The organism is Zhengella mangrovi, from assembly GCF_002727065.1.
Lineage (GTDB): Bacteria > Pseudomonadota > Alphaproteobacteria > Rhizobiales > Rhizobiaceae > Zhengella > Zhengella mangrovi.
The window spans coordinates 114958-169109 of the sequence record NZ_PDVP01000010.1 but is presented as its reverse complement, the minus strand read 5'-3'; the positions used below and the strand labels follow the sequence as shown (position 1 = coordinate 169109).

Annotated in this window: 62 protein-coding genes, 1 other RNA gene and 1 riboswitch (2 of these 64 only partly in view); of the genes, 27 read left to right on the top strand and 36 right to left on the bottom strand. The window is 65.6% G+C overall.

The window, feature by feature from the left end:
• From tilS to ybgC, 8 genes are all read right to left on the bottom strand, one after another.
• Positions 1–792 carry the 5' portion of a tRNA lysidine(34) synthetase TilS gene (tilS, locus tag CSC94_RS16245; RefSeq protein WP_099307408.1) on the bottom strand. The gene continues 330 nt to the left of window position 1, outside the view, so the window shows 792 of its 1122 coding nt (coding positions 1–792); its start codon is at positions 790–792; its stop codon lies beyond the left edge, outside the window.
• Positions 779–1633: a tol-pal system protein YbgF gene (ybgF, locus tag CSC94_RS16240; RefSeq protein ID WP_165784459.1), complete on the bottom strand. Its 855-nt coding sequence runs from the start codon at positions 1631–1633 to the stop codon at positions 779–781. Before ybgF ends, tilS begins: the two co-directional genes overlap by 14 nt.
• Positions 1634–1800: 167 nt before the next feature.
• The gene (gene pal / locus CSC94_RS16235) at positions 1801–2307 is read right to left on the bottom strand and encodes a peptidoglycan-associated lipoprotein Pal (protein WP_099307406.1); all 507 of its coding nucleotides are present in this window, start codon (positions 2305–2307) and stop codon (positions 1801–1803) included.
• A gap of 181 nt (positions 2308–2488) precedes the next feature.
• Positions 2489–3805 carry a Tol-Pal system beta propeller repeat protein TolB gene (tolB, locus tag CSC94_RS16230; protein WP_099307405.1) on the bottom strand — a complete coding sequence of 439 codons (1317 nt, stop codon included), beginning with the start codon at positions 3803–3805 and terminating at the stop codon, positions 2489–2491.
• A 65-nt stretch (positions 3806–3870) separates the two neighbouring features.
• The gene (tolA, locus tag CSC94_RS16225; RefSeq protein WP_099307404.1) at positions 3871–4917 is read right to left on the bottom strand and encodes a cell envelope integrity protein TolA; all 1047 of its coding nucleotides are present in this window, start codon (positions 4915–4917) and stop codon (positions 3871–3873) included.
• A gap of 3 nt (positions 4918–4920) precedes the next feature.
• Positions 4921–5379, bottom strand: a complete 459-nt coding sequence (gene tolR, locus CSC94_RS16220; protein ID WP_099307403.1) for a protein TolR — start codon at positions 5377–5379, stop codon at positions 4921–4923.
• Between the two features lie 24 nt (positions 5380–5403).
• Positions 5404–6126: a protein TolQ gene (gene tolQ, locus CSC94_RS16215; protein ID WP_099307402.1), complete on the bottom strand. Its 723-nt coding sequence runs from the start codon at positions 6124–6126 to the stop codon at positions 5404–5406.
• 240 nt (positions 6127–6366) lie between these two features.
• Positions 6367–6837, bottom strand: coding sequence for a tol-pal system-associated acyl-CoA thioesterase (gene ybgC / locus CSC94_RS16210; RefSeq protein WP_099307401.1), 471 nt, complete (start codon positions 6835–6837; stop codon positions 6367–6369).
• A 73-nt stretch (positions 6838–6910) separates the two neighbouring features.
• On the opposite strand from ybgC, the gene CSC94_RS16205 reads away from it, so the two are divergent.
• Positions 6911–8158: a glycoside hydrolase family 5 protein gene (locus CSC94_RS16205; protein WP_342585962.1), complete on the top strand. Its 1248-nt coding sequence runs from the start codon at positions 6911–6913 to the stop codon at positions 8156–8158.
• Positions 8159–8164: 6 nt separating this feature from the next.
• Here CSC94_RS16205 and CSC94_RS24890 read toward each other — a convergent pair whose 3' ends face one another.
• From CSC94_RS24890 to ruvC, 8 genes are all read right to left on the bottom strand, one after another.
• Entirely contained in the window at positions 8165–8932 is a 768-nt protein-coding gene (locus CSC94_RS24890) for a hypothetical protein (RefSeq protein WP_205853331.1), read from the bottom strand.
• A gap of 66 nt (positions 8933–8998) precedes the next feature.
• Positions 8999–9352: a hypothetical protein gene (locus CSC94_RS16195; RefSeq protein ID WP_099307399.1), complete on the bottom strand. Its 354-nt coding sequence runs from the start codon at positions 9350–9352 to the stop codon at positions 8999–9001.
• A gap of 48 nt (positions 9353–9400) precedes the next feature.
• Positions 9401–10393 (bottom strand): L,D-transpeptidase, encoded by a 993-nt coding sequence (locus CSC94_RS16190; RefSeq protein ID WP_099307398.1) that lies wholly within the window; start codon positions 10391–10393, stop codon positions 9401–9403.
• Between the two features lie 130 nt (positions 10394–10523).
• Positions 10524–11561 (bottom strand): Holliday junction branch migration DNA helicase RuvB, encoded by a 1038-nt coding sequence (ruvB, locus tag CSC94_RS16185; protein WP_099307397.1) that lies wholly within the window; start codon positions 11559–11561, stop codon positions 10524–10526.
• Positions 11548–12084, bottom strand: coding sequence for a hypothetical protein (locus tag CSC94_RS16180; protein WP_133122912.1), 537 nt, complete (start codon positions 12082–12084; stop codon positions 11548–11550). Before CSC94_RS16180 ends, ruvB begins: the two co-directional genes overlap by 14 nt.
• A complete protein-coding gene (gene ruvA, locus CSC94_RS16175) occupies positions 12081–12695 on the bottom strand; it encodes a Holliday junction branch migration protein RuvA (RefSeq protein WP_099307395.1) in 615 nt (204 codons plus the stop codon). The genes CSC94_RS16180 and ruvA overlap by 4 nt, the downstream gene beginning before the upstream one ends.
• Positions 12692–13108 carry a hypothetical protein gene (locus CSC94_RS16170; RefSeq protein WP_099307394.1) on the bottom strand — a complete coding sequence of 139 codons (417 nt, stop codon included), beginning with the start codon at positions 13106–13108 and terminating at the stop codon, positions 12692–12694. The genes ruvA and CSC94_RS16170 overlap by 4 nt, the downstream gene beginning before the upstream one ends.
• Positions 13109–13115: 7 nt before the next feature.
• On the bottom strand, positions 13116–13631 hold the full coding sequence (ruvC, locus tag CSC94_RS16165) for a crossover junction endodeoxyribonuclease RuvC (RefSeq protein WP_099307393.1): 516 nt from the start codon (positions 13629–13631) through the stop codon (positions 13116–13118).
• A 153-nt stretch (positions 13632–13784) separates the two neighbouring features.
• On the opposite strand from ruvC, the gene CSC94_RS16160 reads away from it, so the two are divergent.
• Positions 13785–14528, top strand: a complete 744-nt coding sequence (locus CSC94_RS16160; protein WP_245408384.1) for a TSUP family transporter — start codon at positions 13785–13787, stop codon at positions 14526–14528.
• 8 nt (positions 14529–14536) lie between these two features.
• On the opposite strand, the gene rcdA is transcribed toward CSC94_RS16160, so the two are convergent.
• From rcdA to CSC94_RS16145, 3 genes are all read right to left on the bottom strand, one after another.
• Positions 14537–15067 (bottom strand): protease adaptor protein RcdA, encoded by a 531-nt coding sequence (gene rcdA, locus CSC94_RS16155; protein ID WP_099307392.1) that lies wholly within the window; start codon positions 15065–15067, stop codon positions 14537–14539.
• A gap of 342 nt (positions 15068–15409) precedes the next feature.
• Positions 15410–17050 carry an acyl-CoA synthetase gene (locus CSC94_RS16150; protein ID WP_099307391.1) on the bottom strand — a complete coding sequence of 547 codons (1641 nt, stop codon included), beginning with the start codon at positions 17048–17050 and terminating at the stop codon, positions 15410–15412.
• Positions 17051–17160: 110 nt separating this feature from the next.
• The gene (locus CSC94_RS16145; RefSeq protein ID WP_099307390.1) at positions 17161–17931 is read right to left on the bottom strand and encodes a sulfite exporter TauE/SafE family protein; all 771 of its coding nucleotides are present in this window, start codon (positions 17929–17931) and stop codon (positions 17161–17163) included.
• Positions 17932–18133: 202 nt separating this feature from the next.
• On the opposite strand from CSC94_RS16145, the gene CSC94_RS16140 reads away from it, so the two are divergent.
• From CSC94_RS16140 to CSC94_RS16110, 7 genes are all read left to right on the top strand, one after another.
• Entirely contained in the window at positions 18134–18796 is a 663-nt protein-coding gene (locus tag CSC94_RS16140) for a thiamine phosphate synthase (protein ID WP_099307389.1), read from the top strand.
• Complete coding sequence (locus tag CSC94_RS16135; protein WP_099307388.1) at positions 18793–19776, top strand: tetratricopeptide repeat protein; 984 nt, start codon at positions 18793–18795, stop codon at positions 19774–19776. The genes CSC94_RS16140 and CSC94_RS16135 overlap by 4 nt, the downstream gene beginning before the upstream one ends.
• 176 nt (positions 19777–19952) lie before the next feature.
• On the top strand, positions 19953–20516 hold the full coding sequence (gene efp, locus CSC94_RS16130) for an elongation factor P (protein ID WP_099307430.1): 564 nt from the start codon (positions 19953–19955) through the stop codon (positions 20514–20516).
• Between the two features lie 40 nt (positions 20517–20556).
• The gene (locus CSC94_RS16125) at positions 20557–21348 is read left to right on the top strand and encodes an inositol monophosphatase family protein (protein WP_099307387.1); all 792 of its coding nucleotides are present in this window, start codon (positions 20557–20559) and stop codon (positions 21346–21348) included.
• 92 nt (positions 21349–21440) lie between these two features.
• Complete coding sequence (locus tag CSC94_RS16120; protein WP_099307386.1) at positions 21441–22451, top strand: MotA/TolQ/ExbB proton channel family protein; 1011 nt, start codon at positions 21441–21443, stop codon at positions 22449–22451.
• A 1-nt stretch (position 22452) separates the two neighbouring features.
• On the top strand, positions 22453–23484 hold the full coding sequence (locus CSC94_RS16115; protein WP_099307385.1) for a peptidoglycan -binding protein: 1032 nt from the start codon (positions 22453–22455) through the stop codon (positions 23482–23484).
• A 95-nt stretch (positions 23485–23579) separates the two neighbouring features.
• Positions 23580–24911, top strand: coding sequence for a mechanosensitive ion channel family protein (locus CSC94_RS16110; RefSeq protein WP_099307384.1), 1332 nt, complete (start codon positions 23580–23582; stop codon positions 24909–24911).
• Positions 24912–24965: 54 nt separating this feature from the next.
• Here the strand turns inward: CSC94_RS16110 and CSC94_RS16105 are convergent, their stop codons facing one another.
• Positions 24966–26267, bottom strand: coding sequence for a leucine-rich repeat domain-containing protein (locus tag CSC94_RS16105; protein WP_114647862.1), 1302 nt, complete (start codon positions 26265–26267; stop codon positions 24966–24968).
• A gap of 69 nt (positions 26268–26336) precedes the next feature.
• The gene (locus CSC94_RS16100) at positions 26337–27533 is read right to left on the bottom strand and encodes a TMEM43 family protein (protein ID WP_099307382.1); all 1197 of its coding nucleotides are present in this window, start codon (positions 27531–27533) and stop codon (positions 26337–26339) included.
• Between the two features lie 229 nt (positions 27534–27762).
• Here CSC94_RS16100 and CSC94_RS16095 point away from each other — a divergent pair, with 229 nt between their 5' ends.
• Entirely contained in the window at positions 27763–29409 is a 1647-nt protein-coding gene (locus tag CSC94_RS16095) for an FAD-binding dehydrogenase (protein WP_099307381.1), read from the top strand.
• Positions 29410–29424: 15 nt separating this feature from the next.
• On the opposite strand, the gene CSC94_RS16090 is transcribed toward CSC94_RS16095, so the two are convergent.
• Positions 29425–31380: an ABC transporter transmembrane domain-containing protein gene (locus CSC94_RS16090; protein ID WP_425356529.1), complete on the bottom strand. Its 1956-nt coding sequence runs from the start codon at positions 31378–31380 to the stop codon at positions 29425–29427.
• Between the two features lie 76 nt (positions 31381–31456).
• Between CSC94_RS16090 and rpmE the strand changes: the two genes are divergently transcribed.
• A complete protein-coding gene (gene rpmE / locus CSC94_RS16085; RefSeq protein ID WP_099307379.1) occupies positions 31457–31678 on the top strand; it encodes a 50S ribosomal protein L31 in 222 nt (73 codons plus the stop codon).
• Between the two features lie 72 nt (positions 31679–31750).
• On the opposite strand, the gene CSC94_RS16080 is transcribed toward rpmE, so the two are convergent.
• Both CSC94_RS16080 and CSC94_RS16075 read right to left on the bottom strand, forming a co-directional pair.
• A complete protein-coding gene (locus CSC94_RS16080) occupies positions 31751–32026 on the bottom strand; it encodes an Rdx family protein (protein ID WP_099307378.1) in 276 nt (91 codons plus the stop codon).
• Positions 32027–32089: 63 nt separating this feature from the next.
• A complete protein-coding gene (locus CSC94_RS16075; RefSeq protein WP_099307377.1) occupies positions 32090–32839 on the bottom strand; it encodes a YebC/PmpR family DNA-binding transcriptional regulator in 750 nt (249 codons plus the stop codon).
• 122 nt (positions 32840–32961) lie between these two features.
• Between CSC94_RS16075 and CSC94_RS16070 the strand changes: the two genes are divergently transcribed.
• The 4 genes from CSC94_RS16070 (at position 32962) to CSC94_RS16055 (ending at position 35415) form a co-directional block, all read left to right on the top strand.
• Entirely contained in the window at positions 32962–33432 is a 471-nt protein-coding gene (locus tag CSC94_RS16070; RefSeq protein WP_099307376.1) for a GFA family protein, read from the top strand.
• Positions 33429–33908, top strand: a complete 480-nt coding sequence (locus tag CSC94_RS16065; RefSeq protein ID WP_099307375.1) for a cupin domain-containing protein — start codon at positions 33429–33431, stop codon at positions 33906–33908. The genes CSC94_RS16070 and CSC94_RS16065 overlap by 4 nt, the downstream gene beginning before the upstream one ends.
• Before the next feature lie 117 nt (positions 33909–34025).
• Positions 34026–34865 carry an MBL fold metallo-hydrolase gene (locus CSC94_RS16060; protein ID WP_099307374.1) on the top strand — a complete coding sequence of 280 codons (840 nt, stop codon included), beginning with the start codon at positions 34026–34028 and terminating at the stop codon, positions 34863–34865.
• 4 nt (positions 34866–34869) lie between these two features.
• Complete coding sequence (locus tag CSC94_RS16055; RefSeq protein ID WP_099307373.1) at positions 34870–35415, top strand: tetratricopeptide repeat protein; 546 nt, start codon at positions 34870–34872, stop codon at positions 35413–35415.
• Between the two features lie 207 nt (positions 35416–35622).
• Here the strand turns inward: CSC94_RS16055 and CSC94_RS16050 are convergent, their stop codons facing one another.
• The 3 genes from CSC94_RS16050 to ssrS form a co-directional block, all read right to left on the bottom strand.
• Positions 35623–36444, bottom strand: a complete 822-nt coding sequence (locus tag CSC94_RS16050; protein WP_099307372.1) for a TIGR00282 family metallophosphoesterase — start codon at positions 36442–36444, stop codon at positions 35623–35625.
• A 102-nt stretch (positions 36445–36546) separates the two neighbouring features.
• Positions 36547–37131 (bottom strand): 5-formyltetrahydrofolate cyclo-ligase, encoded by a 585-nt coding sequence (locus tag CSC94_RS16045; protein ID WP_099307371.1) that lies wholly within the window; start codon positions 37129–37131, stop codon positions 36547–36549.
• Positions 37132–37193: 62 nt separating this feature from the next.
• A non-coding RNA gene (gene ssrS, locus CSC94_RS16040) (6S RNA) lies at positions 37194–37351 on the bottom strand.
• 307 nt (positions 37352–37658) lie between these two features.
• Here ssrS and CSC94_RS16035 point away from each other — a divergent pair.
• From CSC94_RS16035 to CSC94_RS16020, 4 genes are all read left to right on the top strand, one after another.
• Complete coding sequence (locus CSC94_RS16035; protein ID WP_099307370.1) at positions 37659–37937, top strand: hypothetical protein; 279 nt, start codon at positions 37659–37661, stop codon at positions 37935–37937.
• 299 nt (positions 37938–38236) lie between these two features.
• Positions 38237–38506, top strand: a complete 270-nt coding sequence (locus CSC94_RS16030) for a hypothetical protein (protein ID WP_099307369.1) — start codon at positions 38237–38239, stop codon at positions 38504–38506.
• Positions 38507–38635: 129 nt separating this feature from the next.
• Positions 38636–39478 (top strand): AAA family ATPase, encoded by an 843-nt coding sequence (locus CSC94_RS16025; protein ID WP_099307368.1) that lies wholly within the window; start codon positions 38636–38638, stop codon positions 39476–39478.
• A gap of 20 nt (positions 39479–39498) precedes the next feature.
• Positions 39499–40176 carry a DUF2161 domain-containing phosphodiesterase gene (locus tag CSC94_RS16020; protein WP_099307367.1) on the top strand — a complete coding sequence of 226 codons (678 nt, stop codon included), beginning with the start codon at positions 39499–39501 and terminating at the stop codon, positions 40174–40176.
• 15 nt (positions 40177–40191) lie between these two features.
• Here CSC94_RS16020 and CSC94_RS16015 read toward each other — a convergent pair whose 3' ends face one another.
• Positions 40192–41193 carry a fatty acid desaturase gene (locus CSC94_RS16015; protein ID WP_245408383.1) on the bottom strand — a complete coding sequence of 334 codons (1002 nt, stop codon included), beginning with the start codon at positions 41191–41193 and terminating at the stop codon, positions 40192–40194.
• A 174-nt stretch (positions 41194–41367) separates the two neighbouring features.
• A riboswitch (SAM riboswitch) is annotated at positions 41368–41446 on the top strand.
• A 58-nt stretch (positions 41447–41504) separates the two neighbouring features.
• Here CSC94_RS16015 and metA point away from each other — a divergent pair.
• The 5 genes from metA (at position 41505) to minE (ending at position 44846) form a co-directional block, all read left to right on the top strand.
• On the top strand, positions 41505–42437 hold the full coding sequence (gene metA, locus CSC94_RS16010) for a homoserine O-acetyltransferase MetA (protein WP_099307365.1): 933 nt from the start codon (positions 41505–41507) through the stop codon (positions 42435–42437).
• 9 nt (positions 42438–42446) lie between these two features.
• Complete coding sequence (locus tag CSC94_RS16005; RefSeq protein WP_099307429.1) at positions 42447–42902, top strand: GNAT family N-acetyltransferase; 456 nt, start codon at positions 42447–42449, stop codon at positions 42900–42902.
• A 137-nt stretch (positions 42903–43039) separates the two neighbouring features.
• The gene (gene minC / locus CSC94_RS16000) at positions 43040–43741 is read left to right on the top strand and encodes a septum site-determining protein MinC (protein WP_099307364.1); all 702 of its coding nucleotides are present in this window, start codon (positions 43040–43042) and stop codon (positions 43739–43741) included.
• A 29-nt stretch (positions 43742–43770) separates the two neighbouring features.
• Positions 43771–44586 carry a septum site-determining protein MinD gene (minD, locus tag CSC94_RS15995; protein WP_099307363.1) on the top strand — a complete coding sequence of 272 codons (816 nt, stop codon included), beginning with the start codon at positions 43771–43773 and terminating at the stop codon, positions 44584–44586.
• Complete coding sequence (gene minE, locus CSC94_RS15990; protein WP_099307362.1) at positions 44583–44846, top strand: cell division topological specificity factor MinE; 264 nt, start codon at positions 44583–44585, stop codon at positions 44844–44846. The genes minD and minE overlap by 4 nt, the downstream gene beginning before the upstream one ends.
• Before the next feature lie 107 nt (positions 44847–44953).
• Here minE and CSC94_RS15985 read toward each other — a convergent pair whose 3' ends face one another.
• Together CSC94_RS15985 and CSC94_RS15980 are read right to left on the bottom strand one after the other, a co-directional pair.
• Positions 44954–45277, bottom strand: coding sequence for a helix-turn-helix domain-containing protein (locus CSC94_RS15985; protein ID WP_099307361.1), 324 nt, complete (start codon positions 45275–45277; stop codon positions 44954–44956).
• Positions 45278–45282: 5 nt separating this feature from the next.
• Positions 45283–45603, bottom strand: a complete 321-nt coding sequence (locus tag CSC94_RS15980; protein WP_099307360.1) for a hypothetical protein — start codon at positions 45601–45603, stop codon at positions 45283–45285.
• 174 nt (positions 45604–45777) lie between these two features.
• On the opposite strand from CSC94_RS15980, the gene CSC94_RS15975 reads away from it, so the two are divergent.
• The gene (locus tag CSC94_RS15975; RefSeq protein ID WP_099307359.1) at positions 45778–46968 is read left to right on the top strand and encodes a vWA domain-containing protein; all 1191 of its coding nucleotides are present in this window, start codon (positions 45778–45780) and stop codon (positions 46966–46968) included.
• 111 nt (positions 46969–47079) lie between these two features.
• Here CSC94_RS15975 and CSC94_RS25055 read toward each other — a convergent pair whose 3' ends face one another.
• From CSC94_RS25055 to CSC94_RS15960, 3 genes are all read right to left on the bottom strand, one after another.
• Entirely contained in the window at positions 47080–47337 is a 258-nt protein-coding gene (locus tag CSC94_RS25055) for a DUF2312 domain-containing protein (RefSeq protein ID WP_245408382.1), read from the bottom strand.
• A gap of 227 nt (positions 47338–47564) precedes the next feature.
• On the bottom strand, positions 47565–47873 hold the full coding sequence (locus CSC94_RS15965; protein WP_099307357.1) for a DUF1244 domain-containing protein: 309 nt from the start codon (positions 47871–47873) through the stop codon (positions 47565–47567).
• A complete protein-coding gene (locus CSC94_RS15960; protein ID WP_099307356.1) occupies positions 47873–48688 on the bottom strand; it encodes an N-formylglutamate amidohydrolase in 816 nt (271 codons plus the stop codon). The genes CSC94_RS15965 and CSC94_RS15960 overlap by 1 nt, the downstream gene beginning before the upstream one ends.
• A 197-nt stretch (positions 48689–48885) precedes the next feature.
• On the opposite strand from CSC94_RS15960, the gene CSC94_RS15955 reads away from it, so the two are divergent.
• Both CSC94_RS15955 and pyk read left to right on the top strand, forming a co-directional pair.
• Positions 48886–49365 carry a DUF1036 domain-containing protein gene (locus tag CSC94_RS15955; RefSeq protein WP_099307355.1) on the top strand — a complete coding sequence of 160 codons (480 nt, stop codon included), beginning with the start codon at positions 48886–48888 and terminating at the stop codon, positions 49363–49365.
• A gap of 101 nt (positions 49366–49466) precedes the next feature.
• Positions 49467–50912: a pyruvate kinase gene (gene pyk, locus CSC94_RS15950; protein ID WP_099307354.1), complete on the top strand. Its 1446-nt coding sequence runs from the start codon at positions 49467–49469 to the stop codon at positions 50910–50912.
• Positions 50913–50942: 30 nt separating this feature from the next.
• Here pyk and CSC94_RS15945 read toward each other — a convergent pair whose 3' ends face one another.
• The 3 genes from CSC94_RS15945 to gap form a co-directional block, all read right to left on the bottom strand.
• Positions 50943–51671 (bottom strand): SGNH/GDSL hydrolase family protein, encoded by a 729-nt coding sequence (locus CSC94_RS15945; protein WP_099307353.1) that lies wholly within the window; start codon positions 51669–51671, stop codon positions 50943–50945.
• A 10-nt stretch (positions 51672–51681) separates the two neighbouring features.
• Positions 51682–52878: a phosphoglycerate kinase gene (locus CSC94_RS15940; RefSeq protein ID WP_099307352.1), complete on the bottom strand. Its 1197-nt coding sequence runs from the start codon at positions 52876–52878 to the stop codon at positions 51682–51684.
• A 351-nt stretch (positions 52879–53229) separates the two neighbouring features.
• Positions 53230–54152, bottom strand: the 3' portion of a protein-coding gene (gap, locus tag CSC94_RS15935; protein WP_099307351.1) for a type I glyceraldehyde-3-phosphate dehydrogenase. It continues 88 nt past the right edge of the window; the window shows 923 of its 1011 coding nt (coding positions 89–1011); its start codon lies beyond the right edge, outside the window; its stop codon occupies positions 53230–53232.

Below are 54152 nucleotides of genomic sequence, written 5' to 3'. Positions count from 1 at the left end.
CGCGGTCCTGAACAGCAGCGTTTCCGGCCATCCGGAGGGGTCGAAGGAGGACGGGTCGAGCACGATGGCCGCGGCCCGCCGGGCCAGCAGGATGCGTTGACTGCCTGTCTCCCGCGCCGTTTCCAGCAGGCGCGCGGCATCCGGCGAATCCGGGGACAGCGATCCGCGAACGCGGACCCGCTCGTATCGGGGATCGGCGTTGGACGGATCCTCGAGCCAGCCAAGGCCACGGTCGGCGAGTTCGTGGCGCAGGGCCTGCCGCCGCCAGGCCATCAGCGGCCGCAGGAACCAGATGCGTCCCCCGTACAGCGTTGCCGGCGCCATACCGGCCAGTCCCCGCCCCGCGCCGCGCCCGGCGCGCATCGAGAGGGTTTCAATCTGGTCGTCGCGCGTATGCCCCGTCAGCACCGCGGCGCACCCGGCTCCGGCGGCAGCGTCGGCAAGCAGGCGGTAGCGGGCAAGCCGCGCCGCTTCCATCAGCCCGGAAACAGGCTTCGGCCCGCTCCAGGCGAGCGTGCGGTGGCGGATGCCGAGCCGGGCGCAATGATCGGCCACCTGGCGCGCTTCCCCGGCAGCTTCCGGCCGCAGCCGGTGATCGACGGTCAGCGCCAGGAGCCCGTCGCGCCGTCCCGGCCGCAGGTCCGCCACGCGATGCAGCAGCGCCATGGAATCGCCACCGCCGGAAACGGCCAGGGCAAGGGGTGTATTCAGAAATTCGTTGAGATCGGCAGCAGGCGGGGCCGGCATCGGCGCCGCTTCGTCGGGCCGGCGCAGGATGTCAGCAGCCGGCAAGGGCCTGTTCCTGGGCAATCCGTTCGCGCATGGCGGACGAGACACCCGGGTATTTCTTCCCGATCGCCTCGTAGGTCGCGCAGGCAATTTCCATCTTCTTCATCGCCGCCAGCGAAACGCCGAGCTTGAGCATCATGTCGGGCGCCTTGCCGGACTTCGGATAGGTCTTGGTTGCGTTGAGCAGTACTTCGGCGGCCTCGGGATAGCGTTCCTGGCCAATCAGCGATTCACCCAGCCAGTAGGTCGCATCCGCGATCTGAGGCCCGTCCGGATAACGCTCGGCATAGGCCCGGAATCCGGCCTCCGCCGCCTTGTAGTCGCCGGCCAGGACATATTGGTAGGAATCGCTGTAGAGGCTTTCCGGACTGTCGGACTGCGGCACCGCCGCGACGTCCTGCGATGCCCCCGCACCGTTGACATTGCCGTCCTTGTCCACCTCGAGCGTTCCGAGCGAGCGCGGCGGGTCGCCGAGCTTGTCGCTGCCGGACCCGGCCTTGGCCCAGTCGACGCCGGTCGCGTCCTTGCCGGCGTCCGCGACGGACGAGTTTCCCTCGTCCGTCGCATCCATGGGCCGTTCGTCCGCCGAGGCATGTTTGCCGTCGGTCGACTTCACTGATTGCGAACGCTTCTCTTCCAGTTGCTGCAGGCGGAACTCGTTGTCCTCCTGCGATTTGCGCAACGTCTCCTGCATCTGCAGGAGCTGGAAGTTCAGCTCTTCGATCCTGCCGTTCAGCTGCCGGACCTGTTCTTCGAGTTGCGTCACTCGCGGGTCATAGGTCTGCGCCATCGTACCGGTCATCGGCACGGCAGCCAGCATCACGGCGAGGAGTGCGATCTTCAAGCGCATTTCGATCCCCGTTTCTGTTGCCTGAGCCTGCCCGTCGGACAGGCATCACCCTTGTATCAAGGCGGCGGACTTCGGCCAAATTTTGTTTTCTGCGCACCGAACGAGAAACGGCCCCGCCGGGGCGGGGCCGTGAGACAGGTGTCACGCAGGCAGTTTCCGCCTCAGCTTCCGGCCCCGTTGAGCACGGTGACCGCGCGACGGTTCTGCGACCAGCAGGAAATGTCGTCGCACACCGCGACCGGCCGTTCCTTGCCGTAGGAAATCGTCTTGATGCGGCTGGCGGCGACACCCTGGGAGACCAGGTAATCGCGCGTTGCCGCGGCGCGCCGGGCGCCGAGCGCCAGGTTGTATTCGCGCGTCCCGCGTTCGTCGGCATGGCCTTCGATGGTGATGCGGTAGCTTCCGTAGCGCGTCAGCCACTGCGCCTGGCGCGACAGCGTCTGCTGTGCATCCGCGCGGATGGACGAGGAGTCGGTGTCGAAGAAGATCCGGTCGCCGACATTGACGGTGAAATCCTGTGACGATCCCGGCGTCGCGGCATTGGCGCCAAGCCCGATATCGGCAGCATTGTTGGGAATGGTTTTCTTGGAAGCGCAGCCGGCCAGCGAAAGACCGGCGACAAGCGCGATCATGGCCGGGTTGCGGGTAAGCGTGGCAAGACGCTGCATGGCCGAAAGTCCTTCAAGTTCTTTGCGGTTCGTTGATATTTTGATAACCACGTCGGGGTTAAGGCCGGGTCAAGAAAGAGGGTAAATTTTTCGTTGACGCCCCTCTTGTACCCCGTGTCGCGCACACTAGCCGCGAATGCGGCGGAAACGCGGCGCGTTTCCGCCTTTTTCGTCCGCGGGATCAATCCAGAAGCGGCGACCAGGCCGGGTCGGAGGCGAAATTCGGCGTCGGCACCGGCTGCTCGTTCCGGCCGGTCAGGTCGATCGAGAAAAGCTTCGGACCGCCGCCGCCGGGCTGCTCGCGGAAGAACATCAGGTAACGTCCGTTCGGCGCCCAGGTCGGTCCCTCGTTGAGGAAGCCCGTCGTCAGGATGCGCTCGCCGGACCCGTCCGGCCGCATGACGCCGATCGAGAAATCGCCACCCGACTGCTTGGTGAAGGCGACCAGGTCGCCGCGCGGCGACCACACCGGCGTCGAGTAGGTGCCGTCGCCGAAGGAAATCCGCTGCGGGTTCGAGCCGTCGGCCCCCATGACGTAGATCTGCGCCCGGCCGGCACGGTCGGAGGTGAACACGATCCGGTCGCCCTGCGGCGAGTAGGACGGCGAGGTGTCGATGGCATTTGCCGCCGTCAGCCGCTGCGTCGTGCGAGACCGCAGGTCCATGGCATAGATGTTGGCATTGCCGTCGTCCCGGCCGAGCGTCATGATCACCTTCTGCCCGTCTGGCGAGAAGCGCGGCGCAAAGGTCATGCCCGGGAAGTCCCCGACCAGTTCGCGCTGCCCGGTCTCGATCTGCAGCAGGTAGACCCGCGGCTGGCCACCGGCATAGGACATGTAGGTGATTTCCTGGCGGTTCGGCGAGAAACGCGGCGTCAGCACCAGGTCGCCGCCCTTGGTCAGGTAGCGCAGGTTGGCGCCGTCCTGGTCCATGATCGCGAGACGCTTCTGGCGGGCATTTTTCGGCCCGGATTCATCGACGAAGACGACGCGGGTATCGAAATAGCCCTTCTCGCCGGTCAGTGCCTTGTAGATGGCATCGGAGATGATGTGGGCGACGCGGCGCCAGTTGCTCTCGCTGGTGAAGAACTGCTCGCCGGTGATCTGCTTGCCGGCGAAGGTATCCCACAGGCGGTATTCCGCCTTCAGGCGCCCGTCGGCTTCGCGCGTCACGCGTCCGGTCACCAGCGCCTGGGCATTGACGACCTTCCAGTCCTCGAAGCGCGGCGCCACGTCCGGGTTGGTGACCTTCTCGATGAACGCCGCCTTGTCGACCGGCTTGAACAGGCCGGAGCGCTGCAGGTTGGCGGTGATCACGTCGGTGACCTTCACGCCCATGTCGTCGCCGGACAGGAAATCCGTGATCGCGATGGGCAGCGGCTCCACGACGCCGCGGTTGACGTCGATCTCGACCAGCGCCCGGGCGGGCTGAACGGCGAGGTTCAGGCTTCCCGCGAAGGCGGCAAGGACAATCAACGCGGCTTTGACAAAGGACTTCATGGATCCCTCTCGTCTCTTGTTTTCCTGCCGGACCGCACCTGCCGGCTGATAAGGGTTGCAGGCCGTCAGTAGAACATGTCGGCCGGGTCGAAATTGACGATGACTTCGCGCCACGTCTCGAATTTTCCGGGAGGCACGGCCAGCCCGCGCATGTCGCACTTCTGGATCGCGCGCACGGCTGTCCGGTCGAACTGGGAATTCCCGGAGGATTTGGTGACTTCCGGCACGCCGTCAAGCTTGCCGTTTTCGTCGAGGTTGAAGCGTACCGACACCTTGAGCTTGTCGGGGTCGGAAATGCCGGCATCGATCGACCAGCAGCCGCCAAGCTGCTCGCGTAGCACGTCCATCTCGGCGCGCGTCAGTTTCGGCGCGTTGGTCCGATCGTTGCCCGCCGCCGCCTGCCGCGTCTCCCGCTTCTGGCCGCCGCCCGACGCCTTTTCCTGGTTGATCAGGGCCTTCACCTGGTCGTCGAGCGATGCCGTTTCGCTTTTCTGCGCCGACGGCTTGGCTTGCTGTGCCGGCTTCTCCGAATCCTTGCGGTCCGGCGCCTTGGCGGTCTGGGCCGGCGGTGTCGGCCGCGGCGTCGGCAGGGGCGCGCTTTCCGGCAGCTTCAGCGCCGTCTCGCTCGCCGCGGGGGCGTCCTGGATCGCTTCCTTGACCGGATCGGGCTTCACTTCCTCGCGCGGCGCCGGCTTGGAGGCCAGTTCGGTCGCCGGCACCGGCTTGGGCGTCACCTGCGGCTCCGGCTTCGGATCGGGCACGGGAACCGGGACGGGCGCCGGGTCGGGCTCGGCCTTCGGCGCCGCCGAAGCCTCGATCTCCCGCGGCCGCGGATCCGGCGTCGGCGCGTTGGCGAGGTCGGCCGAGTTGTCGCCCACGTTCTTGGCTTCCGGCACCTCGTCGGGCCGCGTGGTCGGCTTGGGTGCCGGCGTCTCGTCGACCGGCGCCTTCTTGTCGCCCTTCACCAACTGCGCCAGTTGCGTCTCGCTGATCGTCGACACCGGGATGGCGTCCTCCACCACCTCGAACGGCTTGGGCGCGGCAAGGCTGACGAGGCCGAAGGCCAGCAGCCCGGCGTGCAGCACCAGCGATGTGGTCAGCCCCGCCTTCATCGCTCAGCCATTGTCCTCCTGCAGCGTGACGAGTCCCACGTTGGAGAACCCGCCGGACTGGATGCGCGCCATCACGCGCATGACCGTGCCGTAGTCGATGTCCTTGTCGCCGCGCACGAAGATGCGCGCATCCGATCCCGTCGAGCGGATCGCCTGCAGCTTGGCGACGAGGTTGTCATAGGCGATCTCTTCCTCCTGGATGAAGATCTTGCCCTGCCGGTCGACGGAAACGACCAGCGGCTGGTTTTCCGAGTTCATCGGCGCCGCCTCGGTCTTCGGCAGGTCCACCGGAACGCCGGTCGTCAGCAGCGGCGCGGCGACCATGAAGATGATCAGCAGCACCAGCATGACGTCGACGAACGGCGTGACGTTGATTTCCGACATCATCGAGTGACGCCGGCCGCGGCGTCTGTGCCCGCGGCCCCGGCTGGCGCCGGCCATGGATCCCGTGCTCATGCCCATCGCGGCTGTTCTCCCTGTCCCGGCTTACTCGGCGGCCTGGGCGCGCACGTGGCTGCGCTCGTCGATCTGGCGCGAGAGGATGGCGGAAAATTCGTCGGCGAACCCTTCCATGCGGGCGCCCAGCTTGCCGGCATCCGACGTCAGCTTGTTGTAGGCGACGACGGCCGGGATGGCGGCCAGCAGGCCCATGGCCGTGGCCAGCAGCGCCTCGGCGATGCCCGGCGCCACGACCGCCAGGTTGGTCGACTTGGACCCGGCGATCGCCTGGAACGAGGTCATGATGCCGACGACGGTGCCGAACAGGCCGATGAACGGGCCGGCCGAGCCGATCGTCGCGAGGAACCCGAGCCGGCTCTCCAGCCGCTCCATCTCGCGGCCGAGCGCCAGGTCCATCGCCTTGTCGATGCGCGTCTGCAGCGCCATCGGCGAGCGCGCGCCCTTCTCGAAGCTCTTCTTCCATTCCCGCATGGCCGCCACGAAGACCGCGCCCATGCCGGTCGTCTTGCGGTCCGACAGCGTGCGGTAAAGCTCTTCCAGCGACTGGCCCGACCAGAACACCTCCTCGAAGCGGTTCAGCGCCAGGCGCATCCGCGAATAGGAGATGAGCTTGTCGATGATGATCGCCCAGGTCCAGATCGAGGCCGACAGCAGGCCGATCATGACCAGCTTGACCACCCATCCCGCCTGCATGAACAGGCCCCAGATGGAGACGTCGGCCTGGGGTGCCGCGAGAGCGAGTTGTTCCATTTCGGTATCGTTCCCTTCGCCGCCGGGCGCATCATGAGCGTTGCGAGGCGTCCCGGCCGCATGTTTCGTGGCTATCCGGATATCGAGGCGCTTTTGTTCAAAAGCATGCCATTACGGGCCTTTTCCGGGCAAATCATGGTTAAACAAAGGCGCACGGCAAGCGCACGGCGCCGCATTGTCAGCATGGCGCAACATGGTAAACGATCCGTTAGGACCTGTCGCCCGAAACCGCCGTCCCGATCAGGCCCCGGGCAGGAAAATCGATTTCCATTCCTTCGGAAACCGGCGCGGCTTGCCGGTATCGGACATGATCGCCGCCTCCACGCGCGCCTCGATCAGCACCGTATCCCCGCGCAGGATGCGCTGCGCCATGAAGATGCGCGCCCCGGAGATCGCGTCCGTGCGGGTTTCGACCTCCAGCACGTCGTCGATGCGCGCCGGCTGGCGGAAATCGATTTCCATGCGCCGGACCACCCAGACGATCTTTTCGCCGAGGCTGCCCTCGGCAAGCTCGGTGTGGTGGACGCCGGCCAGCCGCAGGTAATCGGACCGGCCGCGCTCCAGGAATTCCAGGTAACGCGCATGGTAGACGACGCCGGAAAAATCGGTATCGGCATAGTAGACCCGCGCCAGCAGCCGATGCCCGGCGTCGGTCAGTTCTCCGGCAAGCGGGGCCGAGGGAGAGCCTGTCCTGTCCGTCGCATTCGTCATCGCCGCCGTCCTTTGCCTGCCGGTAACCCCTCCCGTGCCAGGATGGACGGAAGACGAACCCGGGATGGCACCGATGAACGCCCTGATCAAGACCTTGACCACGCTGGCGCTGCTACTTTTGCCTTTGCAGACCTTCGCCACGGCATCAAGCTTCAAGCCGGGACGCGGCCTGTCCATGGACCTCTGGACGACCTGGCCGGATGAAAGCGCCTGGGGGGACGCCGGCGTCATCCTGCCCTTTCCCGAATGGCGGCGTTTCCTCGACGCCGGTGACCTGAAGGCCCTTGCCCGCGACGGCTTCACCATGGTTCGCCTGCCCGTCGATCCCGCCGTCTTCCTCTCTTCGCAAACCGGCAGCCTGCGTGGCCGCCTGATGGCTTCCGTGCGCGATACAGTCGCCATGATCGTCGGCGCGGGCCTGGATGTCATCGTCGACCTGCATGCCATTCCCGGCGGGGAGAACCGGTCCATCGGCACCAATGACCTGATGACCGACGAAGCCGCCTTCGACCGCTATGTCGGGCTGGTTCGCGACATGGCGGCGCTCGTCGCCGATACCGATCCGGCCCGCGTTGCGCTGGAACTGATGAACGAACCGACGGCGGACTGTTCCGGCCGGCAGGCCGAGACCTGGTCGGACCGTCTCCAGCGGCTGGTGGCGACGGCCCGCGCGGCGGCGCCGCGGACGACGCTCGTCGTCTCGGGGGCCTGCTGGGGCGGGGCCGACGGCCTTGTCGCGCTCGATCCGTCCCGTTTCCCCGATGACAACCTGGTCTGGAGCTTCCACTCCTACGCGCCGTTCATTCTCACGCACCAGGGTGCCGGCTGGACCGGCGACATCAGCCCCTACGCGACCGGCCTTCCCTATCCGCCCTACGGCGCGAATGCGCGGGAAACCGCGGCGGCGCTGAAGGCCATCCGCGCCCGCGTCAGAGCCGAGGCTCCGTGGCTGCGCCGCGCCGGCATCATCTCCTTCGTCGAGGAGGAACTGGCGAAGATCGACAGCCCGGAAGATCTGAAGGTCGTCATCGGCACCCCGTTCGACCAGGTCGCAGACTGGGCCGACCGCCATGGCATCGCCAGGGAAAACATCCTCCTCGGCGAATTCGGCATGATCCGGCAGGAATACGACCACGAGTTCCGCACCGCCCCCGCCTGGCGCGCCGCCTACTACGGCGACATGATACGGCTGGCGGAGGATCACGGGTTCGGCTGGTCGCTATGGGGCTTTGGCGGTGCCTTCGGCGTCATCGAGGCCTTCGAAGGCAGGCCGTCGGAACCGGACGTCCTCGACGTGATCAGGGGCCTTCCTTCAAGGTAGACGAGCTCAGCCGCCGGTCATCACCGCTTCCGGGATTTCAAAACGCTGGTCTCCGATCGTCACGAGATAGAGGTCGGCATTGGTGCCGACGGTCATCTCGGCATCTCCATCGGCCTGCGCCTTGTCGAACCTGGCAGGCGTGTTCATCTCGAAGAAGATCACGCGGCTCCCGCCGTCGGGCCAGAAGACCGTTATGGCCCCGTTGCCATTGCCTTCCCGCGTCACGCCGAACTCGCACTGGCCCATGGGCTGGCCGGCGTAGCGCGCGCAGGGAACCTGCCCGGTCGCACTGAAATCGCTGCCCTGGGCCTTCGCACTGTCCGACGATGCGCCGGTGTCGGCGGAGGCCTTCGCGTCGATGGCGATATCGAGGCTGAAGTCCGACACCTCGTTCCGCCGTGCCGCCGAGCGCATCATGTAAACGGAGATCGTATACTGGCCCTTGGCAGGCAGGACACCCTCGAAGGTGTTGATGGGGTCACTCATCTCGGAGACCGCGATGGCTTCGTCGCCCGGTCCCTTTCCGGGCGCATAGATATTGAAGTAGGTCGCCGTGTGCCTGCTTGTCAGCTTCACCCGCATGACCTGACCGGCGTTTGCGCCAAGCAGGTAGGACACCGAGCCGTAGCCCTTGATGCGGCCCTTGATGGTGGTTCCGGAAGCCCCGGCCTTGAAGTGGACGGTCTCGGTGCGGATTTCATCGCTTGCGGCCGAAGGTGCGGTTGCAAGACCCAGTGCCAGGAAAGCCACACTGGCAGACAGCATCATTCTCATGGTCGAACCCTTGTTCCAACGATCGATATCCGGCCGCGACCCGCGCGGCTCTTGTCTGTTCCCGCCCTAGAGCGCGCCTTCATCCGTCAGCGACATCACCTCGGCCACCCGGCCACGTGAGACGAGGCAGCGCCACCTTGCCCGCTGGGCTCCGACACCGACGATGACCTCGGTATTGGCTTGCGAGAACTGCGAACTCAGCGTGACGACGTCCGGGTTGTTCGTCTGCTGGGTAACCGCACGTTCGCAGGCCCCTTCGTCTTCCTGGCTCCCCGTTCGCATCGGCGCCGGAGCCGGGGACGGGGTGGGCATCGGCGTCAGCACGGGGTCCGGCTTCGTACCGGGTGATGTCCCGGCGCAGGCTGCGAGGAGCAGCGGGAGAAGACCCGCCAGGCATCCGTTTCGAACAGCAACAAGCATGGCTTCCCCTCCTCTGTCATTCCCGGATGAAGTTCGTCCGGGGCATCGTCAACTGGTGGCGATCACGAAATCGCGGCCGGTGCGCCGGTCCGGCGTCAGCGAGGCGTCGGTGGTGATGAAGATCATGCCCGGATGCAGCCGCCGGGTCATGGCCTGCACGAAGCTGTTGTCGGCCTGCAACCGCCCCATGATGTTGCCGGCGCCGGGTCCGGCCCCTGCCTCGTGGTGATGGCTGATCGCCGACCAGTGCATGCCACGCGTACCATGATGCGCACCGTTGAGAACGAAGACATGCGAGCCGAGCAGCGAACCGCCACTGATCGTGAGCCGCGAGCGGACGATCACCTGGTCGTTTTCGATCAGTTCGATCAGCCGGTCGGCCGAAGAGGCGACGACGGTATGCACCGGGTTGCGCTCGGCCTCGGCCCAGTCGGAGGGATGCTTCTTGCCCTTCAGTCCGTCCAGGACCTGCTCGAACTCCGATTCCGCGTAGGCGCCGAGCACCATGCCCGGATGGGTCACTTCCCAGGGGTCGGAATGCGACCCCGCGACGATGACCGGCGTGCCGAGATGCGTCACCGAGAACAGCAGTTCCGAGAATTTCATCGGCAGGCGGACACAGCCATGGCTGGCCGGATAGCCCGGCAGTCGCCCGGCATGGAGCGCCACCCCCGACCAGGTCAGCCGGTTCATGTTCGGCATGGGGGCATTGTTGTAGGTCGATGAGCGGTGATGCTTGTCCTTCTGCAGGATGACGAACACCCCGGTCGGCGTTTCATGTCCGGGCTTGCCGGTGGAACAGGTCGAAACCGCGATGCGCACGCCATTGCGGTAGACGTGGACCCTTTGCTCGGGCAGAGAGACGACGACCGCCAACGCACCGGCTGGCGCCCGCTCCGGGTGCCAGGTGAATTCACCCGGCTTCAGGTCCGCGATTTCCTTCATCACCTCGCGGCCGAGGCCAAGCCCGCCCAGCATCAGCAATCCGCCGCCTGCGAGCCCGGTGACGAATGTCCGCCTGGAAACGTTCGAAAAACGCATGGCACCTCTCCATGTCGAATGACGTCGGCAAGGATCGTCGGCGACAGGATGCCAGTAATCAAGAATATTCGGAAATCTATTCTGGTAACATTTTCGCCCTATGCGAAAAAATGCAGTCAGGAGTCGTGTTTCACTCGTCCTGGAACAGGTTTGTCTGCGATGCCGAAAGGTCTTTGGGCACATCGAGGCCAAGGTGCCGCCAGGCGTTGCCGGTCAGCATCCGGCCGCGTGGCGTGCGCTGGATGAAGCCCTGCTGGATGAGATAGGGCTCGATGATGTCCTCGATGGCGTCGCGCGGCTCCGACAGGGCCGCCGCGATGGTTTCGATCCCGACCGGTCCCCCGCCGAAATTGCGCGCGATCTGGTTGAGGTAGCGCCGGTCGAGCTGGTCGAGGCCCATGGCGTCGACTTCCAGCCGGGTCAGGGCCTCGTCGGCAATCGTCTTGTCGACACTGGTCGCGCGGGCAACCTCGGCAAAGTCGCGCACCCGGCGCAGCAGGCGCCCGGCGATACGCGGCGTGCCACGCGAGCGCCGCGCGATTTCAACCGCGCCGTCCGGCGCCATCGGCAGGCCCATGATGCGCGCGCCCCGCCGCACGATCTGCTCCAGTTCGTCCACCGTGTAGAAGTTCAGGCGCACCGGGATGCCGAACCGGTCGCGCAGGGGATTGGTCAGCAGGCCGAGCCGTGTCGTCGCGGCGACCAGGGTGAACTTGGCGAGATCGATCTTGACGGAACGGGCCGCCGGACCCTCGCCGATGATCAGGTCGAGCTGGAAGTCCTCCATTGCGGGATAGAGGATTTCCTCCACCGCCGGGTTGAGGCGGTGGATCTCGTCGATGAACAGGACGTCGCCTTCTTCCAGGTTGGTCAGGAGCGCCGCCAGGTCGCCGGCCTTCGCGATCACCGGCCCGGACGTGGAGCGGAAGTTGACGCCCAGTTCCTTGGCCATGATCTGCGCCAGCGTGGTCTTGCCCAGCCCCGGCGGGCCGACGAAGAGCACGTGGTCCAGCGCCTCGCCGCGCGCCTTGGCCGCCTCGATGAAGACCTTCAGGTTGGCGCGCGCCGCCGCCTGTCCGGTGAAATCGTCCAGCGTCTGCGGGCGCAGCGTCGCGTCCAGGTCCTCGCCGCGCTTGTCGGCCGAGATGAGGCGTTCAGGGTCGGTCATGCACCGTCTCTTGCCCGGTTCCAGCCGGCTTGGCAATGGTCAGATAGGGCCGGAAAAACCGCAGCAGGACAGAGGTTGCAATCAGCGCCGGGATCGCCAGCAGAATATATGCGACCAGCCACCCTCCAAGAAAGCGGACGTCAGGGATTCCGCCCGTGAAAAGCAGATAGGCCGCCATGATCCACAGCACGTGAAGAGCGCAGGTTCCGAAGGTCAGCCGTTCGCCGAACGACGCATGAATGGCAACGACAAGGCCGGAAAGGAATGCCGGTATTCCAGCGACGGCATAGGAAGAGTATGCCAGAAAGATGGGAACGGTCGCCATTTCCAGCGCCACGGACGGTTTCAACGCAGCATGCTCCGGGACGTCCACGTTGAATATCAGAAAGGCGATGAGCAACACGAATCTGAAAGCGGACATGGCTAGCCCGAGGAGAAAACCGCCGATGGGTGGCCCCAGCACCGTTGCCGAGAGCAGGATCATCCAACCACCCCGCATCGGTATGCCCGCCCGCTCGCTCACCGCGCCAGTTCCTTCAGGCCAAGCCGGATGAGCCTGGCGGAATCGGCGTCCTCGCCCGCGCTCTTCAGAGCCGCCGCCACGGCATTGGCCGCCTGGTCGCGCGAGTATCCGAGATTGGTCAGCGCCGAGACGGCATCGGCCACCGGCGCCGACGCGACGCCCTCGCCGATCTCCTGCTTGATGCCGATCGATGCCGCCGCCTCGCCGGCAAAGGCCGGGGCCTTGGCTTTCAGTTCGACGACGATGCGCTCGGCCACCTTCTTGCCCACGCCCGGCGCACGGGACACCATGGCGATATCCTTCAGCGCGATGGCATTGGCGAGTTCCGGCGGCGTGAGCGTGGAGAGCACCGCCAGCGCCACCTTGGCGCCCACGCCCTGCACGCTTTGCAGCAGCCGGAACCACTCCCGCTCCAGCCCCGATCCGAACCCGTAGAGCCGGATCATGTCCTCGCGCACGTAGGTCTCGATGAACAGGACCGCAGCCTCGCCGGCATTGAGGTTGGCCAGCGTGCGCGCCGGGCAGAAGGCGACGTAGCCGACGCCGTGCACGTCGATCACCGCGTGGTCCTCGCCGACCTCGTCCACCGTGCCTTTCAGCTTGCCGATCATGTCACACCACCGCCCGGTTCGATGAAACGCTCAAGGATGAACTCTCCGCTGCTGCGGTCGAGAAACGCGACTTTCATCCGCCAGTTCTTGACCGGAAAACATTCCCTGATGCTCCGTGGCGATACCGTCGCATCCCTGGCGATTGCGATGATCACGCTGACGACACCGCCGAGCCGGTCTTCTGCCCAGGCCAGGTTGTCGATCAGCTCATTGTGCCCCGGTGATCCGACCCATGCCTCGTCGGCAGGAAATCCGGTCGACCGGTAAATGGTCGCGCCATTTTCGAACTGGTCTTGCCACAGGGTCACCGATACCCGCGAGCCGTCCGTGCTTCGTCCCGACCAGCTCCACCGGCTGTTTTTCGGAACAGTTCCGACGGCTTCGAAACAGGCCTTCAAAGGCATCTTGCCCATTCTGCCCTCACACCGCCTTCAGGAGCGCGCGCCGCTGCGCCTCGCCCACCCGGTTATGCGCGTGGCAAATGGCGATCGCCAGCGCATCGGCCGCGTCGTCGCTTTCGAATGTCGCCCGCGGCATCAGAACCCTGAGCATCATCTGGATCTGTTTCTTGTCGCCGTGGCCGACACCGATCACCGCTTTCTTGACTGCGTTCGGTGCATATTCGGCCACCGGGAGACCGGCCCGCGCCGGCACCAGCATGGCCACGCCACGCGCCTGGCCGAGCTTCAGCGTCGCCGTCGCGTCCTTGTTGACGAAGGTCACTTCCACCGCGGCCTCGTCCGGCCGGTAACCGTGCAGCACCTCGGCGAGCCCGTCGTGCAGCTGGCACAGGCGGCTGGCCAGATCCGCCTTGCCATCCGAGCGCACCGTTCCCGAGGCCACGAACTTCAGGGAATTGCCGAGCGTCTCGATGACGCCCCACCCCATGTTCCGCAAACCCGGGTCGATGCCGATGATTCGAATCGCCTGTCCCATCTGTCCACCTTGTCCCAACTGCGTCAGGCTTGCCAGCGAAAAGTGAACAAATCAGAAACAGAACCCCGGCATCCGGGCCGAAGCATGGGAATTCACGGTTCCCAAAACGCCGCGGATTGCCTATGGGCAGGCACCCGCCCAGGAACGCCTTCCATGACCCTTCCGGAGTTCGACATCGCCCTGATCGCCGTGCTGGCCACCATCGCGCTGGCAGGGTTGGTGCGCGGGTTTTCAGGCTTCGGAACGGGCATGATCGTCATCCCGGTGCTCGCGGCCACCCGGGACCCGGTGACCGCCGTCGTGGTGGTGGCGATCATCGACAGCCTGCCGCAAATGCCTGCCGCCCTTCCCGCGCTTCGCTACACGCGCTGGCGCGAGGTCCTGCCGCTGGCATTGGCCGCCCTGCTGACGCTGCCGGCCGGCCTCGCCGTGCTGCGCACCGGCGATCCCCTGGCGTTGCGCTGGGCGATCTGCGCTGCCGTCCTGCTGGCGGTCGCCCTGCTCGCCTCCGGCTGGCGCTACCATGGTCCCCGCCCGCCGCTCCTGTCCGGTACCATAGGGGCGCTGGCCGGTTTCCTCGGCGGGATCGGCGGCATTCCAGGCCCGCCGCCGGTTCTCTACTGGATGGCCTCGCCGGAACCGCCGGCGGTCATTCGCGCCAATCTCTTTGCCTTGTTGCTGATCCTCGACCTCGCGACGCTCGCCAACGTGCTTGGGACGGGGATGATGACGGCCGACCGTCTCGCTCTCGGCCTCGTCGCCGCCCCCGTTTACCTCACGGGCATCCTCGCCGGGCGCGCGCTCTTTCCGCTCGCCTCGGCGGCGGCCTATCGCCGCCTTGCCTTCGTCGTGATTCTCGTTGCCGTGGTCACGGCCTTGCCGGTCTGGGACGGCTGACGCGGCCGTCAGCGGCCGCCGAACGCCGTCTTCAGCAGGTCGATCTGGGCCGAGACCGGGTTCTCGTCTCCGGCAGTCCGGCCCGGGGCGGCGTCGCGGTCGCCGTAGACCTCGGCGTCCATCCGGCGCACCACGCGCTGCAACCGGAGCGAACGCTGGACCAGGTCGCGGAAGGTTTCCGGCAGTTCGTCCCAGCCCGGCGCGGCCATGTCCGCCGAACCGGTGTCGAGCCGGATCTTCGATTTCTCCGCCGCCACCTGTTCGCGCGTCATCTCGCCGGAATTGGCGGCGCGCTGCAACAGCAGCCACGAGGCGATCTGCATGAGGCGGGTCGTCAGGCGCATGGATTCAGCCGCGTAGAGCGTCGCGGCAACCCGCGAAAGGCCCTTGGCCGCCCGGCGCCCGTCACCATCGAGATAGGTCGCGGCTTCCTCGACCAGCCCCATGCCCTCCGCGTAGAGCGGCTTGAACCGCTCCGAAAAGACGCGGCGTTCGGCCAGCCGGATCAATCCATCGTCCGTTTTCTTGCTCTCAACCATGCGAATTCGAACCCTGCACTCCTGTCCCGGACAGCCAGACACGCCCGCCCGTGGCCACGTGGACACCTTCTTACCGTGGCCCGTCTGAAAATGCAGGTCCCGGCAGCCGCTGGCAAGGACATGTTTAATGAAAGGTTAATTCCCGGATTTCCCGCCCGTAGGGGCGAAAAAAAGAGCCGCTTCAAGGGAAGCGGCCCGTGGAAGTTTTACAGGGAGGCGTCAAACAGAATGGCTCTAGCCACTCAGGTTCGAATCCAGATCACTGGATACCCACAGTAATGAACCGTCAGGGTTAAGCCTCGGTTAACGCGCTGTCCTTTTTTCGGATTCCTCTCCGGGCGATCAGCCGCCCCGGGCCGCGTCGCGCAGCCGGAACTTCTGGATCTTGCCGGTCGAGGTCTTCGGGATATCCGCGAAGATCACCTCCTTGGGACACTTGAAGCGGGCCAGCAGCGCCCGGCAATGGTCGATGATCTCGGCCTCGCTGGCGCTCTTGCCCGGCTTCAGTTCGACGTAGGCGACCGGCGTCTCGCCCCACTTTTCATCCGGCTTGGCGACGACGGCGCAGGCGGCCACGGCAGGATGCTTGTAGAGCGCATCCTCCACCTCGATGGAGGAGATGTTCTCGCCGCCCGAGATGATGATGTCCTTGGAGCGGTCCTTGAGCTGGATGTAGCCGTCGGGATGCATCACGCCGAGATCACCCGAATGGAACCAGCCGCCGGCAAAGGCCTCGGCACTTGCCTGCGGATTCTTCAGGTATCCCTTCATGACGATATTGCCGCGGAACATCACCTCGCCGATCGTCTCGCCGTCGTGCGCCACCTCGTCCATCGTTTCCGGATCGCGCACCGTCAGCCCTTCCAGCGCGGCATAGCGCACGCCCTGGCGCGCCTTCTTCGCCGTGCGGGCACCCTTCTCGAGCGCGTCCCACTCGCCTTTCCACTCGTTGACGACCGCCGGCCCGTAGGTTTCCGTCAGACCGTAGAGGTGGGTGACGGCGAAGCCGGCATCGGCCATGCCGGAGAGCACGGCTTCCGGCGGCGGGGCCGCGGCCGTGTTAAAGGTCACCGTCTGGGGGAAATCCCGCTTCTCGTCGTCCGGCGCGTTGATCAGCGTCGACATCACGATCGGCGCGCCGCACAGCGTGGTGACGCCTTCGTCGGCGATCGCGTCATACATCGCTTTCGCCCGCACCCAGCGCAGGCAGACATGGGTCGATGCCGTCACCGCCAGGGTCCACGGGAAGCACCAGCCGTTGCAATGGAACATCGGCAGCGTCCAGAGATACACCGAGTGCTGGCCCATCTGCGAATGGATGGTGTTCGTATAGGCCATCAGCGCGGCGCCGCGGTGGTGGTAGACGACGCCTTTCGGATTGCCCGTGGTGCCGGACGTGTAGTTCAGCGAAATCGCGTCCCACTCGTCGTCCGGCATTTCCCAGGCGAAATCCGCATCGCCCGTGGCCACGAAATCCTCGTAGTCCAGCGAACCAATCCGCTCGCCCTTGGGATAGGGCGCATCGTCCGGGTAGACCGGATCGTCATAGTCGATGACCAGCGGCCGGACCTTGGCCATGGCGAGCGCCTCGGCGACGACGCCGGAAAACTCCCGGTCGATGATCAGCACCTTGGTCTCGGCGTGGTCGAGCTGGAAGGCGATGATCGCCGCGTCAAGCCGCGTGTTGAGGGAGTGCAGGACCGCCTTGACCATGGGAACGCCGAAATGGGCTTCCAGCATCGGCGGCGTGTTCGACAGCATCACCGACACCGTGTCGCCTTTGCCGATGCCGCGCTTGCGCAGCGCCGAACCCAGTTTCAGCGAACGCTCCCAGAACTGGCTGTAGCTCACCCGCTGGCTGCCGTGCACGATGGCGGTGTGATCGGGAAACGTCTTCGCCGCGCGCTCGAGATAGGTCAGCGGCGTCAGCGGCTGGTAGTTGGCCTGGTTCTTGTCCAGGTCGCGGTCATAGGCACTGGCCATGGTGGATGCATCCTCCCCGGAATAGTCGGGCTGTCGCCCGCGTCATTCCTATTAAACGCGCACCCTGCCACCTGCCAAGCGATCCCGTGACAGACCTTCGTTCGAGACGGTCACGACAGCATGGCCAGGACGCCGTCATGGATGAGCTTGATCGCGACGATGGCGACCATCGTGTAGGTGAAGGGATAGAAGACTTCCGGCTTCATCCGCTTGACCAGCCAGGCGCCCGCCAGCGTGGCCAGGGGCGCGAACGGCATCAGCACCGCGGACGCCATCAGGTTCTCCGTGCCGAATTCTCCCAGCATGAAATAGGGCAGCACCTTCACCGCGTTGACGATGGCGAAATAGATCACCGATGTCCCGGTATAGGTTCGCGGATGCAGGCCGAGCGGCAGCGCATACATCTGGAACGGCGGTCCGCCGGCGTGGGCGACGAAGCTCGTGTAGCCGGAGACCATGCCCCAGAACGCGCCTCGCACCCGGCTCGGCGGCTTCTCCGCGGAAGACTTGCGCAGCTTCAGCCAGAACCAGCGCCCGGCGAAAATCGCGGCGATCACGCCGACGATGAGCTTCACCATGTCGGTGGTCACGGCCGCGGCCAGCCACCAGCCGATGCCGATCCCCACCATCGCGCCGGGCAGCATGTAGGCAAGCGTCTGCGGGTGGCGGTAGCCGCGCCAGGTCCACAGCGACACCATGTCCATCAGGATGAGGATCGGCAGCATGATCGCCGCCGCCTGCACCGGCGGCATGACCAGCGTCATCATCGGCACGCCGATCAGGGCCGTTGCGCCGCCCAGCCCGCCCTTCGACAGGCCGACGAGAAGCACGGCCGGCACACAGGCGGCATAGAACCAGGGATCGGTAAGGAGACCTTGCATGGGCACCCGGAGGAGAGACTGGAAAGAGCCGGAAGGCAACGACCGGCCCGGGGACGGGGTTCACTCATAGACGGTTGCCGCCGGTTTGACGACCGGGAAGTGTCATTTCGTCCCTGCCGGAGCGTCGCCCTTGCGCCGCCGCCCAATTGAGACCATTTTCTGCCGCCAATCGAAACCGGACACTATCGGGACACCTCGACCCATGCCGCATGCCACACCGGACACCCGCTGCCGCCTCGTTCTCATCGCGCCGGACATCGCCGCCGACGATGCCTTTGCCGCCGCCGTATCGCGAGCGCTGTCGGGTGGCGACGTCGCCTCGCTCATCCTGCCCGCCTATGACCTGCCGGAAGCTGCCTTCCAGGCCCGCTGTGCGCACATCGTTCCGCAGGCGCAGGAACGGGGCGTGGCCGTCATGATCGTCGACGACACCCGCACCGCGGGCCGCGTCCGCGCCGACGGCGTCCATCTGGAAAACGCGAAGGCCGCCATCGCCGAAACCGCCGAGCGCTTCGACGGAAAGCTGATGCTTGGCGTCGGTGGAGCCAAGACCCGCCACGATGCGCTGGAACTCGGCGAAGTCCGGCCCGACTACATTTTCTTCGGCCGCATCGGCTACGACACCAAGCCGGAAGCGCACCCCCGCAACCTGGCGCTGGGCGAATGGTGGGCGGAAATGGTGACCCTGCCATGCATCGTGATGGGCGGATCGTCCATCGAGAGCACCGCCGCCGTAGCCGCCACGCGTGCGGATTTCGTCGCCATGTCGGCCGCGGTGTTCGGCGGGCCCCTCGATCCCGGTGAAGCCGTCGCGGCGATCAACCGGATGCTCGATGAAACGGCACCGGAACTGGACGCCGCATGAAACGCACGCTGGCCCTGCTGCTGATGATCGGCACTGCCGTCCCGGCTCTTGCCGCCGGCGACACGGCGGAAAAGGTATTGCCGTCGCTGGCCGACCGGGTGGCGAAGGAGGCGGGCGAGTCGACCGACATCGACCCCGAGCGGTTTGGCCAGCATCCGGCCGACAAGGCCTTCGGCGCGTTCCAGCGCGGCCTCTACATCACCGCGCTCAACCTGGCGAAGCCACTGGCCGAGAAGGGTGACCCGGCCGCACAGACGCTTGTCGCAGAGATCCTCTCGCGCGGGCTCGGCGTGCCGAGCAACCCTGCGGAAGCGGCCAAGTGGTACATCAAGGCGGCGAAGAACGGCAATCCGGAAGCGAAGTTCCAGTACGCTCTGCTGCTGACCGACGGCAAGTACGTGGCGAAGGACACCGACGAGGCCTTCCGCCTGATGGGCGAGGCTGCCGCGGCCGGAAACGCGCTCGCCCGCTTCAACTATGCCCAGATGATCGTTGACCGCAAACCCGGCCCGACCGGCCTGGCGGAAGCGGCCGAATGGTACGACCGTGCCGCGCGCCAGGGCCTGCCCGACGCGCAATACGCCATGGCCATGATCCTGGCGGAGGGAAATGCCGGGCGCGAACGCGACGAGAAGACCGCGCGCAAGTGGCTCGAACTGGCGGCGCGCGGCGGCTACGATTCCGCCATGCTCGACCTGGCGGTCTGGCTGGTCGACGGTCGCGGCGGCGCGCGCGACTTCGACACCGGGTTCCGGTGGATGCGCATGGCGGCGCTGGAAGGCAACGTGGCCGCCCAGAACGGCCTGGCGAAACTCTACCGCATGGGCCTGGGCACCGAGGGCAACCCGATCGAGGCGGCAGCCTGGTACATCCTTGCCCGCCGCGCAGGTCTCGATGATCCGGAGATGAACGTCTTTCTCGACGGACTGACCAAGGACCAGATGAAGAAGGCCATCGAACGGGCCAACCGGCTGCGCTGACAGCCCGCGCAGGCCGCCGCATTGTCGCCCGCTCTTGCCTCTTGTCGCGTTTTGTGGTCTTGGAGCGCGGAACAAACCGGGCGGCGCGCGCTCCCGGCGCGCAGACCCATATCAGCACTGGTCAGGATCCGCCGGCCGAACAGGGCCCGGCAGGACCGGCAATGGAAACGGACACCATGAAGATCAACGGCAACGAAATCCGTCCCGGCAACGTGATCGAGCACAATGGCGGCCTCTGGGTCGCGGTCAAGACCAACGCGGTCAAGCCGGGCAAGGGCGGCGCCTTCAACCAGGTCGAGCTGAAGAACCTGATCGACGGCACCAAGCTCAACGAGCGCTTCCGCGCCTCCGAGACCGTGGAAAAGGTTCGCCTGGAACAGAAGGATTTCTCCTACCTCTACGAGGAAGGCGAGATGCTGGTGTTCATGGACCAGGAAAGCTTCGAGCAGCTTGAACTGCAGAAGGATTTCGTCGGCGACCGCTCGGCCTTCCTGCAGGAAGGCATGATCGTGACCGTCGAGCTCTACGAGGAAAAGCCCATCGGCATTTCCCTGCCGACCCAGGTGACGCTGGCGATTGCCGAGGCCGACCCGGTGGTCAAGGGCCAGACGGCCGCCTCCTCCTACAAGCCGGCCGTTCTGGAGAACGGCGTGCGCGTCATGGTTCCGCCCTTCATCGAGTCGGGCGAACGCATCATCGTCGACACCGACGAACTCACCTACGTGCGCCGCGCGGACTGACCGCGCGGGCCCTCGCTGACCGGAAGACAGGAACTGACGAATGGCGCGCTCCGCGATCCTCAATGTCATGGTGCAGACGGCCTTGAAGGCCGGGCGCTCGCTGGTGCGCGACTTTGGCGAGGTCGAGAACCTCCAGGTCAGCCTCAAGGGCCCGGCCAACTTCGTCAGCCAGGCGGACCGCAAGGCCGAGGACATCGTCTACCAGGAACTGTCGCGTGCCCGGCCGGGCTATTCCTTCCTGATGGAGGAACGCGGCGAGGTGGAAGGCCATGACGGCCAGCACCGCTGGATCGTCGACCCGCTCGACGGCACGACGAATTTCCTCCATGGCATCCCGGTCTTCGCCATTTCCATCGCCCTGGAACGCCAGGGCCAGCTGGTCGCGGCCGTGGTCTACAACCCGGTCATGGACGAGCTCTACACCGCCGAGCGCGGCGGTGGCGCATTTTTCAATGACCGGCGCATCCGCGTCGCGGCGCGTTCGAACCTGGCCGATGCGGTGATCTGCACCGGCATCCCGCATCTCGGCCGCGGCCACCACGGCAACGCCCTGCTGCAACTGCGTAACGTCATGGGCGAATGCGCAGGCGTCCGGCGCACCGGCTGTGCCTCCATCGACCTCGCCTGGGTCGCTTCCGGCCGCTTCGACGGCTTCTGGGAAAACGGCCTCGACCCGTGGGATGTCGCCGCCGGCATGCTGCTGGTGCGCGAGGCGGGCGGCTTCATTTCCGACGGCAAGGGCGGCCAGGACATGCTGGACAGCGCCTCGATCGTCGCGGGCAACGAGGACATCCACCGCCGCTTGTTGGCCACGATCTCAAAACCAGTCTAGGTTGTTCCGGAACTTCTTCCCATTCCGTCATATTTCCGATTAAAGTTCCGGTTAACCGGGACCACGGCGAATCGGAAAGGACTGGGAAAAGCATGGCCATCGAAGAAGTCAGCGCCGAGCGCGAGCGGAGCGCCTACGACCCCGAACGGCTGTCGTCGCCGCAGGTCTTCCTGCTGTCGATGATCATCTTCCTGGCCCTGGCCGGCTTTGTCGCCGCCATCCTGTTCCGGCAGATTTCCTCCGCATTCTCCACCAATCCCGGCCTCAACGGCCTGATCGTCGGCGTTCTGGGCGTCGGCGTCCTGCTGGCCTTCCTGCAGGTCATCCGCCTGTTCCGCGAGGTCCGCTGGGTCAATTCCTTCCGCGAGGGCGAAACGGCGAAGGACCCGGTCCTGCTGGCGCCGATGCAGGCCATGCTGTCCCGCAACACCGCCACCTCGCTCTCCACCTCGTCGATGCGCTCGATCCTCGATTCCATCGCCACGCGCCTCGATGAAAGCCGCGACATCTCTCGCTACCTGATCGGGCTCCTCGTCTTTCTCGGTCTGCTCGGCACCTTCTGGGGCCTGCTGCAGACCATCGGCTCCATCGGCGACACCATCCAGTCGCTGGACCCCGGCACCGGCGACGCCAACGACACGCTCAATGCGCTGAAATCCGGCCTTGCCCGTCCGCTCGACGGCATGGGAACGGCGTTCTCGTCCTCGCTCTTCGGCCTTGCCGGCTCCCTCGTCCTCGGCTTCCTCGATCTCCAGGCCGGCCGCGCCCAGAACCGCTTCTACATCGAGCTGGAAAACTGGCTGTCGTCGGTCACGGATGTCGGCTCCGATCTGACCACGGCCATGCGTTCGCCGGGATCGTCCGACGAGATCCGCGAAATGGCCGAGAGCCTGCGCCGCCTGCAGGAATCGGGCGGCTCGTCGCAGCGCGTGACCGCGGCCATGGCCAATCTGGCCGAGGGCGTGGCCGGACTGGTCAAGTCCATGCGCGCCGAACAGCAGATGATGCGCGACTGGGTCGAGGCCCAGGCCACCGAGCAGAAGGCCATGCACCAGACTCTGCAACGCGTGGCAGAGGCCCTGGAAAAGGACAAGGACGCCTGACATGGCGCTAGCGCGCAACCGGCGCCGCGACCGCGGCATCGATTACTGGCCCGGCTTCGTCGACGCCCTGTCGACCCTGCTGCTCGCCATCATGTTCCTGCTGTCCGTCTTCGTCCTGGCGCAGTTCCTGCTCAGCCGCGAGATCTCCGGCAAGGACGAGGTTCTCACCCGGCTCAATTCGCAGATCAACGAACTGACGCGCCTGCTCTCGCTGGAACGCTCCAACAGCCAGGACATGAACGACCAGCTTGCCAACCTGCAGGCCTCGCTCGAAGCTGCCCAGAACGAGAAGAGCCGGCTGGAGCAATTGCTGGCCAGCGGCGCCGGTGCGGCCGGCGAGGCCCAGCAGCGCGTCGGCGAACTCTCCGGCCAGCTCGACGAGCAGCGCGAGGTCAGCCAGCGCGCGCTGAGCCAGGTCGAGATCCTCAACCAGCAGATTTCCGCGTTGCGCCGCCAGATCGCCGCCCTCGAGGATGCCCTCGATGCCTCCGAATCCCGCGACCGCGAGAGCAATGCCAAGATCGCCGACCTCGGCCGCCGCCTGAACGTCGCGCTGGCCCAGCGCGTCCAGGAACTCAACCGCTACCGGTCCGACTTCTTCGGCCGCCTGCGCGAGATCCTGTCGGACCGGGACAACATCCGCATTGTCGGCGACCGCTTCGTCTTCCAGTCGGAAGTCCTGTTTGCCTCCGGCGGAGACCAGATCAACGACGCCGGCAAGGTTGAGATGAAGAAGCTTGCCGATGCCCTGCTGGACCTCGCCAAGGAGATCCCCCCGGAGATCAACTGGGTCCTGCGCGTTGATGGCCACACCGACAACGTGCCGCTGTCTGGCACCGGGCGGTTCCGCGACAACTGGGAGCTCTCCGCCCAGCGCGCCATTTCGGTGGTCAAGTTCCTCGTTGAACAGGGGGTCCCGGCCGACCGGCTGGTCGCGGCCGGTTTCGGTGAGTTCCAGCCGCTGGACAATGCCGATACGCCGGAAGCGCGAGCCCGCAACCGCCGCATCGAGCTGAAGCTGACCGAGCGCTGATCGCGCGACCGTCCGCGTTCTTCGATGCTGGACATCCGCGTCCCGGCCCGGTTGAATGGCATGGGGCCTGACGACCGCAAGGGGATATTCCGGACATGTCATTGCGATTGATCGCCGCAGCGCTTCTGCTTGCTGTCTCGCTCGTCCTGCCGGTCGCAGCCGAGGACGCACCCACCGAACCGAACGGCCCCATCGCGACCAAGACCGATGTCGATTCCGACCGTGCGATCGATCGCCGCATCGAGGAGATCCTGTCGCAGATCGAGGGCCTCGACGACGTGTTCTCCTCGGTGAAATCCGGCGTGGTGACTTTGTATGGCCAGGTGGCGGAGCCGCAAATGGCCCTGGAGGCGGAAAAACTGGCCGGGCGCGTGGAAGGCGTCGTCGCGATCCGCAACCAGATCCGCGAGGTTTCGTCGGTCACCAAGCGGATCGTCCCGGCCTGGGAGCGCATTCGCAACCGCACCCTTCAGATCGTCAACCAGCTGCCCATGATCGGCCTGTCGGCGATCGTCTTTCTCGTCATTGCCTCGCTGGGCTTCTGGGTCGCGGCCCGGCGCTGGCCGTTCTCCCGCATCGCGCCCAATTCCTTCATCGCCGACCTGTTGCGCCAAATCGTGCGCCTGGTCTTCGTCGGGCTTGGCCTGGTCGTCGCGCTCGACGTTCTGGGCGCCACGGCGGTGCTCGGGACCATCCTCGGCGCGGCCGGCATTTTTGGCCTCGCCGTCGGCTTCGCCGTGCGCGACACGGTGGAGAACTACATTGCCTCCATCCTGCTGTCGGTGCGCCAGCCGTTCCGGCCCAACGACTGGGTGGAGATCGGCGGCAAGGAAGGCTCGGTCCTCATGCTGACGTCGCGGGCGACGATCCTCATGGACGCGGACGGCAACCATATCCGCATCCCCAATGCCGATGTGTTCAAGGGCATCGTCCACAATTACACGCGCAACCCGGAACGCCGTTTCTCTTTCACCTTTGGCATCGACCCGGCCGCCGATCTGTCCGCGGCCCGCGAGATCGGCATCCGCGCGCTGGCCGACCTGCCCTTCACCCTCAAGGATCCGGATCCGGATGCCTGGATCACCGAGGCCGGCGACTTCGCCATCGTCATCCAGTACGTCGCCTGGGTAAACCAGACCGAGACGAGCTTCCTCCAGGCCAAGAGCGAAGCCATCCGCCTGGTCAAGCACGCGCTGGAATCCGCCGGCATCGACCTTCCGGAGCCCGGGTACCGCATCCACTTGCAGCAGGAAGAGCCGGTCGTGACCACCAGGACGAAACAGCCGAAGGCAAGGCCGTCGTCCGCTGCCGCCGTTGCCGATACGGCCAGGGCGGACGACACCATCGCCCGCAAGGTGGCCGAGGAACGCGCCCAGTCCGGCCGGCAGGACCTGCTCGACGAGGACGCCAGCCAGGAAATCGGCTGACGCCCGTTCGCAGACGCAGGGCCCTTTTGGGAGGCGACCCAGTCCGGCTGCAAGTCAGTTGTAGACGGACAGTTTCTTCTTGTCGGGATCCCGCTTGGCCAGGACCGGATCGACATCCGCCTTCTTCAGGTCCAGCTTGCGCATCGAGACGGAGCGCAGCCGCTCGTGGTTGACGAGTTGCTCCAGCGTCGCAAGCGAAGCGCCGGTGCCGGAAATGTCGAGCGTCATCAGTTTTGGCATGACGATCGCCGACAGGCCGGCATCGGAGACCTGCGTGTCGCTGAGTTGCAGGAACTGGATCTCCGGCAGGGTCGCAATGGCCTTGAACCCCTCGTCGGAGAGTTCCGTATCGTTGATGAACAGCGTTTCCAGCGTCTTCAGCGCACCGATCTGGGCCGCGACACCGTCCCCGGCCCGGGTATCCGCCACCGAAAGCTTCGTCAGCACGGGAAAGGTGCCCAGGCCTTTCACCGTTTCATCGCTGATCAGTGTCTTCTGCATCGACAGGTTTTCCAGCGATACCGCTTTCGCCAGGTCGGGCAGGCCGGATCCGTCGATCAGCGTCTCGTCGAGCGTCAGTTCCTTCAGGCGCGGCAGCGTTCCGATCGCGGCAAGCCCGGCGTCGGTGATCGTGTCGATCTTGTTCAATCGCAGCGAATCCAGTGACGCGTGATTGGCAAAGGCCTCCAGGACGCTGTCATCGGCCCAGGTCTCGGCGATGTCCAGCTTGCGCAGCTTCGTCAGCTTGGCCAGTTCCCGCAGGCCCGCAGGGGTGACGCCGCGGGCCCGGGTCAATTGCAGGTCTTCCAGTTGCGGCATCGTCGCCAGGGCAGCGAGCCCTTCGTCGCCAACCGTCACGTCAAAGAGCTTGAGCCGGCGGATCGACCGGGACTTTGCGAGCGCGGCAATGCCCGTCGGCGAAAGCCCCCGGGCCGAAGACAGGCTGAGATCCCTGAGCCCGGTCATCTGGCCCAGTTGCGCCGCGCCCTCGTCGCCAATGTGAAGGGAGTTGAGGCTGAGGCGTTGCAGTGCCGGCATCTCGGCCAGGAAGGGAATGATCGCCGGCGTCAGTTCGCGGCGCCCGCCGAGATCGAGCGACTGCAGCTTGGGCAGGCCGGCCATCAGGGCGATGTCCTCATCGTGAACCCGGATCTCCCACGGCAGGGACACGTAGGTCATCTTGACCACCGTCTGCGGGGTCGCCTCCTCGTTGGAGACCTTTACCCCGAGCGTCTTGAACCGGGCGGCCAGCGCCTCGGCATCGAAGGCAAGCGCCGGCCCCACTGCGGCGAGGCACAGGATCGCCCCTGCCGCCACCGAACGGGCGAAGGATTGAAGAAGAGGGTGTCGTCGCATGGGCTGTCCTTTCGATCGGTCTCGTCGGGTCTTGGTTTCCGCCGGGACCGCCAGGGGCCCCCGCCGGGCTCAGGGCGTCGCGGGACGGGCTGCCTCGCCCCGGTTGCTGCGGGCCCGGCGCTTGCCGAGCCCGAGGAAGATGACGGCCAGCACCGCGCCGATGGCGATAATCGACCAGCCGAGAAGCGGCCGGTACCAGATCCACGCGATGCCGATGGTGACCGTGCCGAGCACGGCCGTCAGCGCCATGGCGGCCAGTCCGGTTGCGAAGCGGAAGACGTCGCCGATGAAGGGCACCACGTCACCGATCACGCCGACGATGGCGAAGATCATCCGGAAACCGATCAGCATGGCGATGAGTCCGGCGACACGCAGGCCCCAGGTGAGGGCCGTGTTGGCCGATTGCGCCGCCTCGAACATGGCCGCCGCCGGCTTGTCGCCTTCTTCGATCATGCCGATCTTGACGCCGTTGGAGGCCGTGAAGGAGCCGAGCGTGCCGCCATCGATGGTGCCGACCGCGCTGATGACGCCGGCACTGGACGTCTCGAAGCTGATTTTCACGTCGCCGATCCGCGGGCTGGCCGGGTTGGCCCCGACGTAGATGGCTCCGCTGGCTATCCGCACCGCTCGCCCGTCATTGAGCGCGCCGGCGATGGCATCGAGATCCTTTTCCGACGGCGCCAGCGGCGTTTCCGCCCCCAGCCCTGAAATACGGTTTCCCGGGATGGTGATCTGGCCGACCTTGCCCGACTGCGCCGGGAAGCTGTTGCCTTCCACCGGCATCGGCGGGTTGGCATGACCGGCCGGCTGCTTGAACGAGGCCGAATCCACCGGCCGCGAGGCCCAGCCGCGCGAATAGGAATAGGTCGTCACCGTCTCCTCGCCGCCGCCGAGCTTCTTGCGCGTTTCCGACTGGCTCTTCTCCTGCCACTGGTACATCTCGACATGGCGCACGAGCCGGTTGGCGTTGGTCGGAACGCCAAGGCCGGAGAAGAGCGGATCGGACGGCGCGCCCTGGATGATCAGGGGGCCGGTGAAATGGACGAGTTGGCCGGCATTGGACGACGGTGCAGCCGGATCGATGGTGACGACGCTGCCCGCGCCCTCGGTCAGCGCCCGCGCGGTGTTCACCGCCCGCCCTTCGTTCCAGAACAGGCCGCCGACCGACAGCAGCACCAGGAGAAACCCGAAGAGGATTCCGGAAAACGCGCCGCCGATCCGTGAAAACCACGAACGGCTGGTAACCTCTGAGAACTGATCGGACATGACATGGCCTCATCTCGATGCGGACGCGGCATCCCGCCGGCCCTCCCTGCCGCATGATCATGCCGCAACTCGCTGGCCGTCGCGATGACGATTGTCACAGCATGCTTGCAAAGCAGGATCGCCGCATACGCCAGATGGGGTATCGCCCTGACGCAACGGCAGGCGCGTGCCGCCTTGCAACCGCGGGCCCGCCGGTTACTCTGGCGCAAAACGACGGGAGGACGGTCCGATGGATGCCGATGTGATCATCGTGGGTGCCGGGTTGGCCGGCCTCGTGGCCGCCAACGAACTGGCGGAACGCGGCCGAAAGGTGCTCCTGCTTGACCAGGAGGGTGAGCAGAACCTGGGCGGTCAGGCGTTCTGGTCGCTTGGCGGCCTGTTCATGGTCGATACGCCGGAACAGCGCCGCATGAAGATCCGCGACAGTCTCGCGCTGGCGACGCAGGACTGGATGGGATCGGCGGCCTTCGACCGGCCGGAGGACCGCTGGCCGCGCCAATGGGCCGAAGCCTATCTCGACTTCGCCGCCGGCGAGATGCGTCCCTGGCTGGCCTCGCTGGGCATGCGCTGGTTCCCTGTCGTCGGCTGGGCCGAGCGCGGCGGCGCCCTGGCCACCGGGCACGGCAATTCCGTGCCCCGCTTTCACATCACCTGGGGCACCGGGCCCGGCACCGTCCGCCCCTTCGAGGAGCGCGTCCGCGCCCATGCGGAGGCCGGGCGCATCGACATGCGCTTCCGCCATCGTGTCAGCCGTATTGAAACCGCGAACGGGGCGGTGACCGGCGTGGCGGGAGAGATCCTCGAGCCGACCGCCGTCGCGCGCGGCCAGCAGTCCTCGCGGGAAGTGACGGGCTCGTTCGAGCTGTCGGCCGGCGCGGTCATCGTGACGTCAGGCGGCATCGGCGGAAACCATGACCTTGTCCGTAAGGTCTGGCCGGAGGGTCGCCTCGGTCCGGCGCCCGCCTCCATGGTCTCGGGCGTCCCCCACCACGTCGATGGCCGCATGCTCGACATCGCGCGGGCCGCTGGCGCCACAACCATCAACGACGACCGCATGTGGCACTACACCGAGGGTGTACAGAACTGGGACCCGATCTGGCCCAACCACGGCATCCGCATCCTGCCCGGCCCCTCCTCGCTGTGGTTTGACGCCACGGGCAACCGCATGCCGGCGCCCTGCCTTCCGGGCTTCGACACGCTGGCGACGCTGAAGCACATCCTCTCGACGGGATACGACTGGTCCTGGTTCGTGCTCACCCAGGCCATCATCGAGAAGGAATTCGCGCTCTCCGGTTCCGAACAGAACCCGGATTTCACCTCCGGCAAGTGGATGGAAGTGATCCGCGGTCGCGTTCTGAAGAAAGGCGCGCCCGCCCCGGTCGAGGCGTTCAAGCAGCACGGTGCCGATTTCGTGGTGCGCGACAATCTCGCCGACCTCGTGGCCGGAATGAACGCCCTGACCGAGACGCCGCTGATCGACCACGACCGGCTGAAGGAGCAGATCGAGGCCCGCGATCGCGAACTGGACAACCCGTTCTCGAAGGACGCGCAGGTCACCGCCATCCATGGCGCCCGCAACTACCTGGGGGACAAGCTGATCCGTACCGCCAAACCCCACCGGATCCTCGACCCTGCGAAGGGGCCGCTGATCGCGGTGAAGCTGCACATTCTCACCCGCAAGTCGCTCGGCGGCCTGCATACCGATCTCGCAGGCCGCGTGCTGGACGGCACCGGAGAGCCCGTGCCGGGTCTCTACGCCGCCGGGGAGGTCGCCGGCTTCGGCGGCGGCGGCTACCACGGCTACAACGCGCTGGAAGGCACCTTCCTTGGCGGCTGTATCTTTTCCGGGCGCAGGGCGGGACGCGCGGCCGGCTGATGCCGCGGCGCGTTCCTATTCCGCGGCCCGCGTGAAAGCCTCGGCACCGCTGGTGAACTGGAGCTTGGCAAGACGGGCATAGACGCCGCCATGTTTCACCAGGCTCTCGTGCGTGCCCTCTTCGACGATCTGTCCGCCGTCCATGACAAGGATGCGATTGGCCTTCAGCACGGTCGCCAGCCGGTGGGCGATGACCAGCGTGGTCCGTCCTTCCATCAGCTGTTCGAGCGCCTCCTGGACCAGCGTTTCGCTCTCCGCATCCAGCGCCGAGGTCGCTTCGTCGAGCAGCAGGATCGGCGCGTCGCGCAGGATGGCCCGCGCGATGGCGATGCGCTGGCGTTGCCCGCCGGACAGCGTCACGCCGCGCTCGCCGACCGGTGTGTCGTAGCCCTTGTCCATTTTCGAGATGAACTCGTCGGCATGCGCTGCCCGGGCGGCAGCCACGATGGCCTCGCGATCCGCACCCGGTTTGCCGAAGGCGATGTTGTCGGCCACGGTGCTGGCAAAGATCGTCACGTCCTGCGGCACGATGGCGATGCGTGACCGGAAGGCCTGCGGATCGGTCTCGCGCAGGTCGACCCCGTCGATCCGCACGGATCCCTTCTCGGGGTCGTAGTAACGCAGCAGCAGCGAGAAGAGCGTGCTCTTCCCCGCCCCCGACGGCCCGACGATGGCCACCGTTTCACCGGGCTGGACCGCCATGGAAAGCCCTGTCAGCGTGGAAACGTCGCGACGCGCCGGGTACGCGAAGGACACGTCCTCGAAGGCCACCGACCCGAGTGCCGGTTCCGGCAGCGCCTTTGGTTGCGCCGGTGCGGCGATGTCCGGCTGCTCGGCCAGCAGTTCGGTCAGGCGTTCCGCCGCGCCGGCGGCCTGCGAAAGCTCGCCCCAGACCTCCGACAGCGCGCCCAGCGCGCCCGCGGCGAAAACCGAGTAGAGCAGGAACTGGCCCAGCGTCCCGGCGCTGATCACGCCGGTCAGCACGTCGCGCGACCCGAACCAGAGAACACCGACCACCGAGGAGAAGATGGTGAAGATGGCCACGAAGGTCAGCACCGCACGGGCCCGCACGGAGGACCGCGCGGCCGTGAAGGCAGCCTCCACGGCCGCGGCGAACCGGCCGCGCACCATGGCCTCGTTGGTGAAGGCCTGCAGGGTGCGCACCGCGCCGATCTGCTCGGAGGCATAGGCCGTGGCATCGGCAAGCGTATCCTGCGCCAGCCGCGACTTTCGCCGGACCGACCTGCCGAAGGCGACCAGCGGAACGACGATCAGCGGGATGGCGGCGATGACCAGGCCGGAGAGCTTCGGCGAGGTGTAGACCATCATGCCGAGCGCCCCGAGACCCAGCAGCGTGTTGCGCAGCGCCACCGAGGCGGTGGCGCCGACCGCGGACTTGATCTGCGTGGTATCCGCGGTCAGCCGCGACACGATCTCGCCGGACTGTGCGGTGTCGAAGAAGGAGGGCGAAAGCCGGGTGACATGCGCGAATACGTCGCGGCGCACATCCGACACGACGCGCTCTCCGAGCGTGATGACGAAGTAATAGCGGCAGGCCGAGGCCGCCGCCATGACCGCCGCGATGACGATCAGCATGGAGAAATAATTGGAAATGAAGTCGCTGTTGCCGTCGGAAAAACCGTGGTCGATCATGCGCCGCACGGCCAGCGGCAGCGTCAGGGTCGTACCTGCGGCCAGCGTCAGCGAAACCAGCGCGCCGGCCACCAACCCCTTGTATTGCTTGAGATAAGGAGCAAGCCGAGCCAAGGGTCGCAGCGAGCGGCGTTTCTTGTCCTGCGTGTCCGCGTTTTGATCCGCCATGCCGGGCCTTTCCATGTCTGTCTGGGGGAACGCATCCTGCCGGAAGGATTCCGCACGCTCACCCTTGTACTCCTCGCGGGCCTGATGTATAGGCTCGCCGACCATTTTGGAAGCCGTGGCCGGGACATGCTGCGGCTTCACAAGTTTCAATCGGGTTGGCGCATGCCGGGCAGTTCACGCCCGTGGCCATCGCGCACGTACCCCACGAGCGATCAGGACGAGTGCGATGAAAGCCGACATCCATCCCGACTATCACACGATCAAGGTCATCATGACCGATGGCACCGAGTACATGACCAAGTCCACTTGGGGCAAGGAAGGCGATACGATGAACCTCGACATCGACCCGACCACGCACCCGGCCTGGACGGGCGGCCATCAGAACCTGGTGGACCGCGGCGGCCGCGTCTCGCGCTTCAAGAACAAGTATGCCAACCTCGGCATCTGATTTTTTCGGCACTGCCGGAAAGGAAGGAACCCCGGTCGTTGCGGCCGGGGTTTTTCTTTGTCTGATTGGCCTTCACCGGTCGGCGTGACCGAGATCGCGCTCGGGCCAGACCCGGTCGCGCACCCGTTTCTTCAGTTCCTTGGCCTCGGGAAAGCCGCCGTCGGCCTTGCGCTCCCAGATCGTCTCGCCATCGAGCGTGATCTCGAAGCGGCCGCCCGTCGACGGTTCCAGGATGACCGCGCCGAGGTCCTGGCCGAATGTCGACAGCAGTTCCTGTGCCATCCAGGCAGCGCGCAGCAGCCAGTTGCATTGCGTACAATAGGTGATGCGAACGGACGGCTTGTTCATCCGGGCCTCCAACGAAAAAGGGCGAGCCGCGGCCCGCCCCCGAAAACAGCCTTTCGGCCGGCATCACGCCGCGCTGAGCTTGGCCATTGTCTCCTCGTCCATCTCGAAATTCGCATAGACGTTCTGCACGTCGTCGTCATCCTCGAGACGTTCGATCAGCTTCATGATCGACTCGGCGCGCTCGGCATCCACCGCGATGCCGTTCTGCGGCTTCCAAACCGGCTTGACCGATTCCGCTTCGCCCAGCGCCGTTTCGAGCGCCGTCGAGACGTCGCCGATATCCTCGAAGGCGCAGGTGATCGTGTGGCCCTCGTCGTCCGAAACGACATCTTCGGCCCCGGCCTCGATGGCCGCTTCCATCACCGCGTCGGCATCGCCGGCATCCGCCTTGTAGACGATCTCGCCGACCCGGTCGAACATGAAGGCAACCGATCCGGTTTCACCCATGGCACCGCCGGCCTTGGTGAAGGCGGCGCGCACGTTGGACGCGGTGCGGTTGCGGTTGTCCGTCAGCGCCTCGACGATCAGCGCGATACCGCCCGGGCCGTAACCCTCGTAGCGCACTTCCTCGTAATTCTCGCCGTCGCCGCCCGACGCCTTGTTGATCGCCCGCTGGATGTTGTCCTTGGGCATGGACTCCGCCTTGGCGTTCTGGATCGCCAGGCGCAGGCGCGGGTTCATCGCCGGATCGGGCATACCCATCTTGGCCGCCACGGTGATTTCGCGCGCGAGCTTGGAAAAGATCTTCGACCGCACGGCGTCCTGGCGGCCCTTGCGGTGCATGATGTTCTTGAATTGGCTATGACCGGCCATGACACTCCCGTCGGAATCTGCTCTTGGATCACTTGGAATGGCGTGCCTTATAATCCAAACAGGGGGGTGGAGGAAACACCCGCCGCCCAGTTTTTCAAGCCGGCCTTGAAAGGACGATCCGCATGAGGACAGTCAGACTGCCGCGCTTCCCCGTCGAGGGCGGTTGCCAGTGCGGGCAATTGCGCTACCGCCTGACGGCCAGGCCGGTCATGTTCTACCTGTGCCATTGCACCGAGTGCCAGCGCCACACCTCGTCGGCCTTCGGCGAAAGCCTGCGCTGCCGGCGCGAGGACGTCGACATTTCCGGCCAATACCGCACCGTGTCGCGCGTCGCCGAATCCGGCCGCGTCCGCGAAGGCCTGTTCTGCCCGCAATGCGGCGTTCGCGTCTGGCATGGCTCGCAGGGCATCGCACTCGGCAACATCAAGGCCGGGACGCTCGATGACACGTCCTGGCTTGTGCCCGCCGGCCATATATGGACCCGTTCGAAACAACCCTTCATGGTGATCGGCGAGGATGAACTGTCCTGGCCGCAACAGCCGGACGACGGCTACGAGGCCATCCGCAACCGATGGGAAGAGATGACACGATGACCGGAAAAACAGCCCCTCTGGCCATCGACGCCGCCGGCGTGGCACCGCGCGAAAAGGCCTCAGCCTATCCCGAGCCCTTCGCCTCGCGGGTCGCCGGCCGGGTAAAGCGCCAGCTCGGCAGCGTTTTCGGCCTCACCAATCTCGGCATCAACATGACGGTGCTTGAGCCGGGCGCCGAATCGTCCCTGCTGCATCGTCACTCCGCCGTGGACGAATTCGTCTTCATCCTCCAGGGCACGCCCACCCTGGTGACGGACCAGGGAGAGATGGAACTGGCGCCGGGCATGTGCGCCGGCTTTCCGAAGGGTGGCCTGGCGCACCACCTCGTCAACCGCAGCAACGCCGAAGTCACCTACCTGGAGATCAGCGACCGCGCACCGGGCGATGCGGGCGACTACCCGGCCGATGACCTGAAGGCCGTGCAGGACGGCGACGGGCGCTGGATCTTCACCCGCAAGGACGGCACGCCCTACTGACGGGCGGTGCGCCACCCGTCCGATCACGCGCCCGTGATCGGTGCCCCCTTGCCGGCCCTGCTGGCCCGGCCTAGCATTTTCCGGCCGGGGCGATGAACCAGACGGGATGACCGATCCATGCCGCGTGCCCTCTCCTGCCTGTCCGTATCGCTGCTGATCCTGGCCGCCACGGCCATGGCCGGCCCCGCCCGCGCGCAATCGTCGCCCGCCCCCTCCAAGTGCATGGCCATCGCGCAGGACCTGCGCCAGCAGGACAAGCCCGTCCGCTATGCCTCGCTGGTCCCGGCATGGCCGGCGCAATACGAACCGGGCAAGGTGACGATCACCTATGCCGGTCACTCCACCTATGTCATAGAAACACCCGCCGGCGTGCGCGCGGCGACCGATTTTTCCGGCTACCACGGCTACGATCCGCTGCCGCGTGTCGTGACCATGAACCGGGCCCATTCGACCCACTACACGATGACCCCGGACCCCGGCATCGAATATGTCCTGCCCGGCTGGAAGCCGGACGGCAGTGGCCCGGCGGAACATCGCGTCGTCGTCGACGATCTCTACATCCGCAACGTGCCCACCGATATCCGCATGGGCGATTTCATGATGAAGGACGGCAATTCGATCTTCATTTTCGAGGTCGCCGACCTGTGCATCGGGCATCTCGGCCACCTTCATCACGACCTGACCGACGCCCACTATGCCGCCATCGGCCGGCTCGACATCCTCATGGTGCCCATCGACGGCGGCCTCACGCTTTCCCACGAAGGCATGGCGCAGATCGTCCGCCGCCTGCAGAGCTCAATCGTCCTGCCGATGCACCGGCGCTACACGACGATGGAACGCTTCCTCTCCCGCGTCCGCGGCGATTTCGCCGTCGAGTTCCGCGACAGCGAGTCGATCACCGTGTCCATCCGCGACCTTCCGCGCCAGCCGACCATCGTGGTCCTGAAAGGGGTATGACACCGTGCGCCTGATCCTCGCCGCCCTTGCCTTCGTGATCCTCGCAGCCGCGCCCGTCCGTGCCGATGCGGTGAAGAACCGGCTCTTTGCCCATCTCGCCGCAGCCCAGACGGAGGCGGAAGGCCGGAAGTTGGAGAACGAGGTCTGGACCTACTGGCTCGACCAGGCGCCGGACAAGGCGGTGCGCGCGGCCATCGACAAGGGCATGGAGCGGCGTGAGGCTTACGACTTCCGCGCCGCCGAGGAGCAGTTCGACATCGCTGTCGAACAAGCGCCCGACTATGCCGAGGGCTGGAACCAGCGGGCCTTCATCCGCTTCCTGCGCGACAACAACGAGGGCGCGCTGTCGGACCTCGAAAAGACGATAGCACTGGAGCCGCGCCACTTCGGCGCCTGGTCCGGCCTCTACCACGTGCTTCTCAGGATGGGGCGGACCCGGGCGGCCTATGGCGCCCTGGCCCATGCGGTCGACATCCATCCCTGGCTCAAGGAGCGCGATCAGTTGCCGAAGGAGTGGCGGGCGAGACAGCCGAAATCGAAGGATCTCTAGAGCAGTTCCAGCGAAAGTGGACACCGGTTTCGCGTCCGGAACTGCGACCGGGCAAAGCAGTTCCAGCGAAAGGGAGCACCGGTTTCGCGTCCGGAACTGGGACCGCGCAAACCAGTTCCAGCGAAATGGGGCGCCGGTTTCGCGACCGGTATGCCGGACAGGCAAGAACTGTTTCAGGGAAAGCGGAAATGCTCCCGCCCGGCGCGCTTACCAGAAATCCGGCACGGTTTCCGCCAGCCGCGGTCCGAGCCGGAGCGGCGCGATTTTCTCGCACAGGCCGGTGCGGTCGGAAATGTCGAGCCCGACGCCGCAGATCGTGGCCGGCCCGGACGCGGCTTCGAACCGTCCCTTTGGCACTTTCGAGAGAAACCGGTTGAGCGGCTCTTCCTTCTCCATGCCGAGCGAGGAGTCGTAGTCGCCGCACATGCCCGCGTCCGACATGTACCCCGTCCCGTTTTCCAGGATCTGGTGATCGGCGGTCGGGCAATGCGTATGCGTGCCCACAACCAGGCTCGCCTTGCCGTCCATGAAATGGCCGAAGCACATCTTTTCCGACGTCGCTTCGGCATGGAAGTCGAACACCACCGCGTCGGCCTGGTCGCCGAGCGCGCAATGTTCCAGCACGTTGGCGCCCGCCACGAAGGGATCGTCCAGTTCTGGGTGCATGAAGACGCGCCCCATGACGTTGGCCACCAGCACGCGGGCGCCGTTGCGCGCCTCGTAGAGCCCTGTGCCGCGCCCCGGTGTGCCCAGCGGATAGTTGACCGGCCGCAGGAAACGGTCCTCGCGCGACGCGAAGGACAGCGCCTCGCGCTGGTCCCAGACATGGTTGCCGGTGGTCACGACGTCAGCGCCCGCTTCCAGCGTCTGCCGGAAGATGTCCTCGGTAATGCCGAAGCCGCCCGCGGCGTTCTCGCCGTTGACGATCACGAAATCCAGACGGAAGTCCGAGATCAGGCCCGGAAGCTTCTCCCAGACGGTTGTGCGGCCCGTGCGGCCGACCATGTCACCAAGAAACAGCAATCTCATGGGAGGGCATTATCAGCGCGATGCAAGCAGGCGCAAGCGTCATCGCATCGCTGGTGTGAAGATTGTCACAGGCCGGTGCCGCACCGCGCGGGGCGCGCCCGCTCAGTCCTCCCGATCGAGCACCCGGTAGCCGCTGTCGGTCCACAGCGCGTGCAGCGGCACGTCATGCGGTTCCGCGGGAACGGCCTCTACCTGCTGGCAGTCGAAGGCCATGCCGATCAGCCGCGGCCGGCGCCCCTGCGCCTGCAGGGCCGCGATGGCCCGGTCATAATAGCCGGCGCCATAGCCGATGCGGTTGCCCGCGCCATCGAAGGCGGCAAGCGGCATCAGCATGATGTCGGGCAAGAGCACCTCCGCGTCCTCGGGCGGAGCCAGCGTGCCGAAGCCGTTGTCGACCAGCGGCGCGCCACGCACCAGGGCCCGGAAGACGATGGTCTGCCGGTCGATCATCGCCGGCACGCAGAGCCGCGCGCCGCGACTGGCCTGCGCCATCATCAGCGGCCGGATGTCGAGTTCGCTCCGGATCGGCAGGAAGCCGGAGACCACCTGACCGGGGTCCACGCCGATCGCCTCGGCCTCGTCGGCCATCCGCATCGCTGTCTCGATGCGATAGGCAGGATCGAGTGCGTCCCGGCGCGCCAGCGCCTGCAATCGCAGTTCTTTCTTGAGCGTTTTCGGATCGGTCATGGCCCGCTTATGCCGCCGCGGCTTTCGCAAGGCTAGTCCGAATGCGACGCGAGAGGGAAGGAGTGCGATCCACGGCGACCGATGGAAAGATTGATCCCGGGAACCTACAAAGTAGGTGGGCGCCGTATGGCCAGGCCCACGGGCGAGACCAGGGACAGCTCCCTAGGAGATCAATAAGGCCCCGGGGAAGTGTTATTCCTGTCGGGAAGCGCAGACCGCACCCCGCAATATAGGTCGCTTTGACCGCTTCCGCCAGTGGTCATGCGGCACGCGCCGCGATTGTTCACCGGAGCTGGAACACACTGTTTCACAAGGATATTTGCCGGAGGCACTGTTCACGAAGCCGCGACTGTCTGATCACGAACCAGTCGCCATTCGTTGTTTTGCATCCCGCCCGGTCGCGCCCCATCTTCAGTGCATCGGAAGCGGAACGATCCGCGCCGGACCAGATCCCGGGAAGGGACCGAGACACGAAGCGGAGGAAGGTGTGAACCACCCGTTTCGTGACATGAAGAAGGAAAAGAACCATGAAAAAGATCCTGATCGCGACCGCCCTCCTGCTCACCGCAACCGGCATGGCGTCCGCAGGCGGTCTGCGGCTCTATTCCGGCAACTACTCCGCCGATGTCCTGAGCCGGCTGGGAACGCACCACGTGATGTCGAAGTCGATGTCCCACGAACGCATGCCGTTCGATGTCGATGCCACGCGCACCGCGTCGATCGTGATGCCCTCCGGCGATGCGCCGGGCGTCCATGGCAACTATGCCCCCGACGTGACGCGCTTCGAAATCGATTCCGGCCGCTGACATCACGCCCGCGATCATGCGGAAGGCCCGCGCCTCGGCGCGGGCCTTCGTGTTTTAGTGAGTTGTAAAATAAATATATTTCTTTCTTAAGTTGTTAATCCGTTCGACTTGTGCCATACTCTGGTCTTCGGAAAGCGGAGCCGCCGCACCGAACCGATTCCCGGACGGGAAGACAAGGCGGCCAGGGCGAAAGCCTCCGAGGATCATACCAAGAGGGCAGTTTGAAAAGGCGCAGAGCGCCCGCGAGGGCGGCTGGCTGCGCACGCCCCTACCGCCATCAAAACAGAGGGAGTTCAATCATGAAAACGCTTCTGATCACGGCCACGTGTCTGCTCCTTGCCATTGCAGGCGCCCGTGCCGAAGGCTTGCGGCTCTACACCTCGAACTACGCGCCCAATGTGATCCAGCGCCTGGGTGCAGCCGGCGTGACGGCCGGCATAGACCGGACCCGGACATTCTCCATCCTTCCCGGTTGGAGGCATGGTGCGGGAATGGCGAGGCCCGGGCGGCAGCCCGCCGGCAACTACGCGGCCAACGTGCTGGAAGACAGCATCCGCTCCGGCCGCTGACAGCACGCCCGCGATCATGCGGAAGGGCCCGCGCCTTGGCGCGGGCCTTTTGCCGCTCGGCCCTTGCAGTGACCGGGCCGGCTGCCTAATGTCCCACGCGATTGATCCGGGAAAAAGGCAGCAGAGCCCATGCGTTTCGAGGGAACCGAACATTACGTCGCAGACAAGGACCTGATGGTCGCGGTCAACAGCGCCATCGCGCTGGAGCGCCCGCTCCTCGTCAAGGGCGAACCGGGGACCGGCAAAACGGAACTGGCCAAGCAGGTGGCGGCCGCGCTCGGGCTCGATCTGATCGAATGGCACATCAAGTCGACCACCAAGGCGCAGCAGGGGCTCTACGAGTACGATGCCGTCAGCCGTCTGCGCGACAGCCAGCTCGGCGACGAGCGGTTCAACGACATCCGCAACTACATCAAGCGCGGCAAGCTCTGGGACGCCTTCTCGGCCGACCGCAAGGTCGTCCTGCTGATCGACGAGATTGACAAGGCCGATATCGAGTTTCCCAACGACCTGCTGCAGGAACTCGACAAGATGGAGTTCCATGTCTACGAAACCGGCGAGACGGTGCGCGCGCAGGTCCGCCCCATCGTCATCATCACGTCCAACAACGAGAAGGAACTGCCCGACGCTTTCCTGCGCCGCTGTTTCTTCCACTACATCCGCTTCCCCGATGCCGACACGCTGAAAAAGATCGTCGATGTCCACTATCCCGGCATCAAGCAGCGGCTCGTTTCCCAGGCGCTGAACCAGTTCTACGAGATCCGCGAGGTCTCCGGACTGAAGAAGAAGCCGTCCACCTCCGAGGCGCTCGACTGGATCCGCCTCCTGGTGGCCGATGACGTCGATCCCGAAACCCTGCGGTCCGATCCGAAGAACGCCCTGCCCAAGCTGCATGGCGCGCTTCTGAAGAACGAGCAGGACGTGCACCTGTTCGAGCGAATGGCCTTCCTCGCCCGCCAGCGCGGCAACTGACCGCCGGACAGGACGGTTCGATGGCAGGCGCCCGCCCGCGCGAGACGGAGCTCTACCAGCCCGTCAAGACCTTGCTCGAAGGCCAGGGCTACACCGTGAAGGGGGAGATCGGCGCCGCCGACATCGTGGCCGTGCGCCAGGACGAGGATCCGGTCATTGTCGAACTCAAGACCGGTTTTTCGCTGTCCCTGTTCCACCAGGCGATCGAACGGCAGAAGATCACCGATGCGGTCTACGTGGCCGTGCCACGGAGCAAGGGGGTTGCATTCCGGAAAGCCCTGAAGGCCAACGTCACGCTCTGCCGCCGCCTCGGGCTTGGCCTGATCACCGTCCGCCTGTCCGACGGCTTTGCCGAAACCCACCTCGACCCCGCGCCCTACAGGCCGCGCCAGTCGAAACCGCGCAAGGGCCGCCTGCTGCGCGAGTTCCGCCGCCTGGTCGGCGATCCGAACACGGGCGGTTCCACCCGCCGCGGCATCACCACCGCCTACCGGCAGGACGCCACCGCCTGCCTCGTCCACCTGTCGGCCAACGGTCCCTGCAAGGCGGCAATCGTCGCCCGGGCGACCGGCGTGGAAACCGCCCGCCGCATCATGGCCGACAATCACTATGGCTGGTTCGAGAGGGTAGGCACTGGCATCTATGCGCTCAGCCCGAAGGGGCTGAAGGAAGCGGAAGGCGCGCCGCCCGCCTCCTGACCGGACGCGGACCGGTCAGGCCGGTCGCAGGTTGCGGAAATCGGCGAACGAGATCAGCCGGCTCGAACGCTCGTCCCACAAGGTCAGCTTCACGCAGTGCAGGCTTTCCATCAGGTTCAGACGCCCGGTTTCGCGGAACTTCGGAAACGCGGCAAGCACTTGTGGCAGCCGCCAGAAGGGAATGCGCGCCGCCAGGTGGTGCACGTGGTGGATCCCGATATTGCCGGTCACCCACATCAGCGGCTTGGGCAGATCGTAGAAGGACGAGCCTTCCAGCGCTGCCGTCTCGCGCTCCCAGGCCGGCGCATGCTCCCAGAACGTGCTGGCGAACTGGTGCTGGATGTAGAACAGCCAGACCCCGATCGACGCCCCGACCAACGACGCCGGCAGGTGGATGAAGACGAGCGTCTTCCAGCCGAAGACGAGGATGATGAAGACCGCAAGCGCGGCGATCCCGGCATTGGTGCCAAGCACCGAGACCCAGGCGCCGGGACGGTCCATGTGGCCAAACGGCAGGCGCTGCTTGATCAGGAAGACGAAGGCCGGTCCGATCGCGAACAGCACGAGCGGGCTTCGGTAGGCGCGGTAGGCAAGCCGCCCCCAGAAACCGCGCGACCGGTATTCCTCGACGGTCAGCGTCTCGATGTCGCCGATGCCGCGCTTGTCGAGATTCCCGGACGAAGCGTGGTGCAGGTTGTGATTGTGCCGCCAGTAGGCATAGGGCGTCAGCGTCAGCACGCCCAGCATGCGGCCGACGCGGTCGTTCAGCTTGGCCGTCGAGAACAGCGCGCCGTGCCCGCAGTCGTGCTGGATCACGAAGACGCGGACCAGCATCAGTCCGGCCACGAAGGCGAAAGGCATCGCCAGCCACCAGCTCCATTGCGACGCGGCGTAGGCGGTCAGCCAGAACGCCGCGAGAAGAACCAGCGTAAGCACGGTTTCGAAGGCGCCGCGCCGGTTCTCGGCACCGGTGAACGGCGCGAGCTTGCGCGACCACTTGACGTCTTTTTCAGTCATCGATGACACACTTCCACCCCAACGAGCGATTGCCCCTCTTTTTTTGTTGGCCTCCCTTATAGGATTCGCGGGCGTTTGGCGATTTGTCTTTGGGCGGGGTTCGGGCTTTTGACGGCGACCCATTGCCACATGGAAAGGGGAAAACATTTGACCCGGTGGCCGCAGCGGGTCTAGAAGATCGATCGTGGTGATTTGGCCGGCCGGCTTGCAGCCACGTAAAACAACTCGCTAAAAGGGCCGCGGACAGCAGGAGCGTCACGGAACCGGCAGCGAGGCCATTTCGGGCCGGTCGATTGTTCTGGAGTCCGACCATGCCGATCCGTATCCCCGATGCTCTGCCAGCCCGCGACATTCTCCTGCGCGAAGGCGTTTCGGTGATGAACGAGTCCACCGCCATCCGGCAGGACGTTCGCCCGCTGCAGATCGCGCTGCTCAACCTCATGCCCAACAAGATCCGCACCGAGACGCAGATTGCGCGCCTCATCGGCGCCACGCCCTTGCAGATCGAGTTTTCGCTCATCCGGGTCAGCGGCCATACGCCCAAGAACACCCCCGCCGATCACCTGATCTCCTTCTACCAGACCTGGGAGGAGGTTCGGGACCGCAAGTTCGACGGCTTCATCATCACCGGCGCCCCGGTCGAACTGCTGCCGTTCGAGGAGGTGGCCTACTGGAAGGAACTGGAGGCGATCTTCGACTGGACCGTCACCAACGTCCATTCCACCTTCAACATCTGCTGGGGCGCCATGGCGGCGATCTGGCACTTCCACAAGGTGCCCAAGTACGCGCTCGAGAAGAAGGCTTTCGGCGTTTACCGCCACCGCAACCTCAACCCGACATCGCCCTACCTGTCGGGCTTCTCCGACGACTTCCAGATCCCGGTCTCGCGCTGGACCGAGGTGCGCAAGGCGGACCTGGAAGGCAAGCACGACCTGGAACTGCTGATGGACAGCAGCGATACCGGACCGTGCCTGATCGCCGAGAAGGCCGCCAACCGGCTCTATATCTTCAACCACATCGAGTATGATTCCACCTCCCTCCAGGAGGAATACGAGCGCGATGTCGCCGCCCGCGTGCCGATCGACGTGCCGCACAACTACTTCCCCGACGACAACCCGGCCAACCAGCCGCTGAACCGCTGGCGTTCCCACGCCCACCTGCTCTTCGGCAACTGGATCAACCAGGTCTACCAGACCACCCCGTTCGACATGGACGCCATCGGCCGCGACCGGCAATGGCTGTGAGGGATGACCATGACCGGCACGCTTGAGATCCGCCCGCTCCGGTCCGGCGACGAGGCCGCATGGCGCCGCCTCTGGACCGCCTACCTGTACTTCTACGAATCGAGCGTTCCGGAAGAGGTCTACCGGTCGTCCTTCGACCGCATGCTGGCAGGCAATGCCGGCGCCGCGAACGAGTTTCGTGGTCTCCTCGCGCTGCTGGACGGCAAGCCGGTCGGTCTTGTCCATTTCCTGTTTCACCGCCACGGCTGGAAAATCGAGAACGTCTGCTACCTGCAGGACCTCTATGCCGATCCAGATGTGCGCGGCACCGGCGTCGGCCGGGCGCTGATCGAGGCGGTCTATGCCGCCGCCGATGCCGAGGGATGCCCGGCCGTCTACTGGCTGACGCAGGATTTCAACGCCACCGCGCGCAGGCTTTACGACCGCATCGGCAAGGTCACACCCTTCATCAAGTATTCCCGCTGAACGCGCGCCGTGCCGGCGACCGAGCGGGTATCCTGAGGCAGTGTTGCTGGTCGATTCCCGGCTGACGGGAAATGCCCGCGTTAACTATTTGTTAACCATGGTTAACCTATCCCTTGGGTAAGAGATTCTTTACCTGGATGACCAGAGTGTTAACCGGCACCACCCAAGCGATTCGCCTCAAGGGACGTTCGTTCCTGGCCACCGTCCTGAGCCCCGAACTGCCGCTCGACGAGTGGTTCGAGCGCTTCGATGTCCTCGCCTCGCGCTCCGCCGGCTATTTCCTGAAGCGCCCCGTCATGCTGGACGTGACCGGCATCGGCATGGACCGCGACAGCCTGCTGGACCTGGTTTCGCGCCTCGGCGAGCGTGGCATCCGCATCATGGGCATCGAGGGGGCAAGCGACGGCGAACTCGGCCCGGACCTGCCACCCGCCATGAGTGGCGGCCTGCCCGCCTCGGACCTCGACGCACGGACGCAGGAACCGGCATCCGGTCCGGTCCCCGCGCAACCCGCGCCCTCGCTCATGGTCACCGAGCCGGTCCGCTCGGGCCAGACGCTGATCAGCGACGGCGACATCACGATCATCGGCTCGGTCGCCTCGGGCGCCGAGGTGGTCGCCGGCGGTTCGGTCCATGTCTATGGAACGCTGCGCGGCCGGGTGTCGGCCGGGTCGTCCGGCAATGCTTCCGCGCGCATCTTCTGCCGCAAGCTGGAAGCCGAGCTGGTCGCGATCGCCGGTTTTTACCAGACATCCGAAGACCTGGAGCCCCGCCTGCACGGCCAGGCAGTCCAGCTCTGGCTCGACGGCGAAAGCATACTGGCAGAACGATTCAATTGAACCCGGGGGGTTCTGAGAGGGAGACGGACATGGGCAAGGTCATCGTGGTCACATCCGGCAAGGGCGGGGTGGGCAAGACAACATCGACGGCGGCGATCGGCGCGGCCCTGGCACAGAAGGGAGACAAGGTCGTTGTCGTCGACTTCGATGTCGGCCTGCGCAATCTCGACCTGGTCATGGGGGCCGAGCGCCGTGTTGTCTACGACCTGATCAATGTCATCCAGGGCGAGGCCAAGCTGGCCCAGGCGCTGATCCGCGACAAGCGGCTTCAGTCGCTCTACCTGCTGCCCGCGTCCCAGACGCGCGACAAGGACAAGCTGACGCCGGAAGGCGTGGAAAAGGTCATCGCCTCGCTGAAGAGCGCGTTCGACTGGATCATCTGCGACAGCCCGGCCGGCATCGAGCGCGGCGCGACGCTGGCCATGCGCCATGCCGATGCGGCAATTGTCGTGACGAACCCCGAAGTCTCCTCGGTGCGCGACTCCGACCGCATCATCGGCCTGCTCGATTCCAAGACGGTCAAGGCGGAAGCCGGCGAGCGCGTCGAGAAGCACCTCCTGCTCAACCGCTACGATCCGGCCCGGGCGGCCAGCGGCGACATGCTCAATGTCGATGATGTCATGGAGATCCTGTCGATCCCGCTGCTCGGCGTCATTCCGGAAAGCGCCAACATCCTTCGCGCCTCGAATATCGGCTCGCCCGTCACGCTGTGCGACAGTTCCAGCCAGACCGCCCAGGCTTATTTCAATGCCGCCCGGCGACTGGCAGGAGAAGCGATCCCCGTGACCATCCCGGGCGAGAAACGGAGTTTCTTCGGCAAGTTCTTCGGAAGGAAGGCTGCATGAAAATCCTGAGCTTTTTCCGGAAGCGGGCGTCCGCCACGGCGGCGCGGGAACGGCTTCAGATACTATTGGCCCACGAACGGGCGTCGGTCAGCGGTTTCGATCTGGTCTCGGTGCTCCGCGAGGAGATTCTGGCCGTGATCGCCAAGCACGTGCAGGTCGACAGCCGCCATGTCCGCGTCAAGATGGAACGCGGCATGCCGGTCTCGACCCTTGAAGTGGACGTCGAAATCCCCTTCGACGCGCGCGCCCGGGCAGCCTGACCGCTGCCCGTGCGACCATGCGCCCTGGCGGAGACGCATGAAAAACCCCGGGCCAGTGACTGCCCGGGGCCGTGAACCTCGATCTTCCGGTTGACCGGCACCGGCCGTCAGTCGACCCCTTCCAGGTCCAGCACCAGTTCCGGCCGCTTCTCGATCAGTGACAACAGCTTGCGCGCCGGACCCGTCGGATAGCGACGCCCCTGCTCCCAGTTGCGCAGCGTGGTGACCGGGATGCCAAGCTTGGTCGCGAAACCTTCCTGCGTCAGTTTCAGCTTCCTGCGCAGCTTGGCCACATCCGGCACCTCGATCTCGAAGGTATGCACGGTCACCTTCGAGTTGTCGCCCTCGAACCACATGGAGGCCTGCTCCAGCGATTCAGCAAGATCGGCCGCTGCCTGTTCCGGTGTTTTCTTCGCCTTGATCCTTGCCATTGCACCTACACTCCGAAAAGCCGCTTCAACTTGCCGATCCTGTCGACCCAGATCCAGAAACGCTCGGTCAGCCCGGTTTCCGGCGCCGACTTGGGACGCAGTTCCACGAGGACCAGTCGTGACAGGTCATCGGCCAGCAGATAGCTGAACACGAAGCCCGCCGATTGCCATTCCCAGAGCCGGGACTGCCCGGGCTTCTGGACGCCGATGACCGGATCCGCGCGAAGCTGGTCCAGCTTGCGCGCCTTCACTGCGTCATCCAGCCCGTACATGGCGCAGTCGAGCCTGAAGCGGTCCGTCTCCGCGATCTCGATCCTCAACGTCATCCACGGGTCCTATATACGCCAATGGCGTAGTCATTTCAACGGGCGGCTAAGTCAATGGCGCAGTTTGCAGTCGTCAACACATGGGAAAATCGATTGCATGCGGCATTTTCGTCAACCTGTATTCGCAAACGAAACGGGCTGACAAGGCCGCACGGGCGCATTATCTTCCCGTCCATGTTCATACCCTTTTTCCTGGAACTCAAGGCCGCCAAGATTCCCGTGTCCCTGCGCGAGTTTCTCTCGCTGCTGGAGGGCATGGAGGCCGACCTCGTCACCTATGACGTCGAGGGCTTCTATTACCTGGCCCGCACCGCCCTGGTGAAGGACGAACGCTTTATCGACCGTTTCGACCAGGTCTTCTCGCACGTCTTCAAGGGCGTCGAGGCCGTGTCCGGCGAAGGCGCGGTCGACGTGATGAACCTGCCGGAGGAATGGCTGCGCCGCCTGGCGGAAAAGCACCTGACCGACGAAGAGAAGAAGCTGGTCGAAAGCCTGGGCGGTTTCGAAAAGCTGATGGAAACCCTGAAGCAACGCCTGGAGGAACAGAAGGGCCGCCACCAGGGCGGCAGCAAGTGGATCGGCACCGCCGGCACCTCCCCCTTCGGCGCCTATGGCTACAATCCGGAAGGCGTGCGCATCGGCCAGCATGAGAGCCGGCACCGCCGTGCGGTCAAGGTCTGGGACAAGCGCGAATTCCGCAATTTCGATGACAGCGTCGAGATCGGCACGCGCAACATCAAGGTGGCGCTGAAGCGTCTGCGCCGCTGGGTCCGCGAGGGAGCGGAAGAGGAATTCGACCTGCCCGGCACGATCCGCGCCACGGCGGAACACGGTTACCTCGACCCGCAGACCCGGCCCGAGCGCCGCAACGCCGTCAAGCTTTTGATGTTCTTCGACGTTGGCGGCTCGATGGACGACCACATCCGCATTGTCGAGGAACTGTTTTCCGCCGCCAGTGCCGAGTTCAAGCACATGGACTACTTCTACTTCCACAATTGCCTCTACGAGGGCGTGTGGAAGGACAACAGGCGCCGCCACTCAGAGGTGATGAACACCTACGACGTGCTGCACAAGTACGGGCCGGACTACAAGGTTCTGTTTGTCGGTGATGCCTCCATGAGCCCCTACGAGATCGCCTATGCCGGCGGCTCGGTGGAACACTGGAACCCCGAACCGGGTGCGGTCTGGCTGCAGCGGGCGCTCAACCAGTGGCCGAACGCGGCCTGGATCAACCCGGTCCGCCAGGCCCACTGGGATTACACCCATTCCATCCGCATGGTCCGCGACCTCTTCTCCGACCGCATGTATCCGTTGACGCTCAAGGGCCTGGAACAGGCGACGAAGGAACTCAGCCGGAAGCATTGATGGCGGCAACGTCAGGAACCGCGTCCGGCACGCGGGGTCTGTATCCGGAATGAAAACGGGGCCGGCGCAAAAAGCACCGGCCCCGTTTTCGGAATGCCTGTCCGGTGACCCTCATTCCATGCCGAGCGCGGCCTTGTAGAGGTCGAGCATGGCCTCCTGCTCCTGGCGCTCGTTGGCGTCCTGCTTGCGCAGCCGCACGATCGTCCGGAGCGCCTTGGTGTCGAAGCCGTTGCCCTTGGCCTCGGCATAGACTTCCTTGATGTCGTCGGCGATCGTCTTCTTTTCTTCCTCCAGCCGCTCGATGCGCTCGATGATGGAGCGAAGCTGGCCAGCGGCGATGGTTTCGGATTCGGCGGTAATGTCGTCCACTTGCAAATCTCCGGCAATGTTGGCCCGGCTGGAAAGAGAATCGCGGGCATCTCGAATGCCGTTGTCGATGCCGCAGCCGGGCGCAGGGGTCAAGCCCGGCAGGTGTCGCCACCAGCATTCTGCAGGCAGGGGGTCACACCTGCCGTTGCACGAATGCGAACCGGAAACCAGCATTCTGCAGGCAGGGGATCACACCTGCCGTTGCACGAATAACGCCGCCCGGCGGTTCAGTGATCCTTGGGGCGGTTGACCTCGAAATCGGCCAGCTTCTGGGCATTCGCTTCGGTCTGGTAGGTCGCCTTCCACTCCTCGTAGGGCATGCCGTAGACGATCTCGCGGCTTTCGTCCTTCGACAGGTCGAGGCCCGCCTCCCGGGCGGCGTCGAGATACCAGTTGGAAAGGCAGTTGCGGCAGAAGCCGGCCAGGTTCATCAGGTCGATGTTCTGGACATCGGTCCGCGCCCGCAGGTGGCTGACGAGGCGCCGGAAAACCGCTGCCTCGAGATCCCGCTGCTCGGTTTCGCTGATCTTGGTCATCATGGTCTCCATGGTTCGACGGGTCCGGTCCGCGACCCGAAATGGCGCGCGACATGGATGCCGGGCTGCCGGTTGATGGCATCGAGCATGGGCGCAAGCCGGTCCACCCATTCGCCCTGGCCTGCCGCGTCGGCGATCAGGTCCTGGCGTATTTCGATGAGAAGATGCGCGAACCCGGGCCTGATGGCATGGGTATACATCGTGTCGCCCTTCAGCGCGCCATCGTAGGGCTCGTTGTCGCCGACCACCAGGCCAGGCTCCGCCTGGAGCATCTCCATCATCGGCCTGACCGCGCGGTCGTCGCTGTCCCACAGGATGCCGACATGCCAGGGCCGCGCCCGTCCCTGCATCTCCGGCGTGAAGGAATGCACGGACACGACGAAGGGCGCCTGCCCCGGCCCCTTGCGCTGCACCGCGGCGATCCGCTCCCACACGGCACCATGGTAGGGCCGGTAGAAATGCGACAGCCTCGCCTCGCGCTCCGTCCCGCTCATCGGGTAGTTGCCCGGGATGATCGTGCCGTCATAGAGCTGGCGGATCAGCGTCGGATCGTCGGCGCCCCGGTTCGGATCGATCAGCAGGCGCGAAAAGCCCGCCATGACCGCAGGCGCGCCGAGCCGCGCAGCCAGTCCGCGCGTGACCCCTTCCACGCCGATGTCATAGGCGATGTGGCGCTCGAACTCCCAGTCCGGAAGACCGAGCGAACCGTATTCGGGCGGCAGGTCGCGGCGCGCGTGATCGGCCACGAGCACCAGTCCCAGGCTGTCGTCTCCATCGACGGTCATGAATGTCTTGAATCGGTCCCGGCTGCTCATGTCCCTGCTATGACCTGTCCCGCTGGCGTCGCGCCCGCACCCGCGGTCGGCCAGGATCCCTCGTTGCCACTTTCTAAACAATCTTGCGGGCAACAGGTAGGCCGCGTTGACATGCCGGTCCACATTACCCAAAAAAGAAAGGCGGTTAACGCTTCGTATCATGGAATGACCCCTTGCGGGCGGGTGCAGGTCAGGCAATGAAATCGGCTGGTATTCGGTGGGGCGCTCCCGCGGCAGTGGCGACATGGTTCGCGACCGCCGTCGTTGCGCTTCTGGCCTTCAGCAACGAGGCTCGGGCCGATTTCCGCGTCTGCAACGCAACCCAGAATCTCGTCGGCGTCGCCATCGGCTATCGCGCGGCCTCCGGCTGGATCACCGAAGGCTGGTGGCACATCGAGGCATCGAGCTGCAAGACCCTCGTCGAGGGCGACCTCTCCTCGCGCTATTACTACCTCTATGCCGAGGATGCCGAGCGCGGCGGCCGCTGGGACGGCCCGATCAACATGTGCGTGGCCGACAAGGAATTCAAGATCGTCGGCATCAACGACTGTTTCGCGCGCGGCTTCCAGCGGGCCGGCTTCCAGGAATACGATACCGGCGAACAGGCGAACTGGATGGTCCAGCTGACCGACGAACCGGCCATTCCGCCTCCGCCGGGCACCGCACCCGCCAACTGAACGGAGGCAGCAGTCCTGTCATACGCGCGTCATCGCTGCGGTTGACCCTCTGCACCGCATGAATTAAAACGATTTAAATAACCTTGATCCGGATGGGACAAATGAACGCCGCCAGACGTATCCGAAAGGCCAAGGTCGTGGCGACCCTCGGCCCCGCCTCTTCTTCGCGCGAAATGATCGAAAAGCTAAGCCGGGCCGGCGCCGACGTGTTCCGCATCAACATGAGCCATGCCAGCCATGACCTGATGCGCGATCTCGTCGCCCGCATCCGCGAGGTGGAGACGGCGGTCGGCCGGCCGATCGCCATACTCGGCGACCTGCAGGGACCCAAGCTGCGTGTCGGCACCTTCGCCGGCGGCAAGGCCGCGCTGGAGCCGGGCCAGACCTTCGTGCTCGATGATCGCGACGAGCCGGGCGACTCGACCCGTGTCCACCTGCCCCATCCCGAGATCCTCGCCTCCGTGGAGCCGGGCCACCGCCTGCTCATCGACGACGGCAAGCTGCAGCTCAAGGCGGTGAGCACCGAGCCGGGACGCATCATCTGCACGGTCGTCACCGGGACGAAGATATCCGACAAGAAGGGCGTCTCCCTTCCCGACACCGACCTGCCCGTCGGCGCGCTGACCAACAAGGACCGCGCCGATCTGCAGGCCCTGCTCGAAACCGGCGTCGACTGGATCGCGCTCTCCTTCATCCAGCGCCCCGAGGACCTGGCGGAAGTGCGCAAGATCGCCCGCGGCCGTGCCGGCATCCTGTCCAAGATCGAGAAGCCGCAGGCCGTGCAGCGCCTGCCCGAGATCATCGAACTGTCCGATGCCATCATGGTGGCGCGCGGCGACCTCGGCGTGGAAATGCCGATCGAATCCGTGCCTGGCCTGCAGAAGCAGATCACCCGCACCTGCCGCCGCGAAGGCAAGCCGGTCGTGGTCGCCACGCAGATGCTGGAAAGCATGATCTCGGCCCCGGTTCCCACCCGCGCGGAAGTCTCCGACGTCGCCACCGCCCTCTTCGAAGGCGCGGACGCCGTCATGCTGTCGGCCGAATCCGCCGCGGGCGACTACCCGGTGGAGGCCGTCACGATGATGGATTCCATTGCCCGTCAGGTCGAGCGCGACCCGACCTTCCCCGGCATCATCGCCGCGCAGCGCTCCGAGCCGGAATCGACCGGCGCCGATGCCATCGCCGCCGCCGCGCGCCAGATTGCCGAAACGCTCAACCTCTCGGCCATCGTCTGCTACACCTCGTCGGGAACCACCGGCCTGCGCGCCTCGCGCGAACGGCCCATGGTGCCGGTCATCGCCCTGTCGCCGATCCCGGAGACGGCCCGCCGCCTGACGCTCGCCTGGGGCCTGCACTGCGTCGTCACCGAGGATGCGCGCGACGAGGACGACATGGTCAACCGTGCCTGCTCGATTGCCTACCGCGACGGGTTCGGCAAGGCCGGCAGCCGGGTCATCATCACCGCCGGCGTTCCCTTCGGCACACCGGGCTCCACCAACATGCTGCGCATCGCCTATATCGGCTCGGACGGCCACGGCGGCGTGTGAACGCCCGCTGGAGCGAACCCGGCTAAATGCCTACCCTTCTGCCAGGATGACGTCCGCCAGCTTTTCAGCCCAGGCCCGGTAGCCCGCGGCACTGGCGTGGAAACCGTCGCGTGAAAATCCCTCCGGCTGGATATTGTCCAGCGCCGGAACCAGGCGCGCGCCACGCTCGCGGCACAGCCGCTCTGCCTTGGCATTGAACGCGTCGGCGCGGATATCGAGGATCCGTGCCAGCGCCGGCGGCATGGCAGGCACGCGGCGCATGTCGATCATCTCCGGCCAGTAGATCCGCGCCACTGGAAAGCGCGTCTTCAGCGCATAAACCAGGGTGCCGAAATCGCGCTTGAACCGGGGCACGCTGTGAAAGTTCTTCATGTCGTTGGTGCCGAGCGAAAGCACGACATGCGTCCAGTCGCGCGGCTCGACATGCGGCAGAACATGATCCCGCACCTGGGCCGAAACCGCTGAGTTTGCCCCCGCGGCCCGGAACACCACCGGGCGGCCGGTGGCCCCGGCAATCAGCTGCGCCAACTGGCCGGCGAGCGAATCCGCGACACGGTCCACGCCCACGCCCGCCGCCGAGGAATCACCGATCACCAGCAGCCGGAACGGGTCGCCACTGCCGGGAATGGTGCCATGCGGCTCGTCGGGCGGCGGGGCAAGCCGCTCGGTCCTGAGCCGGGTGGCAATGCCCTGCCAGGCATAGACCGGGTAGAGCGGCCAGGTGAGAAGCGGTGCCCAGGCCGGGTAGCGGCGTGCCATGCAGGCTCCGTCAGGCTTTCAGGGCTTCGACACCGGGCAGGGCCTTGCCTTCCATCCATTCCAGGAAGGCGCCGCCGGCGGTGGATACGTAGGTGAACTGGTCGGCGACCCCGGCATGGTTGAGCGCGGCAACCGTGTCGCCGCCGCCGGCGACCGACACCAGTTCGCCGGCTGCCGTGCGCGCTGCCGCGGCCCGTGCCGCCGCCACCGTCGCCGCGTCGAAGGGCGTCAGTTCGAATGCGCCGAGCGGGCCGTTCCACACCACCGTGGCGGCCTTGCCGATCCAGGCCTTGACCAGTTCCACCGTGGCCGGCCCGGCATCCAGGATCATGCTGTCGGAGGGAACGGCATCCACCGGCACCACCTCGTTGTCGGCATTGGCCGCAAATTCTTTCGCCACCACCGCGTCGGTCGGCAGCACGATCGCGCAGCCGGCCTTTTCAGCCGCCGCCATGATGGTGCGCGCCGTATCCGCCAGGTCATGTTCGCACAGCGACTTGCCGACGTCCTTGCCCTGCGCGGCCAGGAACGTGTTGGCCATGCCACCGCCGATCACCAGCGCGTCCACGCGGGTGACAAGGTTTTCCAGCAGGTCGATCTTGGTGGAAACCTTCGCGCCGCCGACGATGGCGACCACGGGTCGGGCCGGGTTGCCCAGCCCCTTTTCCAACGCTTCCAGTTCCGCCTGCATGGTTCGGCCTGCAAAGGCCGGCAGCTTGTGCGCCAGGCCCTCGGTGGAGGCATGCGCGCGGTGGGCCGCCGAGAAGGCGTCGTTCACGTAGAGATCGCCGTTGGCTGCGAGCGCCTCGACAAAGTCAGGCAGGTTCTTTTCCTCGCCCTTGTAGAAGCGGGTGTTTTCCAGCAGCAGGATGTCGCCCCTGTTCATGCGCCCGATGGCAGCCTGCGCTTCCTCGCCCACGGTTTCGGGCTCGAACACCACCCGCTGGTCCAGCACCTGCTCGATGGCGGGCGCGATGGGCTTCAGCGACATCTCCGGCACCACCTCGCCCTTCGGGCGGCCGAAATGCGCCAGCAGGATGACCTTGGCGCCCTTGGCGGACAGTTCCGTGATCGTCGGCGCCACCCGCTCGATGCGGGTTGTGTCGGTCACCACGCCATCCTTCACCGGCACGTTGATGTCGACGCGCACCAGCACGCGCTTGCCGGCGATGTCGCCCATGTCGTCGATGGTCTTGAAGGCGGCCATGAAACTCTCCTCCGGTCGGGATCTCTGCCTGTTTCCGATGACGTAGCAGAAACCGCAAACCGCGCGCGAGCGCAAGGGCGGCCCGCCCCGTCAGGTCAATTTATCGCGGGGGCATCCGGCCGGGCGGGCAGGCTGGCGCACCGCCTCCGCCCCATGGTCCGGAACCAGCCGGCAGGCGCGCCAGATGCAACGCAACCGCCAGGCAATGCCGGCAGCCAGCACCAGGAAAAACAGGAGGGAACCGGCGAAGGACATGGCGTCAGGATAAAGGACCGCGGCACGCTGCTCAATCGAAAACCGCCGGGCCCTGGAGCCCGGCGGTCGTGAAGTCAGTCGGTCGACTCAAGCGTCTCAGAGGAACTTCGACATCGCGACAGCGGTGTCGCCCATGCGGTTCGAGAAGCCCCACTCGTTGTCGTACCACGACAGGATCGACACCAGCGTGCCGTCCATGACCTTGGTCTGGTCCATGTGGAAGATCGAGGAATGCGGATCGTGGTTGAAGTCGATGGAGACGTTCTTGGCCTCCGTGTAGCCGAGAATGCCCTTGAGCGGGCCGTCGGCTGCAGCCTTGATCGCCGCGTTGATCTCGTCCTTGGTCGTCGCCTTGCGGGCGATGAACTTCAGGTCGACGACCGAGACGTTCGGCGTCGGCACACGCATGGCGAAACCGTCCAGCTTGCCGTTGAGCTGCGGCAGCACCAGGCCGACGGCCTTGGCGGCGCCGGTCGAGGTCGGGATCATGCTCATTGCAGCCGCGCGGCCGCGGTAGAGATCCTTGTGCATCGTGTCCAGCGTCGGCTGGTCACCGGTGTACGAGTGGATCGTCGTCATCATGCCCTTTTCGATACCGACGGCTTCGTGCAGCACCTTGGCCACCGGCGACAGGCAGTTGGTCGTGCAGGACGCGTTGGAAACCACCAGGTCGTCGGCCGTCAGCGTGTCATGGTTCACGCCGTAGACGATGGTCTTGTCGGCGCCGTCGGCCGGAGCGGAGACCAGCACGCGCTTGGCGCCGGCTTCCAGGTGCATGGCGGCCTTGTCGCGGGCCGTGAAGATGCCCGTGCACTCCATCACGATATCGATGCCCAGTTCGCCCCACGGCAGGTTCTTCGGGTCGCGCTCGGCCAGCACCTTGAAGCTGTCGCCGCCCTCGATGTGGATCGTGTCGCCCTTGACCTCGACAGCCTTGGGGAAGCGGCCATGGACGGAATCGAAGCGCATCAGATGAGCATTGGTTTCCACCGGACCCAGATCGTTGATGGCGACGATGT

Coding starts and splice junctions, on each gene's coding strand:
- metA (WP_099307365.1), top strand. CDS start 41,505: ATGCCGATCCGTATCCCCGATGCTCTGCCAGCCCGCGACATTCTCCTG.
- CSC94_RS15955 (WP_099307355.1), top strand. CDS start 48,886: ATGAAATCGGCTGGTATTCGGTGGGGCGCTCCCGCGGCAGTGGCGACA.
- CSC94_RS15940 (WP_099307352.1), bottom strand. CDS start 52,878: ATGGCCGCCTTCAAGACCATCGACGACATGGGCGACATCGCCGGCAAG.
- CSC94_RS16120 (WP_099307386.1), top strand. CDS start 21,441: ATGGCCATCGAAGAAGTCAGCGCCGAGCGCGAGCGGAGCGCCTACGAC.
- CSC94_RS15980 (WP_099307360.1), bottom strand. CDS start 45,603: ATGACGTTGAGGATCGAGATCGCGGAGACGGACCGCTTCAGGCTCGAC.
- efp (WP_099307430.1), top strand. CDS start 19,953: ATGAAGATCAACGGCAACGAAATCCGTCCCGGCAACGTGATCGAGCAC.
- CSC94_RS16145 (WP_099307390.1), bottom strand. CDS start 17,931: ATGCAAGGTCTCCTTACCGATCCCTGGTTCTATGCCGCCTGTGTGCCG.
- CSC94_RS16190 (WP_099307398.1), bottom strand. CDS start 10,393: ATGCGTTTTTCGAACGTTTCCAGGCGGACATTCGTCACCGGGCTCGCA.
- CSC94_RS15945 (WP_099307353.1), bottom strand. CDS start 51,671: ATGGCACGCCGCTACCCGGCCTGGGCACCGCTTCTCACCTGGCCGCTC.
- CSC94_RS16195 (WP_099307399.1), bottom strand. CDS start 9,352: ATGCTTGTTGCTGTTCGAAACGGATGCCTGGCGGGTCTTCTCCCGCTG.
- CSC94_RS15965 (WP_099307357.1), bottom strand. CDS start 47,873: ATGACCAAGATCAGCGAAACCGAGCAGCGGGATCTCGAGGCAGCGGTT.
- CSC94_RS16125 (WP_099307387.1), top strand. CDS start 20,557: ATGGCGCGCTCCGCGATCCTCAATGTCATGGTGCAGACGGCCTTGAAG.
- minE (WP_099307362.1), top strand. CDS start 44,583: ATGAAAATCCTGAGCTTTTTCCGGAAGCGGGCGTCCGCCACGGCGGCG.
- CSC94_RS16095 (WP_099307381.1), top strand. CDS start 27,763: ATGGATGCCGATGTGATCATCGTGGGTGCCGGGTTGGCCGGCCTCGTG.
- CSC94_RS16150 (WP_099307391.1), bottom strand. CDS start 17,050: ATGGCCAGTGCCTATGACCGCGACCTGGACAAGAACCAGGCCAACTAC.
- CSC94_RS16160 (WP_245408384.1), top strand. CDS start 13,785: ATGACCCTTCCGGAGTTCGACATCGCCCTGATCGCCGTGCTGGCCACC.
- CSC94_RS15975 (WP_099307359.1), top strand. CDS start 45,778: ATGTTCATACCCTTTTTCCTGGAACTCAAGGCCGCCAAGATTCCCGTG.
- CSC94_RS16025 (WP_099307368.1), top strand. CDS start 38,636: ATGCGTTTCGAGGGAACCGAACATTACGTCGCAGACAAGGACCTGATG.
- CSC94_RS15985 (WP_099307361.1), bottom strand. CDS start 45,277: ATGGCAAGGATCAAGGCGAAGAAAACACCGGAACAGGCAGCGGCCGAT.
- CSC94_RS16020 (WP_099307367.1), top strand. CDS start 39,499: ATGGCAGGCGCCCGCCCGCGCGAGACGGAGCTCTACCAGCCCGTCAAG.
- CSC94_RS16110 (WP_099307384.1), top strand. CDS start 23,580: ATGTCATTGCGATTGATCGCCGCAGCGCTTCTGCTTGCTGTCTCGCTC.
- rcdA (WP_099307392.1), bottom strand. CDS start 15,067: ATGGTTGAGAGCAAGAAAACGGACGATGGATTGATCCGGCTGGCCGAA.
- ruvB (WP_099307397.1), bottom strand. CDS start 11,561: ATGACCGACCCTGAACGCCTCATCTCGGCCGACAAGCGCGGCGAGGAC.
- CSC94_RS16080 (WP_099307378.1), bottom strand. CDS start 32,026: ATGAACAAGCCGTCCGTTCGCATCACCTATTGTACGCAATGCAACTGG.
- CSC94_RS16105 (WP_114647862.1), bottom strand. CDS start 26,267: ATGCGACGACACCCTCTTCTTCAATCCTTCGCCCGTTCGGTGGCGGCA.
- ruvC (WP_099307393.1), bottom strand. CDS start 13,631: ATGGGACAGGCGATTCGAATCATCGGCATCGACCCGGGTTTGCGGAAC.
- CSC94_RS16050 (WP_099307372.1), bottom strand. CDS start 36,444: ATGAGATTGCTGTTTCTTGGTGACATGGTCGGCCGCACGGGCCGCACA.
- CSC94_RS16170 (WP_099307394.1), bottom strand. CDS start 13,108: ATGGGCAAGATGCCTTTGAAGGCCTGTTTCGAAGCCGTCGGAACTGTT.
- pyk (WP_099307354.1), top strand. CDS start 49,467: ATGAACGCCGCCAGACGTATCCGAAAGGCCAAGGTCGTGGCGACCCTC.
- CSC94_RS16115 (WP_099307385.1), top strand. CDS start 22,453: ATGGCGCTAGCGCGCAACCGGCGCCGCGACCGCGGCATCGATTACTGG.
- CSC94_RS16065 (WP_099307375.1), top strand. CDS start 33,429: ATGACCGGAAAAACAGCCCCTCTGGCCATCGACGCCGCCGGCGTGGCA.
- CSC94_RS16060 (WP_099307374.1), top strand. CDS start 34,026: ATGCCGCGTGCCCTCTCCTGCCTGTCCGTATCGCTGCTGATCCTGGCC.
- CSC94_RS16035 (WP_099307370.1), top strand. CDS start 37,659: ATGAAAAAGATCCTGATCGCGACCGCCCTCCTGCTCACCGCAACCGGC.
- pal (WP_099307406.1), bottom strand. CDS start 2,307: ATGCAGCGTCTTGCCACGCTTACCCGCAACCCGGCCATGATCGCGCTT.
- CSC94_RS16075 (WP_099307377.1), bottom strand. CDS start 32,839: ATGGCCGGTCATAGCCAATTCAAGAACATCATGCACCGCAAGGGCCGC.
- tolA (WP_099307404.1), bottom strand. CDS start 4,917: ATGAAGGCGGGGCTGACCACATCGCTGGTGCTGCACGCCGGGCTGCTG.
- CSC94_RS16070 (WP_099307376.1), top strand. CDS start 32,962: ATGAGGACAGTCAGACTGCCGCGCTTCCCCGTCGAGGGCGGTTGCCAG.
- CSC94_RS16015 (WP_245408383.1), bottom strand. CDS start 41,193: ATGACTGAAAAAGACGTCAAGTGGTCGCGCAAGCTCGCGCCGTTCACC.
- CSC94_RS15960 (WP_099307356.1), bottom strand. CDS start 48,688: ATGAGCAGCCGGGACCGATTCAAGACATTCATGACCGTCGATGGAGAC.
- CSC94_RS16140 (WP_099307389.1), top strand. CDS start 18,134: ATGCCGCATGCCACACCGGACACCCGCTGCCGCCTCGTTCTCATCGCG.
- CSC94_RS16100 (WP_099307382.1), bottom strand. CDS start 27,533: ATGTCCGATCAGTTCTCAGAGGTTACCAGCCGTTCGTGGTTTTCACGG.
- CSC94_RS16045 (WP_099307371.1), bottom strand. CDS start 37,131: ATGACCGATCCGAAAACGCTCAAGAAAGAACTGCGATTGCAGGCGCTG.
- ybgC (WP_099307401.1), bottom strand. CDS start 6,837: ATGACGAATGCGACGGACAGGACAGGCTCTCCCTCGGCCCCGCTTGCC.
- CSC94_RS16030 (WP_099307369.1), top strand. CDS start 38,237: ATGAAAACGCTTCTGATCACGGCCACGTGTCTGCTCCTTGCCATTGCA.
- rpmE (WP_099307379.1), top strand. CDS start 31,457: ATGAAAGCCGACATCCATCCCGACTATCACACGATCAAGGTCATCATG.
- CSC94_RS16005 (WP_099307429.1), top strand. CDS start 42,447: ATGACCGGCACGCTTGAGATCCGCCCGCTCCGGTCCGGCGACGAGGCC.
- tolB (WP_099307405.1), bottom strand. CDS start 3,805: ATGAAGTCCTTTGTCAAAGCCGCGTTGATTGTCCTTGCCGCCTTCGCG.
- tolR (WP_099307403.1), bottom strand. CDS start 5,379: ATGGGCATGAGCACGGGATCCATGGCCGGCGCCAGCCGGGGCCGCGGG.
- tolQ (WP_099307402.1), bottom strand. CDS start 6,126: ATGGAACAACTCGCTCTCGCGGCACCCCAGGCCGACGTCTCCATCTGG.
- CSC94_RS24890 (WP_205853331.1), bottom strand. CDS start 8,932: ATGAGAATGATGCTGTCTGCCAGTGTGGCTTTCCTGGCACTGGGTCTT.
- minC (WP_099307364.1), top strand. CDS start 43,040: ATGACCAGAGTGTTAACCGGCACCACCCAAGCGATTCGCCTCAAGGGA.
- CSC94_RS16205 (WP_342585962.1), top strand. CDS start 6,911: ATGAACGCCCTGATCAAGACCTTGACCACGCTGGCGCTGCTACTTTTG.
- ruvA (WP_099307395.1), bottom strand. CDS start 12,695: ATGATCGGCAAGCTGAAAGGCACGGTGGACGAGGTCGGCGAGGACCAC.
- CSC94_RS16135 (WP_099307388.1), top strand. CDS start 18,793: ATGAAACGCACGCTGGCCCTGCTGCTGATGATCGGCACTGCCGTCCCG.
- minD (WP_099307363.1), top strand. CDS start 43,771: ATGGGCAAGGTCATCGTGGTCACATCCGGCAAGGGCGGGGTGGGCAAG.